This is a genomic window from Chryseobacillus diguaensis (assembly GCF_049220665.1).
In the GTDB taxonomy this organism is placed as follows: domain Bacteria; phylum Bacillota; class Bacilli; order Bacillales; family Bacillaceae; genus Metabacillus_B.
The window spans coordinates 1-57,671 of sequence record NZ_JBMKNV010000008.1; the positions used below are offsets into that span (position 1 = coordinate 1).

Annotated in this window: 51 protein-coding genes and 3 pseudogenes (1 of these 54 running past the window's edge); 20 read left to right on the top strand and 34 right to left on the bottom strand. The window is 40.6% G+C overall.

Annotation, left to right across the window (positions count from 1 at the left end):
- Positions 1-160: 160 nt before the first annotated feature.
- The 4 genes and pseudogenes from ACOT8F_RS13315 to ACOT8F_RS13330 form a co-directional block, all read right to left on the bottom strand.
- Positions 161-853: a uracil-DNA glycosylase gene (locus tag ACOT8F_RS13315; protein WP_421652427.1), complete on the bottom strand. Its 693-nt coding sequence runs from the start codon at positions 851-853 to the stop codon at positions 161-163.
- Positions 854-883: 30 nt separating this feature from the next.
- Positions 884-1,183, bottom strand: coding sequence for an ArsR/SmtB family transcription factor (locus tag ACOT8F_RS13320; RefSeq protein WP_421652428.1), 300 nt, complete (start codon positions 1,181-1,183; stop codon positions 884-886).
- A 15-nt stretch (positions 1,184-1,198) separates the two neighbouring features.
- Positions 1,199-1,972, bottom strand: a complete 774-nt coding sequence (locus tag ACOT8F_RS13325; protein WP_421652429.1) for an SDR family NAD(P)-dependent oxidoreductase — start codon at positions 1,970-1,972, stop codon at positions 1,199-1,201.
- A 651-nt stretch (positions 1,973-2,623) separates the two neighbouring features.
- Positions 2,624-3,449, bottom strand: a pseudogene (locus tag ACOT8F_RS13330) (glycosyltransferase family 2 protein).
- Positions 3,450-3,606: 157 nt separating this feature from the next.
- On the opposite strand from ACOT8F_RS13330, the gene ACOT8F_RS13335 reads away from it, so the two are divergent.
- The 4 genes from ACOT8F_RS13335 to ACOT8F_RS13350 all read left to right on the top strand — a co-directional run bounded on the left by ACOT8F_RS13335 (position 3,607) and on the right by ACOT8F_RS13350 (position 6,537).
- Positions 3,607-3,924: a YflT domain-containing protein gene (locus ACOT8F_RS13335; protein ID WP_421652430.1), complete on the top strand. Its 318-nt coding sequence runs from the start codon at positions 3,607-3,609 to the stop codon at positions 3,922-3,924.
- Positions 3,925-4,082: 158 nt separating this feature from the next.
- A complete protein-coding gene (locus tag ACOT8F_RS13340; protein ID WP_421652431.1) occupies positions 4,083-4,637 on the top strand; it encodes a L,D-transpeptidase in 555 nt (184 codons plus the stop codon).
- A 420-nt stretch (positions 4,638-5,057) separates the two neighbouring features.
- A complete protein-coding gene (locus tag ACOT8F_RS13345) occupies positions 5,058-5,873 on the top strand; it encodes a bifunctional hydroxymethylpyrimidine kinase/phosphomethylpyrimidine kinase (protein ID WP_421652432.1) in 816 nt (271 codons plus the stop codon).
- Positions 5,874-6,231: 358 nt separating this feature from the next.
- Positions 6,232-6,537 (top strand): hypothetical protein, encoded by a 306-nt coding sequence (locus tag ACOT8F_RS13350; RefSeq protein ID WP_421652433.1) that lies wholly within the window; start codon positions 6,232-6,234, stop codon positions 6,535-6,537.
- Between the two features lie 50 nt (positions 6,538-6,587).
- On the opposite strand, the gene nfsA is transcribed toward ACOT8F_RS13350, so the two are convergent.
- Both nfsA and ACOT8F_RS13360 read right to left on the bottom strand, forming a co-directional pair.
- Positions 6,588-7,334 carry an oxygen-insensitive NADPH nitroreductase gene (nfsA, locus tag ACOT8F_RS13355; RefSeq protein WP_421652434.1) on the bottom strand — a complete coding sequence of 249 codons (747 nt, stop codon included), beginning with the start codon at positions 7,332-7,334 and terminating at the stop codon, positions 6,588-6,590.
- A gap of 299 nt (positions 7,335-7,633) precedes the next feature.
- Positions 7,634-8,827, bottom strand: coding sequence for an MFS transporter (locus ACOT8F_RS13360; RefSeq protein ID WP_421652435.1), 1,194 nt, complete (start codon positions 8,825-8,827; stop codon positions 7,634-7,636).
- A 485-nt stretch (positions 8,828-9,312) separates the two neighbouring features.
- On the opposite strand from ACOT8F_RS13360, the gene ACOT8F_RS13365 reads away from it, so the two are divergent.
- Complete coding sequence (locus ACOT8F_RS13365; RefSeq protein ID WP_421652436.1) at positions 9,313-9,606, top strand: spore morphogenesis/germination protein YwcE; 294 nt, start codon at positions 9,313-9,315, stop codon at positions 9,604-9,606.
- Positions 9,607-9,747: 141 nt separating this feature from the next.
- Here ACOT8F_RS13365 and qoxD read toward each other — a convergent pair whose 3' ends face one another.
- The 4 genes from qoxD to qoxA are packed head-to-tail and all read right to left on the bottom strand — an operon-like array spanning position 9,748 to position 13,642.
- The gene (qoxD, locus tag ACOT8F_RS13370; RefSeq protein WP_421652578.1) at positions 9,748-10,113 is read right to left on the bottom strand and encodes a cytochrome aa3 quinol oxidase subunit IV; all 366 of its coding nucleotides are present in this window, start codon (positions 10,111-10,113) and stop codon (positions 9,748-9,750) included.
- Positions 10,113-10,730 carry a cytochrome aa3 quinol oxidase subunit III gene (gene qoxC / locus ACOT8F_RS13375; protein ID WP_421652437.1) on the bottom strand — a complete coding sequence of 206 codons (618 nt, stop codon included), beginning with the start codon at positions 10,728-10,730 and terminating at the stop codon, positions 10,113-10,115. The genes qoxD and qoxC overlap by 1 nt, the downstream gene beginning before the upstream one ends.
- Before the next feature lie 14 nt (positions 10,731-10,744).
- A complete protein-coding gene (qoxB, locus tag ACOT8F_RS13380) occupies positions 10,745-12,697 on the bottom strand; it encodes a cytochrome aa3 quinol oxidase subunit I (RefSeq protein ID WP_421652438.1) in 1,953 nt (650 codons plus the stop codon).
- Positions 12,698-12,715: 18 nt separating this feature from the next.
- Positions 12,716-13,642, bottom strand: coding sequence for a cytochrome aa3 quinol oxidase subunit II (qoxA, locus tag ACOT8F_RS13385; protein WP_421652579.1), 927 nt, complete (start codon positions 13,640-13,642; stop codon positions 12,716-12,718).
- A gap of 413 nt (positions 13,643-14,055) precedes the next feature.
- Between qoxA and ACOT8F_RS13390 the strand changes: the two genes are divergently transcribed.
- Entirely contained in the window at positions 14,056-14,268 is a 213-nt protein-coding gene (locus ACOT8F_RS13390; RefSeq protein WP_421652439.1) for a hypothetical protein, read from the top strand.
- 440 nt (positions 14,269-14,708) lie between these two features.
- Here the strand turns inward: ACOT8F_RS13390 and ACOT8F_RS13395 are convergent, their stop codons facing one another.
- From ACOT8F_RS13395 to ACOT8F_RS13430, 8 genes are all read right to left on the bottom strand, one after another.
- Positions 14,709-15,686 (bottom strand): DUF3231 family protein, encoded by a 978-nt coding sequence (locus tag ACOT8F_RS13395; RefSeq protein WP_421652440.1) that lies wholly within the window; start codon positions 15,684-15,686, stop codon positions 14,709-14,711.
- 151 nt (positions 15,687-15,837) lie between these two features.
- Entirely contained in the window at positions 15,838-16,542 is a 705-nt protein-coding gene (locus ACOT8F_RS13400) for an amino acid ABC transporter permease (protein WP_421652441.1), read from the bottom strand.
- A 16-nt stretch (positions 16,543-16,558) separates the two neighbouring features.
- Complete coding sequence (locus tag ACOT8F_RS13405; protein WP_421652580.1) at positions 16,559-17,212, bottom strand: amino acid ABC transporter permease; 654 nt, start codon at positions 17,210-17,212, stop codon at positions 16,559-16,561.
- Positions 17,213-17,347: 135 nt separating this feature from the next.
- Positions 17,348-18,154: a glutamate ABC transporter substrate-binding protein gene (locus tag ACOT8F_RS13410; protein ID WP_421652442.1), complete on the bottom strand. Its 807-nt coding sequence runs from the start codon at positions 18,152-18,154 to the stop codon at positions 17,348-17,350.
- Positions 18,155-18,174: 20 nt separating this feature from the next.
- Entirely contained in the window at positions 18,175-18,903 is a 729-nt protein-coding gene (locus ACOT8F_RS13415; protein WP_421652443.1) for an amino acid ABC transporter ATP-binding protein, read from the bottom strand.
- Positions 18,904-19,147: 244 nt separating this feature from the next.
- Positions 19,148-19,510 carry a P-II family nitrogen regulator gene (locus ACOT8F_RS13420; protein ID WP_421652444.1) on the bottom strand — a complete coding sequence of 121 codons (363 nt, stop codon included), beginning with the start codon at positions 19,508-19,510 and terminating at the stop codon, positions 19,148-19,150.
- 76 nt (positions 19,511-19,586) lie between these two features.
- Positions 19,587-20,810 (bottom strand): ammonium transporter, encoded by a 1,224-nt coding sequence (locus tag ACOT8F_RS13425; RefSeq protein ID WP_421652445.1) that lies wholly within the window; start codon positions 20,808-20,810, stop codon positions 19,587-19,589.
- Positions 20,811-21,306: 496 nt separating this feature from the next.
- Positions 21,307-22,494: a NupC/NupG family nucleoside CNT transporter gene (locus ACOT8F_RS13430; protein ID WP_421652446.1), complete on the bottom strand. Its 1,188-nt coding sequence runs from the start codon at positions 22,492-22,494 to the stop codon at positions 21,307-21,309.
- 682 nt (positions 22,495-23,176) lie between these two features.
- On the opposite strand from ACOT8F_RS13430, the gene ACOT8F_RS13435 reads away from it, so the two are divergent.
- The 3 genes from ACOT8F_RS13435 (at position 23,177) to ACOT8F_RS13445 (ending at position 25,666) form a co-directional block, all read left to right on the top strand.
- Positions 23,177-23,857 carry a response regulator transcription factor gene (locus ACOT8F_RS13435; protein ID WP_421652447.1) on the top strand — a complete coding sequence of 227 codons (681 nt, stop codon included), beginning with the start codon at positions 23,177-23,179 and terminating at the stop codon, positions 23,855-23,857.
- Positions 23,850-25,100 (top strand): sensor histidine kinase, encoded by a 1,251-nt coding sequence (locus ACOT8F_RS13440; RefSeq protein ID WP_421652448.1) that lies wholly within the window; start codon positions 23,850-23,852, stop codon positions 25,098-25,100. The genes ACOT8F_RS13435 and ACOT8F_RS13440 overlap by 8 nt, the downstream gene beginning before the upstream one ends.
- 101 nt (positions 25,101-25,201) lie before the next feature.
- The gene (locus ACOT8F_RS13445; protein WP_421652449.1) at positions 25,202-25,666 is read left to right on the top strand and encodes a DUF2231 domain-containing protein; all 465 of its coding nucleotides are present in this window, start codon (positions 25,202-25,204) and stop codon (positions 25,664-25,666) included.
- Between the two features lie 277 nt (positions 25,667-25,943).
- Here the strand turns inward: ACOT8F_RS13445 and ACOT8F_RS13450 are convergent.
- Positions 25,944-26,675 (bottom strand): annotated as a pseudogene (locus tag ACOT8F_RS13450) (methyl-accepting chemotaxis protein); the annotation flags it as partial.
- Positions 26,676-26,934: 259 nt separating this feature from the next.
- Between ACOT8F_RS13450 and ACOT8F_RS13455 the strand changes: the two are divergent.
- On the top strand, positions 26,935-27,798 hold the full coding sequence (locus tag ACOT8F_RS13455; protein WP_421652450.1) for an NAD(P)-dependent oxidoreductase: 864 nt from the start codon (positions 26,935-26,937) through the stop codon (positions 27,796-27,798).
- A 217-nt stretch (positions 27,799-28,015) separates the two neighbouring features.
- On the opposite strand, the gene ACOT8F_RS20970 is transcribed toward ACOT8F_RS13455, so the two are convergent.
- Both ACOT8F_RS20970 and ACOT8F_RS13460 read right to left on the bottom strand, forming a co-directional pair.
- The gene (locus ACOT8F_RS20970; RefSeq protein WP_489672229.1) at positions 28,016-28,255 is read right to left on the bottom strand and encodes a hypothetical protein; all 240 of its coding nucleotides are present in this window, start codon (positions 28,253-28,255) and stop codon (positions 28,016-28,018) included.
- Positions 28,156-28,827 carry a TetR/AcrR family transcriptional regulator gene (locus tag ACOT8F_RS13460; RefSeq protein ID WP_421652451.1) on the bottom strand — a complete coding sequence of 224 codons (672 nt, stop codon included), beginning with the start codon at positions 28,825-28,827 and terminating at the stop codon, positions 28,156-28,158. The genes ACOT8F_RS20970 and ACOT8F_RS13460 overlap by 100 nt, the downstream gene beginning before the upstream one ends.
- A gap of 177 nt (positions 28,828-29,004) precedes the next feature.
- Here ACOT8F_RS13460 and ACOT8F_RS13465 point away from each other — a divergent pair, with 177 nt between their 5' ends.
- Both ACOT8F_RS13465 and ACOT8F_RS13470 read left to right on the top strand, forming a co-directional pair.
- Positions 29,005-29,742 (top strand): SDR family oxidoreductase, encoded by a 738-nt coding sequence (locus ACOT8F_RS13465; RefSeq protein ID WP_421652452.1) that lies wholly within the window; start codon positions 29,005-29,007, stop codon positions 29,740-29,742.
- A 9-nt stretch (positions 29,743-29,751) separates the two neighbouring features.
- A pseudogene (locus ACOT8F_RS13470) lies at positions 29,752-30,025 on the top strand (aldehyde dehydrogenase family protein); the annotation flags it as partial.
- A gap of 66 nt (positions 30,026-30,091) precedes the next feature.
- Here the strand turns inward: ACOT8F_RS13470 and ACOT8F_RS13475 are convergent.
- From ACOT8F_RS13475 to ACOT8F_RS13500, 6 genes are all read right to left on the bottom strand, one after another.
- Positions 30,092-31,123 carry a SepM family pheromone-processing serine protease gene (locus ACOT8F_RS13475; RefSeq protein WP_421652453.1) on the bottom strand — a complete coding sequence of 344 codons (1,032 nt, stop codon included), beginning with the start codon at positions 31,121-31,123 and terminating at the stop codon, positions 30,092-30,094.
- 108 nt (positions 31,124-31,231) lie between these two features.
- Positions 31,232-32,881 (bottom strand): hypothetical protein, encoded by a 1,650-nt coding sequence (locus tag ACOT8F_RS13480; protein ID WP_421652454.1) that lies wholly within the window; start codon positions 32,879-32,881, stop codon positions 31,232-31,234.
- Positions 32,878-33,672, bottom strand: a complete 795-nt coding sequence (locus ACOT8F_RS13485) for an ABC transporter ATP-binding protein (protein ID WP_421652455.1) — start codon at positions 33,670-33,672, stop codon at positions 32,878-32,880. The genes ACOT8F_RS13480 and ACOT8F_RS13485 overlap by 4 nt, the downstream gene beginning before the upstream one ends.
- Before the next feature lie 269 nt (positions 33,673-33,941).
- Positions 33,942-38,333, bottom strand: coding sequence for a pullulanase X25 domain-containing protein (locus tag ACOT8F_RS13490; RefSeq protein WP_421652456.1), 4,392 nt, complete (start codon positions 38,331-38,333; stop codon positions 33,942-33,944).
- A gap of 364 nt (positions 38,334-38,697) precedes the next feature.
- Positions 38,698-39,747: a class I SAM-dependent methyltransferase gene (locus ACOT8F_RS13495; protein WP_421652457.1), complete on the bottom strand. Its 1,050-nt coding sequence runs from the start codon at positions 39,745-39,747 to the stop codon at positions 38,698-38,700.
- Positions 39,722-40,093, bottom strand: a complete 372-nt coding sequence (locus ACOT8F_RS13500) for an Mpo1-like protein (RefSeq protein WP_421652458.1) — start codon at positions 40,091-40,093, stop codon at positions 39,722-39,724. The genes ACOT8F_RS13495 and ACOT8F_RS13500 overlap by 26 nt, the downstream gene beginning before the upstream one ends.
- A 600-nt stretch (positions 40,094-40,693) precedes the next feature.
- Between ACOT8F_RS13500 and exaC the strand changes: the two genes are divergently transcribed.
- The 4 genes from exaC to ACOT8F_RS13520 all read left to right on the top strand — a co-directional run bounded on the left by exaC (position 40,694) and on the right by ACOT8F_RS13520 (position 45,132).
- A complete protein-coding gene (gene exaC, locus ACOT8F_RS13505) occupies positions 40,694-42,214 on the top strand; it encodes an acetaldehyde dehydrogenase ExaC (protein WP_421652459.1) in 1,521 nt (506 codons plus the stop codon).
- Between the two features lie 23 nt (positions 42,215-42,237).
- Complete coding sequence (locus ACOT8F_RS13510) at positions 42,238-42,606, top strand: DUF779 domain-containing protein (protein WP_421652460.1); 369 nt, start codon at positions 42,238-42,240, stop codon at positions 42,604-42,606.
- 272 nt (positions 42,607-42,878) lie between these two features.
- Positions 42,879-44,789: an OPT family oligopeptide transporter gene (locus ACOT8F_RS13515; protein WP_421652461.1), complete on the top strand. Its 1,911-nt coding sequence runs from the start codon at positions 42,879-42,881 to the stop codon at positions 44,787-44,789.
- A complete protein-coding gene (locus ACOT8F_RS13520) occupies positions 44,782-45,132 on the top strand; it encodes a PqqD family protein (protein WP_421652462.1) in 351 nt (116 codons plus the stop codon). Before ACOT8F_RS13515 ends, ACOT8F_RS13520 begins: the two co-directional genes overlap by 8 nt.
- A gap of 199 nt (positions 45,133-45,331) precedes the next feature.
- On the opposite strand, the gene ACOT8F_RS13525 is transcribed toward ACOT8F_RS13520, so the two are convergent.
- The 5 genes from ACOT8F_RS13525 to ACOT8F_RS13545 form a co-directional block, all read right to left on the bottom strand.
- Positions 45,332-45,637, bottom strand: a complete 306-nt coding sequence (locus ACOT8F_RS13525) for a hypothetical protein (protein WP_421652463.1) — start codon at positions 45,635-45,637, stop codon at positions 45,332-45,334.
- 15 nt (positions 45,638-45,652) lie between these two features.
- Positions 45,653-46,849: a class I SAM-dependent rRNA methyltransferase gene (locus tag ACOT8F_RS13530; RefSeq protein WP_421652464.1), complete on the bottom strand. Its 1,197-nt coding sequence runs from the start codon at positions 46,847-46,849 to the stop codon at positions 45,653-45,655.
- Positions 46,850-46,906: 57 nt separating this feature from the next.
- Complete coding sequence (locus ACOT8F_RS13535; RefSeq protein WP_421652465.1) at positions 46,907-48,076, bottom strand: DEAD/DEAH box helicase; 1,170 nt, start codon at positions 48,074-48,076, stop codon at positions 46,907-46,909.
- A 126-nt stretch (positions 48,077-48,202) separates the two neighbouring features.
- The gene (locus ACOT8F_RS13540) at positions 48,203-48,799 is read right to left on the bottom strand and encodes a hypothetical protein (RefSeq protein WP_421652466.1); all 597 of its coding nucleotides are present in this window, start codon (positions 48,797-48,799) and stop codon (positions 48,203-48,205) included.
- Between the two features lie 11 nt (positions 48,800-48,810).
- On the bottom strand, positions 48,811-49,998 hold the full coding sequence (locus ACOT8F_RS13545) for an Alp7A family actin-like protein (RefSeq protein ID WP_421652467.1): 1,188 nt from the start codon (positions 49,996-49,998) through the stop codon (positions 48,811-48,813).
- Between the two features lie 765 nt (positions 49,999-50,763).
- Between ACOT8F_RS13545 and cidR the strand changes: the two genes are divergently transcribed.
- The 3 genes from cidR (at position 50,764) to ACOT8F_RS13560 (ending at position 54,111) form a co-directional block, all read left to right on the top strand.
- Positions 50,764-51,648, top strand: coding sequence for a cidABC operon transcriptional activator CidR (gene cidR, locus ACOT8F_RS13550; protein WP_421652468.1), 885 nt, complete (start codon positions 50,764-50,766; stop codon positions 51,646-51,648).
- Positions 51,649-51,812: 164 nt separating this feature from the next.
- A complete protein-coding gene (locus ACOT8F_RS13555; RefSeq protein ID WP_421652469.1) occupies positions 51,813-52,328 on the top strand; it encodes an acyl-CoA thioesterase in 516 nt (171 codons plus the stop codon).
- 310 nt (positions 52,329-52,638) lie between these two features.
- Entirely contained in the window at positions 52,639-54,111 is a 1,473-nt protein-coding gene (locus ACOT8F_RS13560) for an alpha-amylase (RefSeq protein ID WP_421652470.1), read from the top strand.
- 284 nt (positions 54,112-54,395) lie between these two features.
- Here the strand turns inward: ACOT8F_RS13560 and ACOT8F_RS13565 are convergent, their stop codons facing one another.
- Both ACOT8F_RS13565 and ACOT8F_RS13570 read right to left on the bottom strand, forming a co-directional pair.
- Complete coding sequence (locus ACOT8F_RS13565) at positions 54,396-55,379, bottom strand: bile acid:sodium symporter family protein (protein WP_421652472.1); 984 nt, start codon at positions 55,377-55,379, stop codon at positions 54,396-54,398.
- A 167-nt stretch (positions 55,380-55,546) separates the two neighbouring features.
- Complete coding sequence (locus ACOT8F_RS13570) at positions 55,547-56,593, bottom strand: LacI family DNA-binding transcriptional regulator (protein ID WP_421652473.1); 1,047 nt, start codon at positions 56,591-56,593, stop codon at positions 55,547-55,549.
- A 315-nt stretch (positions 56,594-56,908) separates the two neighbouring features.
- Between ACOT8F_RS13570 and mglB the strand changes: the two genes are divergently transcribed.
- A protein-coding gene (gene mglB / locus ACOT8F_RS13575) for a galactose/glucose ABC transporter substrate-binding protein MglB (RefSeq protein ID WP_421652474.1) crosses the window boundary here: on the top strand, positions 56,909-57,671 show its 5' portion. The gene runs 284 nt beyond the window's last position; the window shows 763 of its 1,047 coding nt (coding positions 1-763); the start codon lies at positions 56,909-56,911; the stop codon falls past the right edge of the window.

The following is a 57,671-nucleotide window of genomic DNA, read 5'->3' on the forward strand; positions in this document are numbered from 1 at the left end:
CATTTGATCACGATTCATTTGATTATTTTTAGACAGCATTTCAATCACCTCACTAGTTACTTCTTTCATTATACAAAAAAACTGCCAACATCCTCCTCAAAATCGAGGAGTTTGTCGACAGTCTGAGGACGCCTTCATATGAAGGCGTCCTTTTTTAGTTTCATAGATGGGTATTCGGGTCTTCCTCAATGCACCAATCGATTTCGTTCAATCCCATTTCTTTTAAGTAAGCATTCGTTTTTGAAAAAGGCTTGCTGCCGAAAAATCCTCTGCTTGCTGAGAAAGGGCTCGGATGGGGTGATTCAATGATGAAATGTTTATTCGAATCAATCATTTCTGTTTTTACCTGGGCATGCTTTCCCCATAAGATGAAGACAACAGGCTTTTCCCGCTTATTCAGTACTTGAATGATTTCGTCGGTAAACCGTTCCCAGCCGATCCCTTTATGGGAGTTTGCTTCCCCGCTTCGTACTGTCAAAACCGTGTTTAAGAGAAGAACCCCTTCCTTGGCCCATTTTATAAGGGAGCCATGGCCTGGTGCGCTGCAGCCAATGTCATCTTCCAATTCTATGAAAATATTTCGAAGAGAAGGCGGTATCTTAACCCCTGGCGTAACAGAGAAGCTTAAGCCATGCGCCTGGCCGTGTCCGTGATAGGGATCCTGGCCGAGAATCACAGCTTTTACCTCTTCATAGGAGGTGCAGTGAAGAGCATTGAAAATATCATATTGATCAGGATAAGTGGTCCCTGATTGGTATTCCTGTTTCAAAAACTCTCTTAATTTTATATAGTAAGGTTCTTGAAATTGGGTCTCGAGAAGGGGCTGCCAGTCATTCTGCAATAATTGCTTCATTTTCCTCTGCTCCTATTCCTTATTCAAGTGCTACAGGCAGGTTTCCTCTACAAGCGAGGTCAGCTTTTTAAGCAATTCTATTGATTCCGCAAGTTCAAGCGAATAAAATCGTTTTGTTCCCTGCTGTTCTATAGAGACGATCCTCTGATCTTTCAGGATTTTCAGATGATGCGAGATGGCAGGCCGTGATAATCGGGACTGATCTGCAATTTCATTTACGGTTAATTTTTCTGTTTCTGCAAGTAATAAAATGATGTCCTGCCTTGCCGGATCACCAAGTGCATGGAATAACGGGATGCAAGAACGAAATGTTTCAATTGCTTGTGCCATCCCTTCCACCCCTTTCTAGGCCCTATCCTGAGTCTTCCGAACAATGTTTACAGTTGTTTTTCTTGGCATAAAACGCACTGCCTGAGCCAATAATTTATTTTTAAATCCTGGAATGATCACTGTTTTCTTTTCTTTAAGACCTTGAATGGCACTGTCTGCTACCTTGTCTGCTTCCATTACCCCGCTTTTAAAGAGCTTAGAGGATCCTAGCTCAGCACGGTCACTAAAACCTGTACTTGTTGGACCAGGGCATAAAACGGATACACGGATACCTGTATCTTTGCACTCATTATCAAGTGCCTCACTAAATGATAACACATAAGCCTTGGTAGCGTAATAAACTGCCATCAATGGGCCTGGCTGAAACGCTGCCGTTGAAGCTACATTCAAAATCTGTCCGCTTCCTCTTGACATCATATCGGGGAGAACGAGCTTGGATAACAGCGTGACCGTTTTGATGTTTAAATCGATCATATTCAATTCCTCTTCAGCAGAAGTTGTATGGAACTCCCCGAATAAACCGAATCCGGCATTATTCACTAACAAATCGATTGAAAGATTATCTTCTTTTAACTCGTTGTAAAAATCTGTGACCTCTTCCATCTTGCTTAAATCCTTCACTTTGATTAAAACCTGGGCAGGCTCAAGCTCTTTTTGAACTTCTTGAAGCTTCTTTTCGCTTCTTGCTGCCAGCACCAGTCTGTAGCCTTCCTTGGCAAGGCGTTTTGCGAGTTCAAGGCCGATACCACCTGAAGCGCCTGTTATGACAGCTGTTTTTGGTTGTTTCATTTTATAACCTCCTCGATGAATATCAGTTTATTTGTTTAAATGTTTAAACATATAATATATTTGTAATCTAAATTTGTCAATTTCAAATTATTAGCCTTTTATAAAATTCCCAAAATAAAAAAATCCTTCACCTAAATAGGAGGCCACTGAAAAAGTCTTTAAAGGATAGCCTTTGTTAAATTGGCCGGTTGATTTCCACTCCAGGATGCTTCGCTTTCCGCGGGGCGTGCGGTGAGCCTCCTCAGCGCTAATGCGCCTGCGGGGTCTCACCTGTCCCGCTGATCCCGCAGGGAGTCTCGCACCTTCCGTTTCAATAAACCTAGTGCTAAGAAACCAATAACTTTAACCAAACTATTAGAGGTCAAATCCCTTACTTTTTAAGGGATCTGGCTTTTTTTGTTTTATAATGGAGATAATCTATTCGAGTAGGGGTGGTTCTAATGATGGGGTCTGATTGGCATGGAAATGCAGGAGCCATGGCCATATTTACCGTCAATCTAAAAAAAATACTGAAGCTGGTGGGGGAAAAATAGGGTGAAAAAGAGAATTGAAAAAAGCCGTACTTATTTAAAATATATGGAATAAATACGGCTTTTTTGTATTTAGGGCCTACCAGAAAATCAAAAAATCGGCAGATTTTCAGTGGCCTCCCTAAATAGTGAGAGGATTTTCAAACGCAGCATGCCTTGAAATAATCGGCATGCCATCCCAGGTAATTTGACTTTCTGCTTCCCGTTGTTTTAATTCCGGCTCCTCTAAAAGAAGGAAAAAATTTCTGCTCGGCAGTTCTCCAAGCTGATGTTTTTGGCAGGGAACTTCTAAGTAGTGCTTTCTTTTTTCAGAGACAATAGAGGATTGATTGTTTCCATGCTCTGAGAACGCATAAAGGACACTTGCTCTCGGCATGCGTTTCACGTGGAACTTTGCCGAAACTCGCAGAATGAAATCCCAGTCCCAGTAATGATGTACATTTGGATCAAACAGGCCGATTTCTTCATGGATACTTTTTCGGTAAAAGCTTCCTGAAGGAATATATATAGAAAAACGTTTCATTTCATTTTTATTATAGGAGTATGCAAATAATCGTCTTTTTTGCGGGAAACGTGTCTTCTCTATTATTTTAAAATCAACTATCTCAGCATCTGAATAAGAGAAATCACAGGATTCAAGCAGTTCTGACATATTTGCTATATGGTCTGGAAGCAAAAGATCATCGTCATCACAGAGCATAATATAATCTCCTGATGCCCTTAAAATCCCAATGTTTCTGGCTTTTACGTGGCCGGCATTTTCCTTTGGGTTAATAATCACTAGAGGAAGATCCTTGTATAAATCAGGTACATCTTGTATATCAGCCCCTGCATCATTCACAACAATTATTTCAAACGGCTTAACTGTTTGCCTATGAAGTGACTCCTATCAATTCTGCTAATTCTATTTTTCTATTGTACGCCGTAATAACTGCTGAAACCTTCATTCCCGGCTTACCCCCTGTCTTTTTTCCTTAAAATCATTCTTATTTACCATATTATTACACTTTGCAGGGAGCAAGCCCTTTATTTATAGAGCATTAAGTTTTTAAGTTTTTTCTAGAGGGTATATTAGGCATATCCAACCTTTTAGGAGATGAAGAAATGAAAACATTTGTAATTGAAAACGGCGTACAAGCAATGGAGAAGATTAAAGATTTAGAAGCTCACGGCTTTCACAAAGATAATATCTATTTGCTGGCTCATGACCCTGAACGTTCAAAGCATTTAACTGAAGAAACTCATACACATGAAGTCGGTATGATCGACCAAGGTTTATTCAGTTCAATGGTCAATGTTTTTCGCTCTAGAGGAGATGAGCTGCGCGCCAAAATGGTTTCTCTTGGTTTTACTGAAAATGAAGCGATGAAAATGGAAGAGGAGCTGGACGAAGGACGAGTTCTTCTAGTAGCGAAAGAATAGAGACAAGAAAGCCGGTGCATAATGCACCGGTTTTTTCGTGTTCAAAATACAATGGATAAGATTAAATCTATGAAAGATACATATTTTTACAATTTTTTCGTATCCCTTTTGTTACAGTTATTTTAGATACAGATCAATTTATAAAGGGGATAGGATCAATGAGTAGAAAACTGGGGGTATTCTTGCTGACTTTAATCATTTCATTCTCTTTTGCCCTGCCCGCTTCCGCATCGGGAAGCAGTCAGTTGATTATTATTAACAAAAGTACAAACACGCTTGCTTTTTATGATAATGGGAAGCTTTCGAAAGTTTTCCGGGTAGCAACAGGCAGAAACGACAGTTTTACACCTGAAGGAACTTTTAAGATTGTTAATAAAATAAAAAATCGTCCCTATTACAAGCTGCATATTCCGGGAGGAAGCAAACAAAATCCTTTAGGAGACAGATGGCTCGGTCTTAATGCAAGAGGAACCTATGGAACCACTTATGCCATTCACGGAAATAACAATGCCAGTTCGATCGGAAAATATATCAGCGGCGGCTGCGTTCGAATGTACAATCAGGATGTTCATTGGCTGTATGATCATGTAAATAAGTTTACGAAAGTAAGAATCCTCCATTCTACTAAAACCTTTGACACGATTGCCCGTTCTTCAGGCTATGCACTTAAAACCCAGCCCGCAACAGCTAAGCCTGATAATAAAAAACCATGAACTGGCTCTTATTTTTGGAAAAAAAAAAAAAAAATAGATGCAAAAAGAGGAACTGCAGTGAATCTTGCAGTTCCCCTTCTTTTTCTCAAGGCTCAGTTTAAGGCTTAAGCTTAATGCTGATTTTTACACCTTGTTGATTGGAGCGGGTGCTTTAGACTCCTGCTTAGAAAAGCGTGTCAAGGGAGACCCCCAAGGAGCAAAGCGACGAGGAGGCTCTAAGGTAAGCCCGCTAAAGCTTGAGTGCCTGCTAGCTTGCTAGCTTCAATCAACAGCCAAGTTTAACAAAGCCTTTCTCAAATGTGTCTGATAAGCATTTTGTCATTTACAACATTCCCCTCAAGCCACAAACTTTGAACAACTTGAGTGAATTGATATAATATTTGTATACAATGTTTTTACTTAGATGGAGGGTTATAGAGAATGACAATACCTAAGGCGTTAACAATTGCCGGTTCAGATTCAAGCGGCGGTGCAGGTATACAAGCAGATTTAAAAACAATGCAGGAGCATGGTGTATATGGTATGTCAGCATTAACTGTCATAGTAGCAATGGATCCTCATGATAACTGGAATCATCAGGTTTTTCCTGTTGATCTTGAAGTGATAAAACCTCAGCTGGCTACTATTGTGGAAGGAATCGGAATAGATGCGATGAAGACTGGTATGCTTCCGACAGTTGAAATTATTAAACTAGCTGCTGAAACGATTAAAAAGCACGGCCTAACAAATGTTGTTGTTGATCCAGTTATGGTTTGCAAGGGTGCCGATGAGGTGCTTTACCCAGACCTTGCTGATGCATTGCGTGATATTTTAAGCCCGCTTGCAACCATTGTGACCCCTAATTTGTTTGAAGCCGGCCAAATGAGCGGTATCGGTACAATTAAAACAGTTGAACAAATGAAGGAAGCTGCAAGAAAAATACATGAACAAGGTACCCCTTTCGTTTTAGTTAAAGGCGGAGGCAAGCTCGAGCACGAGAAAGCAATTGATGTTCTTTATGATGGAGAAGAGTTTAAAATTCTTGAAGGAGAACGGATTGATACTCCTTATACTCATGGGGCAGGCTGTACGTATTCTTCAGCTATTACTTCCGGACTTGCGAAAGGACTTGCACCGAAGGAAGCGATTTATGAGGCTAAACGGTTCATGACGGAAGCCATCCGCCATTCCTTTAAACTCAATGAGTATGTAGGTCCTACCAACCATGCTGCAATGCGTATGTATGGAGATAAATAAATAGCATAAGCTGGGCTCTTAAATGCCCGGCTTTTATATTTTGTAGAATAATAAAGATTTTCTTTCAGTATTCGATTCATTCCGTCAAAAATTTCAGTTATTCACAGCCCTTTTTGCCGATACGAACAATTTATCCACAGAACTTATCAACATATCCACATTTTTTGTCCACATTTTGTGTGGGTACACCCGTTCCCTACTATATCTATTTTGAAATTTAAATTATTCACACCGGATGTGCATAACTTCTTTTTTCCCAGACAAAAATTCCTATATAAGGTTTCAAAATGAATTTTCTGTATATTCTTTTTCAAATATTTGCTAGAATAATAGAAAAAGTACGGGGGAAAATTCTTCTATGCTGGAGCTTTTCTTCTTCATCCTCATTGCTTATACTGTTTGTTTTGCAGCCTTCACTCTTTTATTTTATTTACTTCATCTTTCATCACACCATCAAGATGCCTTTATTAAAGCCACCCATGATACGGTCGATCTTTTGATTAAAATTCCCCTAGGATGGCTGATCACTGCCCTATACTTTATCGGATTGCTTCTTTCCTTTCCCATTTGGCTGGCTAAAATGTCTATAACAAGAAAACCGCCATCATTTCCATCAAAGACAAAAAGTGCACCTAATCAAAAACATCCAAAAATAAAAGGATGAATCCAGATCGACTGATGCCTCTGGATTCATCCTTATTTATTAATGGGAGCCTATTTATTCGAAAATCCTTTACCGTTTACAAACTCTTTCATATACATACGAGCCGGATTTGAAAGCATTTTTGCCATCTGGCCTGTCCAGTTATCTGACCTGGCGCCTGCTGTTCGTCCCATATAATACTCACTTACAACCTTATTATATTCTTCCAGCTGTTTCACCTGCTCTTCATCAGAAGAGTAAGCATCTTCAAAGTAAACACCGCCGATTGGCAGCCTTGGTTTTACATCTGGATTCTGAGCAGGATACCCAACAGCTAGTCCAAATAGCGGTATGACTCGTTCAGGAGTTTTAAGAACTTCGGATACTCCAATTAGATTATTCCGAAGACCCCCGATGTAACAGATCCCCATGCCCATAGATTCGGCAGCTACTGCTGCATTTTGGGCAGCAAGAGCAGCGTCAATGACAGCAACCATAAATTTCTCCGTGCTTTCTAAAGCTGTGGTCACATCAGCTCCTTCTTTTTCTGCCAGGAGCTCATGACGGTGAAGATCTGCACAAAATACGAAAAAATGGCCGTTTTCAGCAACATAGGCTTGGTTTCCTGAAAGCTCTGCCAGTTTCTGTTTCGTATCTTTGTTTTTCACCCCTATAATGGAATAGGCCTGAATAAAGCTTGATGAAGAAGCAGCCTGTGCACTTTTTACAATTGTCTCAATTTCTTGATTTGATAATGGGCGTTCTTCAAATTTTCGAATGGAGCGATGCTTTAAAAGGGTTTTAATGACTTCGTTCATGGTTAGCCTCCTGAATTATATGTAGCAGTATAATATTTGATCAACTGAATTTCCAAGTGATATCTCTATATTCCCTTTTTCACTCACATTTTGAAGCGATCCTTCATTCAATAAAGGGGATCACTGCTCGTCACCTCCCTGTTATAAATTAGTATCTTCGTCAGTGACCGGGTTTATGAAGGGCTCTTTTTTTCGTTTGAAATTAACGTTAGACTACAATAATTTTAGTTCTATCGTCAATTAAATGGTTTGAAACAAAAAAAGAAGAATCAGAACACCGAGCTGATTCCTCTCCACTATTAATATTTTTGCCTTGTTTCTTTTCCAAATAACAAAACAGTGAAAGCACCGATCAAAACAGCTGCACAAAAAATGGTGAAAATGGTGCCGATAGAGGCTTTCATTCCAACAAGGTATCCTGCAGTCAAGGGACCAAGTATTCCGCCTATTCTTCCAAAGGAAGCCGCCATTCCAACCCCTGAGCCCCGAACCTCAGCCGGATATTGTTCAGGTGTGTAAGCATAAAGCGCTCCCCATGCGCCAAGGTTAAAGAAGGAAAGCAGCATTCCTGAAACGATTAGCATTATAAGGGAATCAGCATTTCCAAATATGAATGCGCTTATTGCCGTCCCTGCCAAATATACGACCAGCACAAATTTGCGGCCAAGCCTTTCTATCAGCCAGGCTGCACTATAATATCCCGGAAGCTGTGCAAGAGTCATGATCAGAACATATTGGAAGCTTTTTACCAGGCTGAACCCCTTTAAGATCATGACACTTGGCAGCCAGAGAAACATGCCATAGTAAGAGAAAACGACACAAAACCATAAAATCCAAAGCATGACAGTCTGCGCAGTATAAGGTTTTCCCCATACCGTTTTCATATTTTCCAGTATAGATGATTTTTCTTTCACCTTTATATATTCAGGGGAGTCTGGGAGTTTGCGCCTCAAATAAATCGTGTAAAGAGCAGGCACTGCAGTAATCAGCATGGCAATTCTCCAGCCCGCACTTGGTATAACAAAATAAGAAATAATGGCAGCAAGCAGCCAGCCAAAAGCCCAAAAGCTCTCTAAAAGAACGACTATTCTTCCTCTCTCATTCAGAGGCGCACTTTCTGATACAAGAGTAGAAGCGACTGGAAGCTCCCCCCCGAGTCCCATGCCAATGAAAAACCTGAGTACAAGGAAGATCGATAAGGAGGCAGAAAGTGCTGAAAGACCGCTTCCTATTGAGAAGAGAAGCAATGTGATGAGAAAAACTTTTTTCCTGCCGATCCTGTCAGATAGTAGGCCAAATACGAGTGCTCCGACTGCCATTCCAATAGAGTTCACTGAGCCAATCCAGCCCATTTGACCGGAAGTTAAATTCCATTCCTTTTGCAAGGCCGCTATAATAAAGGACAATATTCCAACGTCTAACGCGTCGAACATCCAGGCTGTACCTGCTATACCAAGCAGTTTTTTTCTTGAAAGCTGCTGTATTTTCTCCATTCTTACCTCCAACATTATCATTCGAAAAGGCTGTTTTCGCAGAGATTGTTTCTTCACGTACAAGCTCTTATCATCATTTCGTTTAGCTTGGTGCATTTTTTTAAAAATTTCCGGCTGAATATTGTCTAGATGTATATTAATTAGATGAAAAAGCAACAAAATTTAAGAAAAGAGCCTTCAAAAAAGATCTTTTATATTATGCCATAGCAGTCAAATGAAGGAAAGGCTTTCTTCTTTCATAGGCTGGTATTGCCTAAGGAAGTTCAGAATAAACTATAAAAAAGAATTTCTTAAAGGCTAGATTGTATAGTTCACATTCAATAAGGAAAAGATAAACCACATAAGGAAATTTCTTGAATAAAATTCTTTAATATTCAGAATTTTATGATATAATAACTGTAACAAAAAGTTCACAATTTGTTTGACTAATTGTCACAATTCCGGCTTTTTGTAAGCGGTAACAAAAATGAAAGGAGTTGAATAAGATGGATGTATTTGTCGTCTATTTATTTATTATTACTGCAACTCCCTTGTTTTTATGGATAGAAAGAAGACGGCTTGCGATTTTCCACATTCCATTTATTGCTGGAATATGGGCCTACTTTATTCTCTATCTTACCGGCGCACTTGATTCCATGAATCATATCATTCTCAACACATTCTTCGTAGCAAACGTCCTATTCGCACACATATCTGCTTTCTTAATCTACGCCTACCCTGCTATTAAAAAGGCAAGAGCTGCTAAACAAGAAAGCATTAATCCTACCATTATGAAATAACCATGCCGGTTCAAGTCAGGCTGATAGAAAACCTGCAGTGCAGCGTTAAGGGTTTTTTAATCAGTCTGAATTCTTTATGTATCGTAGCCCTGCTCAATATAAAAAAACTCCCTGCAATTAACAGCAGGGAGTTTTCTGTTTTTATTTATTTTGCATATCTTTCATTTCATGATTGTGATTCATGTGATACATGTGATCGCTGTGCCCCATTGTGATCCAGACAGATCCTAAAACAAAGGCTAAAGCAACAAATGCAGAGAAGAGAATCGTAATGATTTGCCATTTGCCACTGTCGCTTTCTGTTAAATGCATGAACATTAACAGCTGAACTGCAGCTTGAAAAAAGGCAAACACGAAAATGATAATAAGTTTTGCATTTGATGATAAAGCTGGATTAAATCCAACCCACAGAGCAACAAGCGTAAAGATAATAGAAAGGGCAAAACCAATTACGTGACTCCAAGGGAAATGATCGTGTGAATTTACTGCAGTTTTATTAGTAGCCATCATTTCAACACCATCCCCATCAAGTAGACGCCAGAGAAGATAAAGATCCACACAACGTCAAGGAAATGCCAGTAAAGACTGGAAATAAAGAGTTTTGTTGCAGTTCCAGGAACAAGCCCTCTTCTGCTGATTTGAATAAGAATTAATGTAATCCAGCAAATACCGATGGATACGTGAAGTCCATGAGTACCAGCAAGAACAAAGAAACCGGACCAAAAAGCACTTGTCGGAATAGACGCGCCTTCATGGACATAGTGAATGAACTCGTTAACCTCATAGCCTACAAAGCCCAAGCCAAGAAGCAAGGTAATGATCATCCATACCAATACACCTTTTTTATTTTCACGTCTTAGCTCATGAATAGCCAATCCGCATGTAAAAGAGCTTGTTAATAGAAGGAACGTCATAATTAGAACGCCTTTGACTTCGAACAATTCTCCTGGAGTCGGGCCTTTTGCTGTCGCCCCGAATAATACAAAGTAAGTGGTGAAGAGAGTTGAGAAAAGCGCAATCTCCGCACCAAGGAAAATCCAGAAGCCAAGAATATTCAATCGGCCTTGATGCGATTGATATTCAAGCGGCGTGTTAGAACCTTCTAATGTTTCAGCATGTTCCATATTCCACGCCTCCTTTAAACGGTTGCCCGTTTTTCTGTTTCTTGTATTTCTTCAACACTTACATAGAATCCGTCATCAATTTCCAGAGAACGCAGGATCAAGCAGGCGAATATACCAAGAAGTCCTACGATTGCAATTGGGAATAAGGAGAATACTAATCCAAAGCCGGCAATTCCGAAGCATACAGACATAATTAAAGGTCTGCCTGAGTTGCTTGGCATGTGAATCGGTTTGTATTCTTTTGGTTCCTTTTCGTCACTTGCTTTAGCAGCCTGTTTCATTCTCCAGAAAGAATCCAATCCTGTTACTGCTGGAATTTCAGCAAAGTTATAGTGAGGCGGTACTGCTGTGGAAGTAGCCCATTCAAGTGTACGGCCATCCCATGCATCGCCAGTTGTTTCGCGTTTTTCGTATCTTGCACTCCAATAGATGTTGTAAACAAGAACCACAAATCCAAGACCCATTGCAAATGCGCCAAGGGTTGCAATGACGTTCAACGTAGTCCAGTAGTCGCCAGCTGTATAGGTATTGATACGGCGAGGCATTCCGGCAAGACCAAGGAAGAACATCGGGAAGAAACAAACATTGAATCCTACTGTGAAGATCCAGAAGCTTACTTTTCCGATTTTTTCATTCAGCTTAAAGCCGAACATTTTAGGCCACCAGTAATATAGACCTGCCAAACAGCCGAATACTGTTCCGGCAATCAGCACGTAGTGGAAATGGGCAATTAGGAAATACGTGTTATGGTACTGGTAATCCGCAGATGCCATAGCAAGCATAACCCCTGTTACCCCACCGATTGTGAATGTCGGAATAAAGGCAAGTGCCCAAAGCATTGGAGTCGTAAATCTGATTCGCCCTTTGTAGAGCGTAAACAGCCAGTTGAAGATTTTAACCCCTGTCGGTATCGCAATCGCCATTGTTGTAATAGAGAAGATGGTGTTAACCCCAGTGCTGTTCCCCATTGTGAAAAAGTGATGAACCCAAACAACGAAGCTCAAAATTGTAATACCTACCATGGAAGCAACCATGGCTTTATAACCAAACAGGGTTTTTCGCGCAAAGGTTGAAATAACCTCTGAGAAAACACCAAATGCAGGCAAGATAACAATATAAACTTCAGGATGTCCCCAAATCCAGAACAGGTTGGCCCAAAGCATCGGGCTTCCTCCAGCCTGCAAAGTAAAGAAGTGGGATCCGAATAGACGGTCAAATGATTGCAAAGCAAGTGCAATTGTTAATACAGGGAATGCAAAAACAATGATAACACTTGTAATGAGTACAGACCATGTAAACATAGGCATACGCAGCAATGTCATGCCTTTAGCACGCATTTTTAGAATCGTAACGGCAAAGTTGATACCAGTCATCAATGTACCGATACCGGCAATCTGCAGACCAAGCAGGTAATAGTTCTGACCTGGTCCAGGGCTCATCTCATTTCCGGCAAGCGGCATGTAAGCTGTCCACCCTGCAGAAGGAGAACCCCCAAATACGAATGAAATGTTAAACAGCATTGCTCCGACAAAGAATGTCCAGAAGCTGAGTGCATTCAAGTAAGGAAATGCAACGTCTCGAGCCCCAATTTGCAAAGGAACGGCTACGTTCATAAGTCCAATCAAAAATGGCATCGCCATGAAAAGGATCATAATCGTTCCGTGCGTTGTAAAAATTTCATTGTAATGCTGTGCGCTTAAAAACTTTAATCCTGGCAGTGCAGTCTGCGTACGCATCAAAAGCGCATCAACGCCGCCGCGGAAAAGCATAAGAATAGCTGCCGAAATATACATGATACCAAGTTTTTTATGATCAACAGTAGTCAGATATTCTTTCCAAAGCCATTTCCACTTTTTGAAATAGGTTAGTCCGACCAGAATTGCGACTGAAGTTAATACAATCGAAATCTGTGCACCTATTATCATTGGATCATTAAGGATTAGATTATTTTTAATAAAATCTATCATATCCATACTCCTCCTTTCCTACTTCTTGTTAAGTTCGTCACCTGTATCTTTTTTCTCTTCTTGTCTCGGTTTTGCGCTGTTTTCCTGGTAATCGATACCATACTTCTTGCGGACGTTCAGCGCATATTCAGGATCTTTCGCATTATCAACGAATGTATAGTGAGTTCCTGAGAATGTCATGGGTTTAGAGTTTCCAGGCAGCATAAGCTTCTCATACTCTTTTTCAGTAATCTTAGGTGCTGATTTCTGCTGTTTCGCCCACTTATCAAAATCACCCTGGGATTCAGCAGTTACTTTAAAGCGCATGTTTGTGAAGCCCTCACCAGTATAGTTTGCGTTACGGCCTTCATATACGCCGGGTTCGTCAGCTTGCAAGTAAAGCTTCATTTCCATTCCGGACATGTTGTATTTCTGTCCTCCAAGCTGAGGAATCCAGAAAGATGCCATCGTGTCAGCAGATGTCAGACGGAATTGAATCGGACGATCTGTTGGAATGTGAATGTAGTTGACCGTTTCAATGTTTTGTTCCGGATAACTGAAAATGTACTTCCAGTCAACTGAGGTTGCATAAACAACCAAAGGCTTTTTATCCTTTGAATCTGCTGGCGGTTCCTCCAGGCTGTATATTGTTCGAACGGTAGGAATGGACAATGCAATAACGATGATAATAGGAATAATTGTCCAAATAATTTCAAGAAACTTGCTGCCTTCAATTTCTGGAGGCTCCTGTCCAAGATTGTCTTTTCTTTCACGGAACTTAATCACGATGATCGAAAAGAGTACAAAGACAACGACTATGATTAAAAGCATAAATACAATGGACAATAAAATAAGGTCCTTTTGCTGTGCAGCTACAGGGCCCTTAGGGTCAAGGACTGCCATTTGACTGCAACCACCCATTAGAAAGACCGATATAATAGCTCCAAGCAAAAATAACGGCTTCATCACTTTAACCAAAAGGTTCACCTTCCTTCCCGTATGTCTAAAAAAATATGGAAATAATTATCGAAAAAAGTCATTGGGCATAAGAATTCCAGTACACATTTTACCCTTATGCTACCAAAGATAAAACATGTAAAATACACCTTATTGAAATTGTCATTCATTCTTCAAACAACTGTCACAGCTTATATGAAATATAGCCACAAGTTGTTCAAATGTTTGACAAAAACTTCAATTAAAGTGTTTTATTTTCTTTAATTCGACAATTTTTTTTATATTAATAAAATATCACTTTCTCTAGCAAAATAGAATAACTTTACGAAATTTCTCGGAAAACTGTCACATTTGCCTATGAAGGCGTTTCAATCATTTCATTTGAAGGTATGGTAAAACAAACAGGAAATGAGGTGAATGGAATGTCTGAGGAAAGACAGCCGCTCCGAAACAGCAATGACAAAAATCATCCCGAACAGCTTAAAACGGAGAAAAAAAGCCAGCTTGACGCTGATGATAGCGAGATGAACGTAGACTCAATTCCACTGGAAGATCTAAAACAGGATATGAAAGACGAGAAAAATCCTCATAAGACAAAAAAAAATTCAGCAAGCAATGAACATCATCCAGATTGAAAAATCGGTATCGGCTATTAAAAAGGTTGCACTTCCCGATAAAACAGGGTCTGACATACTGTCTGGCCCTGTTTTATAGTTTTAAAAAAGCGCTGGTGCATAGAAATCGCATCGGGATTTTCAATTCAATTGGCCTTTTGCAGCCTGATCAGCAAACGGTTGCACTTATATGCATTCATTACAATTGATTTACCAATAAAGTGAAATCTCTTATATTTATTTATAAAAATGTAAGCTCATTCAAAAGGAGGAACAAAATGAAAAGCTTCTTCTCGTTTGATTTCACGCATAGAGACTTACTTCGTGGCATGTTTTTTTAAAATTCGCAGCTGTATACTGGTCTGCGATTATCTCATATTCATGAGAAAGCAACAATGTTTAAAAAAGAGCCTTGCATTAAAAGATCAGTAAGAAGTGCTAAAAATGTTTCACATGAAACGTTAATCTGATTGCGGAGGCTCTTCAAACCAGCCCCTTTTAATCATTATTTTTGCCCCTTCTTCACTGTAAGAAAGGATTTCTTTAGCAACCAGCAGAAAATGAGCTGTAATATCCTTTCTAAGACCATAGGAAACGGCCTTCCCAATTAAACTTATTGCAGTGCTAGTGGCTGAAGCAACACTGAAAAGAATCAGCTTTGCAGAAAATGGAGATTCAATGGAGTCAGTAACTTCCAGCGAAACGGGCAATGTCCCAAAATGCCCTTCTTCTCTTAATAGTTTATTGAATACGTCAATTTGCATTAGCGCTAAATGCTTCCCTTTAATTAAATAATGCTTCAGTTCTTCGTCTTTAGAGACTTGAATCATACCAAGCAGAAAAATCAGCCCAATGTAATTATTCTCAATATTAAAGAAGGCTTCGCTTAATTCAAAGGAGTTTAAAGGCCGTTTATCTCCAAAAAAATGGCCAATATACGATTTTTGTTCAGCATAATGGACCCTGTCCGGGTATGGGATTTTAGGAGGCCGATCGTATATCCCTTTGGACAGCATTAATTTGACTGCTTTTTCATATAAACGGACTTGGTTTATCTGTTCCTGTATAAAAAATTCAAGAAGGTCCGAACGGGCAACATTAATTAAATGAGTAGCATAACTATGGAGGGTAAGCTTAGAAGCTCTATAGACATACCTTAAAGCATTTAAATCGGTATATAAGGGCGGTGCTTCCAACATTACATCCCGATCAGAAAATCCTTCCGGCACAGGAAATTTTTCTTGTTTGAAAATGGCAGTGATCATGTCCTGGCTGCCCGAAGACATGTCGATTGCTTCTTTTAATAGTTGGAGGATTTCCTCATCTTCCATGTATTTGAGAAAATGCTTTAGAAAACATAGGGAAGCACTTTCTTGGATATATGTACTCCACAATGCAGTTATTTCTGGTGTTGTTAAATTGATATTGTGCTGAACCAATGAAAGACCTCCCAGGAGCAATAAATAGTTTGCTTAGTTTTTGCTAATTAAGCTGAACTATTCTCTCCTCTTTTCTATTGGCTGTTTTCGAATTAAAAAACGGAAACGACCCCAATTGGATCGGGATCGTCTAAGCTGGACTATCGTTTTGCTACATGGCAGTCTGTTTTTTTGTTTGCAGTGTTTTACCAGTTGTTTTACTGCTTTTCTTTTCACGCTTTTCAAGTCTTCGCGCCACAAGTGACAGGCTGAAATTAACGATAAAATAAAGGCAGGCTAACAAAATATAAATTGGAATCACGTAACTGACATGTTTCGCATTCACAATTTGAGCATTATGCATCAGTTCAGGCATGGCAATGACAATAGCAAGTGATGTATCTTTCAGCAGTGAAATAAATTGGCTGACAATAGGAGGAACCATCCTTCGAAGTGCTTGCGGAAGGATGATATACCGCATCGTCTGGATCCAGGTAAGACCGGAAGACCGCCCAGCTTCAATTTGTCCTTTTTCGATGGAATTCAATCCGCTGCGTATAATTTCTGAAAGCATCGCTGCCTCAAAAATAGTCAGCCCTACAATAGTAGAAGGAACAATTCCAAGCTTAATCCCAACTTCAGGAAGGGCAAAATGGGTAAAAAAGATAATCAGCAAAAGAGGAAGGTTTCGGATTGCTTCCACAACTACTGCTGTCACTTTTGATAAAATAAAGATTTTTGCATAACGCACGGTAGCAAGCAGTCCGCCAATAATGAAACTGAAGATGATGGATATTACTGCAATAAAAAGTGTATTCAGCAGCCCTTGAAGCAAATATATCAGGTTGCCTGCAGAATAAGCTCCTAGAAAATCCATGTGTAGGCTCCCTCCTTTAATTGCTTACGGCAAGACGCCGTTCCAGATAGCCGACAAAAAGACTTAATGGAACCGTCAGGATGAGATAAAACATGGCTACAAAAATATAAACATCAAAAACAACATACGTTTCTGAAGACACAGAGTCTCCGAAATACATCAAATCAAGACCTGTAATTACCCCTAAAATCGAGGAATTTTTGACTAAATTAATAAATTGGTTACCAAGAGGGGGGATAACGATTTTAATAGCCTGAGGCAAAATAATATACCTCATCGTCTGCAGGTAAGTAAGGCCTGAAGATCGCCCAGCTTCCATCTGCCCTTTATCAACCGAGAGAATGCCGGCCCTTACCGCCTCAGCCACGAAAGAAGCCGTATAAATAGATAAAGCGATCGTTCCGGAAAGAAATCCGTTAAACCTAATCCCAATACTCGGCAGACCCACAAAAATAAAAAAGGCGATTAGCAAAAGCGGGATATTGCGGATAAATTCTACATAGGCTGTCCCGGCGAAACGAAGTATCTTGTAGGGTGAAATCCTCATAACTGCAATAATGACACCTATAATAAAGCTTGCAATCAAGGCAATGACACTTGCTTTTACCGTATTTAGGAAGCCGGCCATATACTGGTCAAAGTTATTGATTAATATGGAGAAATCCAGCATCATTTACCTCCTTTTGAAAAGGTTCTTTTCTACGAATAAACAAATTAACAGCAAAATGAGCCGGAAAATAGAAAGGGGATGGCGAAATCCCACCCGCCTTACATCACAGTTTAGTATCCGGCTTTTCCTCTTTTCTTATTGTTCTTTAATCCATTTGGATTTGGTCTTATCGTACTCTCCATTTTTCTTAAGTTCTTTCAGGAAGTCATTTACATATTTCGTAAATTTGTCATCGCCTTTCTTAATAGCAATTCCATAAGGCTCTTCCGTAAATGGCTTGCCGACAAGTTCGAAATTAGGATCCTGGTCTGCCATTCCATAAAGAATGGAGTTATCTGTCGTAAGGGCATCACCCTGGCCTGCCTTTAAAGCTGTAAAGGCTTCTGCATAGTTTTCAAACTCGAGAACTTCTGTATCCGGCGCTTTTTCCTTTATATTTTTTACAGATGTAGATCCCTTAACAGCTAACACCTTCGTGTCTTTTTTTAGATCTTCCACACCTTTAATAGGGCTTCCCTTTTTAACAAGCAGAGACTGTCCCGCAAGAAAATAAACATCTGTGAAATTCACTTCTTTTTTCCGCTCTTCTGTAATCGTCATTGTCGCAATAATGGCATCGATGTCACCGTTTTTCAGCATTTGAACCCTGGTTTTAGAGGTAACTTCCTTTAATTCAAGCTTTGATTCATCGCCGAAAATCTTTTTAGCCAGCGCTTTAGCGATGTCAATATCAAAGCCATCCACTTTTCCAGTCGATGGATCTTTATAACCGAATAGATTCGTATCGAATTTTACCCCAACAACCAATTTTCCGCGTTTTTTGATAGCATCCAGGGTATCATTTGAAGCAGAGCCATTCGCACCGCTGCTTCCGCATCCCGCAGCCATTGAAAGAATCAGCATTAAAACAAACCCGATCACCCATATTTTTCTCTTTTTCATCCTTCGTTCCCCCTTGATTATTAATGGTTTAATATTCTGCTTAAAAATAACTTCGCCCGCTCTTCTCTAGGGCTGGAAAAGAAAATGTTCGGCTCACTGTCTTCAAGAATTCTTCCTTCATCCATAAAAATAATACGGTTGGCTACTTCGCGGGCAAAGCCCATTTCATGCGTGACAACCACCATTGTCATGCCTTCTTTTGCAAGGTTTTTCATAACGTCCAGCACTTCCCCGATCATCTCAGGATCAAGGGCAGATGTTGGTTCATCAAACAGCATGATCTTCGGCTTCAGTGCAAGGCCCCTAGCAATCGCCACCCGCTGCTGCTGGCCTCCTGAAAGCTGTGATGGATAGGAGTCAACTTTCTCCGGAATTCCTACCTTTTCCAAGTAATACATAGCTGTCTCTTTCGCTTCCTGATCTGAAATTCCTAAAGCCTTTTTTGGAGCAAGCGTGATGTTCTCCAGAACAGTCATATGAGGATACAGATTAAAATGCTGGAATACCATTCCGATGTTTTTACGGAGATCGTTAATGTTGATTTTTTTGTCATTGACGGTTTTTTCATCAACTAAAAGCTCCCCGTCAGTTATACCTTCCAATCTGTTGATACAGCGAAGCATCGTACTTTTTCCTGACCCAGAAGGGCCAACTACAACAACAACCTCTCCTTCCTGCACCTCCAGGTTTATATCTTTCAAGACCTGAAAGCTTCCGAAGTGTTTGTTCACTTGCCGAAAGGAAATCATTTTGCCGCACCCCCTCTTTGGTTTATGTATCTAGCACAAGCTATTAGAACTTGCTGCTCCCAATTGGAATTTTCTTCATTAAATTCTTAATTATGAATTTTCTGAACTAATTACATATATTTCTCTTCAGTGTTACAAAAACCCTTCTTTTTCTTCAATTTTTTTTATTTTTATATCAGGATTTTCCATTTAAACAGGAACAAATAGAGGCTGCCAGTGTCCATGGCAGCCTCTGCAGCAAAACTTAGTCTTTGTTGCTTAACGCAGCAGCCCCTTCTTCTCCTGTTCTGATTTTAACGGCATTCGTAAGTTCGTATACGAATATTTTCCCATCACCGGGCTTTCCGGTGCTGCAGACTTTCCGCGCTGTATCGATCACTGTCTGAACTGGTACTTCGCACACAACAATTTCCACTTTAATCCGCTGAAGTACGGTCACTTCCCGTTTTTTCCCCCTGTATGTCTCTGTATATCCCTTTTGAAGACCTGCACCCACGGCATTTGTTACTGTTATGCCGCTCACCCCGATTTTAGCGAGCTCTTCTTTCAGTTCATCAAATTTAGATGGTCTTGTGATAATCTCTATTTTTGTCAGCTTTTCACTCATTTGATCACCTTTTTCTTAAAAGTATGCTTTTTCCGCATCATAAGAATTATGTTTTAAGGGGCCCTTTTACCCTTTTTCAAACAGATTCGTGATAACCTCTCTCTCCATGCATTGTGATGTCAAGTCCAAGAGATTCTTCTTCTTCGCTTGCTCTGACAGGAACAAATACATCAATCACCTTTATGATCACATATGTTGCAACTGCAACGAAAAGGTAGGTAGCTGCTATAGCTACAAGCTGCTTCCATAAAAGACTCGGGTCTCCATAAAACAAACCGTTTGCACCTGCTTCATTCACTGTTTTTGTTGCAAACAGGCCTGTCGCAATTCCGCCCCATGTTCCGCCAATGCCATGAAGGCCAAATGCATCAAGAGCATCATCAAAACCAAGCCTTTTCTTTGCTGATGTCACAAACCAATAGCATAAAGCACTGCCCACAATACCGATGACAACAGAGGCCCCTGGAGTAACGAATCCGCATGCAGGAGTGATCGCCACAAGTCCTGCTACCGCTCCCGAAACAGCACCAAGCATTGTTGGTTTTTTGCTGAAAAGCCATTCGCAGGCTATCCACCCGATTATTCCAGCAGCAGCCGCCGTATTTGTATTCACAAAGGCCGTTAGAGCAACTTCATTCAGCGACAGGGCACTTCCTACATTAAATCCAAACCACCCGAACCACAAAAGCCCTCCGCCCAAGACTGTAAATGGCAGCTGATGTGGTGTTGTACTTTCAGCACCTTTTCTTTTGCCAAGGAACAAAGCGAGGACAAGGCCTGCAACTCCAGAGGATATGTGAACTACATTTCCGCCTGCAAAATCAAGTGCACCAAGATCTCTAAGCCAGCCGCCGACTCCCCACACCCAATGAGCTACCGGTGCATAGACGATTAAAGACCAAAGTGCTGTAAATAGAACAAAAGCAGAAAATCTCATTCTTTCAGCAAAAGCACCAGATATGATAGCTGGTGTTAAGGCGGCAAACATCAGCTGAAACATCATATACAGATTATGAGGAATGGTCGCGCTGTAATCAGGGTTTGGCTTGAATGAAACTCCGTTTAGCCCTGACCAGTCCAAGCTTCCAATGATGGCATTTCCATTTGGGCCAAAGGCAATAGAATAACCAAGCAAAATCCATAAAATGGATACAATCGCCATTGAACCATAGCTGTGCATGGTCGTGCTCAGAACATTTTTGCTTCTGACCATTCCGCCATAAAACAAGGCAAGGCCTGGTATCATAAGCATGACCATTACTGTTCCCAGAAACATAAATACCGTATCGCCGATTTGCATGCTGAATCCCCCCGAAATTATCAAAATAAGTTCATGTTAATTTTCCTAACACTCAATGTATCTTTTTATCTAGTTATTACTTACATTATAACGTCAGTTTACCTGCCAAAGAAAAGAAGATGGAAGATTTTCTAACAAGTAAATTAAATATTCTATTTTTTCTTTTTGGCTCTAAGGCTGTTTTCTCAAAGATTGTGCCATTCGTATGGTCTTAGTACACGCATAAAGGTAAGGCTCGTGGCATCTTTTCTTAAAAATGTATTCTGTTCTAAAAGATCTTAAAAGAGCGAAAAAACAACAAAGCTTAAGAAAAGAGCCTAAAAAAATAATGCCACTTAATGAAACAAAAAAGTCCAGCGAAGGCAATTTGCCTAAGCTGGACTATTTTAATCTTGGTTATGTTAAATTGATTTCTTAATACATATTAATGTTGAATAGAGCGGAAAGCGAACGCCTGCAGCGGAAATCAACAGCCGAGTTTAGCAGAGCTTTAATCTTAAGAAATGAACAATCCCATAACAGTTGCAGAAAGGATGGAAGCAAGCGTTGAACCAAGCAAAAGCTTCATACCGAACTTGGCCACTTCTTCTCCTTGCTTCTCCTGCAAGGCACGGACGGAACCTGTAATTATTCCAACTGAACTGAAGTTTGCAAAACTGACAAGGAATACAGATACAATCGCAACTGTGCGATCAGAAAGTCCTTTCGCCATTCCTTGGAAGTTAATCATCGCAACAAATTCGTTCGTTACCATTTTTGTCGCCATAATGCTTCCAGCCTTTGTTGTTTCTGCCATCGGCACACCTATCAAAAAGGCAATCGGAGAGAAGATATAACCTAAGATGGTTTCAAAGGAAATATGGAAAATAGCTGTGAACAGGAAGTTGATAAAATTAATTAAAGCAATAAATCCAATCAGCATGGCTGCAACGATTACTGCAATCTTCAAGCCATCCATAATACTGTCGCTGATCATCTGGAAAAAGGATGGGCGAACCTTTTCTTCTTCAACCAATAGCAGGTCGCCTTCTTCTTCAATACTGTAAGGGTTGATGATATTCGCAATAATAAGCGCGGAAAGAATATTTAAAACGATTGCAATAACAACATATTTCGACTCAAGCATTGTCATGTAAGCCCCAACTATTGAGACACTGACAGCACTCATTGCTGACGTACATAATGTATAAAGGCGTCTTTTAGACACAAGACCAAGCTGTTTTTTTGTTGTTAAAAAAACTTCTGACTGGCCCAGAATAGCAGAGGAAACAGCAATGTAGTTTTCAAGCTTGCCCATACCATTCAATTTACTTAAAAATAGCCCTACATATTTAATAATGAATGGAAGGACTTTAAAGTGGTTCAATATTCCGATTAAAACGGATATGAAGATAATGGGGAGAAGCACGTCAAGAAAGAATGTGGAAGCTTTTGCATTTTCCAATCCTCCAAAAACAAAATCCACGCCGCTAATCGCAAGCTCCATAATTTTACTGAAAGTCTTTGAAATAGCTCCAATAACAACAACACCAAATTTGGTGTTAAGCAGCAAGAAGGTTAACACAATCTGAGTTACAAGCATGATAAGAATTGGCTTGAACTTTATGCCTTTCCGGTTAAAGCTGACGGCATAGCCTATGGCAAAAACCAAAAGCAACCCAGTAATAAAAAAGATAATGTTCATTCTTTTCCCTCCGAGCAATTATTCCATAAACCAAGGATATATAATTGCATATCGTGATAGTAATTATTTGGAAAAAATAATATTCCCTTCCAGAAATAACTTTTAAAGAATTTATTATTCTTGCAACATCTATCATACAAGTTTTTCAAAAAACCGGCAAGTAAGCGTTTTAAATTATTTTATATAGAAAATTATGGCTTTTTATATAAAATTTAAAATACATGTCTTCTCACGTAAAAAATCAATCATTCATTTCAATAAAACATTTTTGTTATATTAGAAAAATAAAATGTCCTTTCGTTGCTGTACTCTGCCTCCATAGAGTTCCTTATCTAAATCAAACGTATCCTTCAAAATTGCCAAACAAATGACAGATAATAAAAAAGGCTGTTATCGCAAAGTTTGTTGCTGCTCGTATGGATTAAAGAACACGCATAAAGATTAGTTTCAGGGCATCTTTTCTTAAAATAGGCAGATGTACTGTTGTTCTAAAATGAAAAAACAAAGTTTATGAAACCATAAAAAAGAACATTAAATGCTCTTTTACATAAGTGTTCATTAGACCACCGGTCGGTTTGTCAATAGATGAAAATAAAATAGGCAAATCACCCATCTGACATTTTTGATTTTGGCTGAGAAGAGGTAACATGTGGTTATATTAATGCTTTAAGGAAGGTTTGTTATGAAAATATTGCTTGCAGAAGACGATCATCGATTAGCAAAATTAATGATTGCGATGCTAAAAAAACAATTTTATACAGTAGACTGGGTTGAGGAGGGAAATACAGCATATGATTACGGTGCTTCCGGTTCTTTTGATGTGATCATTCTAGACTGGATGCTCCCTGGCAAAACAGGCATTGAAGTAAGCAAGCTTCTGCGGCAGGAAGGCTTTCAGGGCGCTATCATCCTTTTGACTGCCAGAGATACAACAAAAGACCGTATTGAAGGCCTTGATGCCGGGGCAGATGACTATATAGCAAAACCTTTTGAATTTGAGGAGCTTTTCGCAAGGCTGAGAGCCCTTTTGAGAAGAAATTTTTATCCGCTGGAACAAAACACACTAACCTATGATGATTTAACAATTGATCTTAACAATCACCAAGTGTACAAAGATCGTGAACCGCTGAATCTGACTGCAAGGGAATTTCAGCTTTTAACGTTTTTCGCCAGGCACCCAGGACAGACACTGACCAAGGACACAATTCTCGATAGAGTTTGGGATGAGAGCAGTGAGGTCACTGCGAATACACTAGAAGCCTATATTAAACTGCTCCGTCAAAAGCTTGATTCAGCTGATAAACAAAAATATATCCGAACCATTCGCGGCGCTGGATATCAATGGGTAAAAAAAGATGTTTAGCAGCCTGCGCTGGAAACTTACAAAAGCTTATACCATATGGTTCTTGCTCACGTTCACTGCCATTTTGCTGATCCTGTTTTTTGTGTTCCGCTCCATTCTTTTTTCTATTGAAAGCAAGGAGCTTCAGGACCTTCTGGAAAATGAAAAAGCAGCCTACACAGATGGCTCTGTTGTACAAGAACAGCCCTATTCGTATTACACTTCCTTTTTCATCCCAGAATCCGGGAAGATAAAAATATTTAAAAAGGAAGAAAGACTGACTCCAGCCTTTCTTCACTATAGTAAAAATGCCCGTAAAAACCTGGAAATGGCTGACTTGCAGTCAGCTGACGGGAAAAAGCTTCATGTTATTTACGGAAAAATTCCTATTATTGAAAATGGAAAAAAGAAAGGCGAACTGTTTGTCGTGAAAGATATCAGTCATGTTCACGAACAAACCGAACGCTGGTTTTTCATCTTATTTTTAATTGGATTAATAACCGGCTCCGTTTCCTTGCTGATCGGCAGCAAGCTTGCAGGAAGAGCAATTGAGCCAGTAAAAGAAAATTACGAAAGGCAGAAAAAATTTGTTTCAGATGCCTCACACGAGCTTCGCACACCGCTCAGCATCTTTTCTGCCTCTCTTCAAGTCATGGAAGAAGAAGAAAAGGAGCGCTTATCTCCTTTCTCCGCTGAAGTGCTAAAAGATTTGAAGGATGAAATGAAGCATATGAACAGCTTGATTACCAATCTTCTCACCCTTGCCAAATCTGACTCAGACTCCATTTCAATAGAAAAAGCTGTTTTTTCATTTTCAGAAATGACAAGCTCAGTGATCCATCAATACCAAATGAAAGAAAAAGGGTTACGAAAATTCCGCCTTGAAGGTCCAGATGACGATCCCTGCATGGCAGAAACGGATAAAACAAGAGTAAAAGAACTCCTGTATATCTTTCTTGATAATGCTGTAAAGTACACCGCAAAAGATGGAGAAATTACTCTGCGTTATGAACCTGACCATCGAAGCAAACACCTGGTCATTCATATCATCGATAATGGCATCGGAATTTCCGAAGAAGATATGCCTTTTATCTACGATCGGTTTTTCAGAGCTGAAAAAGGACGGTCCAAAAAATTAGGCGGTAGCGGCCTCGGGCTTTCCATCGCTTCAGGACTGCTTCATTCCCTGGACGGTAAAATAGATGTGAACAGCACTCCAGGAAACGGGACAGACTTTACTATTTCACTTCCCGTGCTGATCTAGAGAAACGGACTTTACATAAACCTGTTCAGCCAACCCTTTTTCAGTTTATTTTCAGCTTCCCCTTGTAAGATAGAACCAAGTTTAAAAAAGGAGTCGATTACATGTTTACCCCTATTCACCCAATACTGGTTCATTTTCCGATTGCCTTTTTATTGCTTGGCGTTGTTGCGCAATTTCTTGCTCTATGGAAAAAAGATTATTTCAATAAAACGGCGATGCTTTTGCTCTCCATTGGCTGGGTCACAGCCTTCATCTCCTATTTAACAGGTGACGGAGCAGAACACTTTGCAGAACAAACAAAAGGCGATGCCATCGAGTCCATCGTTCATACACACGAACTTTATGCAAAAATAACCCTAGTCCTCTTTGCCATTGTGATTTTCTTGAAAATTTTCGGCCGTTTCCGTAAAGGTTCATTCCTCGTACCAGTAATCTTGATTCTTTCTCTTGCAGGAGCCGGAACTCTTGCCATGACAGGATACTATGGAGGAGAAATGGTTTATCATGTCAATCCTTCTCAAAATCACCCTGCCGCTGGCCATACCGAGCATGATGGAGATGAATGAAAACAAGACAGCCTTTAAAAGGCTGTCTTGTTTTTTTGTTGTTTTTGAGGAGGTTAGTTTTTTAGTTTGGCAGTCAAAGGGGGACATATACTGCCCTGTATTAACACTTATTTTGATAAGCCGGCAATCGACGGGGACAAATCTTTAGCGCTTTACCTTAGTGGGGACAGGACCCTTCAGAGGCATCTGACCCCAGCACTATAAACCACTAAACACTTTCCCAAATAAAAAAACTTAACACCCAAAAAAAAGTGTCCGGTTCAAGCGAAAAAATCTCCTAAATTGCCTCTTTAAAACTCTTATCATTTTCCTTAAACTCTTCTTCAAAATCCGATAATTTCTTTACTGCATTTTCGAGCTTAAAATTAGCAATAGAGTGCTGCAGGTTTCCGGCCAATGATTCCAGGAGAACGGTTGATTTTGAGATTTCCTCAACGGATTCCAGCTGCTCTTGTGAAGAGATATTGGATTTCTGAAGGCTGTTGACGCTGTGTTCCATAATTAGCCCAATTTCTGTAAGTGACTCAACGATTTTAGCGCTTAAGGTCTCTGCTTGCAGAACTTCTGCACGAACTGCATTTCCTTTTTTAAAGGTTTGGGTGATGGATTCTTCTATGTAAGATAAGGAACGCTTTGCATCTTCCGTTAAGATAAGACCTTCGGCAATTTTTTGCTTGTTAATGTTCATGCTGGATACTGCCTTACCTGTTCCTGATTGAATATCATGGACCATTTCTGATATTTCAATAGCTGATTTTTTGCTTTCTTCTGCAAGATTTCTGACTTCGTCTGCTACGACGGCAAATCCTCTACCATGCTCGCCTGCCCGTGCCGCTTCGATGGCTGCATTCAGGGCTAGAAGATTTGTTTGCTCAGAAATGTTCGTGATCATTTGGACGATGTGGTCGATTTCTTTTGAATGCTCCCCCAGCTCCTGAATAATAATGGTTGTCTGTTCGACTGAATGATGGATTTCTTCCATCTGGGCGACTGCGTTTTTGACAGCTTTTGCACCTGCTTCTGTTTGGACCTAAATTTGTCGAATTTTTTCACATTACTATTTTACTAAAAACGTTTTCTGCTTTTCTGTTACTGTTCCCGGAAAGCTTGCTGTTGTTGTTCGTATGGGTTTAGAACACACATGAAGATAAGCTTCGTGGCATCAAAGCTTTCCTATTAATTCTCCTCATGCGGTGCACATCGATTGGCGATTGGTGCATAGTGATAGATAATAAGTAAAGACAGAATGAATAGAAAGGATGAGCAATGTGATTGCATTTATTGGGACAGGAATTATGGGAAACAGAATGGCAAATAATCTTATCAAAAAGGATTATGAGCTTACTGTTTATAACCGGACAAAAGAAAAGGCTAAAAATTTGCTGGATAAAGGCGCCAAGTGGGCAAATTCCCCAAAGGCTGCTGTTGAGGGAGCAAAAATTGTTTTCACAATGCTATCAAATCCTGCAGCTGTAGAAGATGCTGCTCTCGGAGAAAACGGTTTTCTTAAAGGAATGAAGGAAGGCTCTCTCTGGGTTGACTGCAGCACCGTTCATCCTGACTTTTCCCGCAAGATGGCAGGTGAAGCCGGAAACCGAAGTATTCGGTTCCTGGACGCTCCTGTAGCTGGATCTAAAATTCCCGCTGAAAAGGGGGAGCTCGTTTTCCTTGTCGGAGGTAAAAAGGAGGACTTGGATGAAGTAGAATCGCTGCTTCAGGTGATGGGAAAAGCGATTAAACATCAGGGTGAAAATGGCAAAGGTACATCCATGAAGCTTGTCGTCAACTTAACACTCGCTCAGGCTATGGCCTCTTTCTCTGAAGCGGTTGCTTTAGGAGAAGCAATGGATCTTGAAAAAGAAACCATTATTGAAACTCTTCTTGGCGGGGCTACTGCGGCTCCTTTTCTCCACAGCAAAAAAGACAAGCTAGTGAATGGAGATTTCGATCCTGAGTTTCCTCTTGAGCATGTGCAGAAGGATCTGCAGCTGATTTCAGAAGCAGCTTACTATAATGGCATCTCCCTTCCAATTGCCAATGTTACGAAAGAGGTATATGGGCTTGCCATGCAGCATGGTTTAAGCAAAAAAGACTTTTCCGCTATTTATGAGTTTTTATCAAAAGAAAAATAATGAAAGGCTGTTTTCGCAAGGATGTTTGCTATTCGTATATGTAAACAACACGCATGAAGATAAGCTTCGTGGCATCTTTTCTTAAAATTTGCAGTTGTATTTTTGTTTAGGAATATTTATTTCTATGAAAAACAACAAAGTTTGAGAAAAGAGCCTAACGAAAAGAACCCTTATCCATATAGTTGGATAAGGGTTCTTTTCATTGTATAAACCGCTTTTAACGGGACTTTTTTCTGCTGTTGATCATTTTCTTAGCTATTGGATAGATTACCGGAGCCCATTTAATGGCTTTTTTTACGAGATTTTTTATCGTTAATCCCTCCTCTGTTCCTATTATGATACCCTTATTCTTTCCTGCTAAAACGAATTGTCTGCATTGGAAAGCTTGTACAGCACATGGTCCATTGTTTCTTTTACTTTTTCTAAATCCGGTTCTTCTTTTCCGTTTTTTAGTAATTGAAACTTCTTTATTTCATACAAATCATATAAAGCCTGCTTGTAAGTTAGTCCAGAGTCTATTAAAAAACCTGGTTCGAAGATTCGCTGAAAGACGGCCATATCCTGCATGATTAGTATTTTTGGATTCAGTTCATGAAAAGCTCCATCCTTCATGCCCTGCTCATAAAAACGCTCGATTTGTTCTACTCTTTTTTTCCTTGCCGCATTTATTTTTTCATAGAGAAAAGGACAATGTGCCCGTAGATCGTTTAAAAAAATACCAGATGTGTATATAGAAGATAGAGCTTCCTGTTCGAATACCTTAAGGAATCGTTCATGGTAGGAAATGTTCTGATCATTTACTTTTTGGTCAAATTCCTGCAAATAATCGAGATAAATATTCCCTACTTCAAGAATAATATCTTCTTTAGAAGTAAAGTAGTTGTAAAGTGTGGCTTTGCTGATATCCATCAGCTGAGCCATGTCCTGTATTTTAAGAGCGCCAAATCCTTGGGTCCGCATCACGTTCATGATCTTTTTTGCAAAGGATTGCCTCATGTCTTCTCGCTGTTCAGGTCCTATTTTTCGCATCGAATCAACCTCTCTATTCTTATATTATAGCATAAAATCTTCTTTTTATCCGTCTATATTAGACACTTTGATTGACTTTAGTTTACAAAGTATAATAAAGGTGATAGAGTGGGAAACAAGCAATAAGATAGACATTTCAAAAAAATTTAGTCTAAAAAGTAAAGGGAGATTGATATAATGAGTCAAAATAAAACAGCTATTATTACAGGTGCAAGCAGCGGAATCGGTCAAGCTGCAGCAAAGGAACTGGCAGCGAAAGGATATAATGTTGTTCTTGCAGCGCGCCGTGAAGATCGTTTGAAAGATCTTAAAAGTGAAATTGAATCTGATGGAGGCCAGGCTGAATATATAGTAACAGACGTAACTTCTCAGGAAGACATGGAAGCTTTAGCTAAAATGGCTTCCGAAAAGTTTGGCAAAATTGATGTACTGGTGAATAATGCCGGCCTTATGCCTCTATCATACATGAACAAATTAAAGGTTGATGAATGGACCAAAATGGTTGATGTTAATATAAAAGGTGTTTTATTTGGGATCGCAGCTGTTCTTCCTTATATGGAAAAACAAAAAAGCGGCCACATTATCAATGTATCTTCAGTAGCAGGCCACTTGGTTATGCCGGGAAGCGCGGTTTACAGCGGAACGAAATATGCTGTTCGTGCGATTACAGAAGGGCTTCGCCAGGAGATGAGCGCATCTCATAATATCCGTACAACTATCATCTGCCCTGGAGCTGTAGCAACTGAATTGACAAATACCATTACAGATGAAGATGTTTTGAATTCCTTTAAAAAGCAGGAAATGAAACTACTCGAAGGAATCGATATTGCAAAAGCGATCGCTTACGCCGTTGAACAGCCGGAACATGTGGATGTCAACGAAATCATTGTAAGACCTACACAGCAAACGATGTAATACAACTTGGTACAGATTAAAAATGTGAATCCCTATGGACTTAGCGGAGCTGTTCATTCAGCATCCATTAAGCATGGCATAACAGGTTGCCTGGAAGATTCATACGATGATCCATGTGAATGATCAGTCCGTTAATGATGAGGCGCACATGCCATTGGGCGGTGAAAAAGACTCCGGGCTTGGACGCTTTAACGGAGAATGGGCCTTGGAAGAATTCACTACTATTAAATGGCTTTCCGTTCAGCATGAAAGAAGAAACTACGGTCAATTTTCCAATTTGTAAGCTAGACAAAACCCCGCACATATATGCGGGGCTTTTTCTCGTTGATTAAATGCTGTAAAAAGGGCCTTACTTCTTCGGCGGAAGGCTCTTTAAATAATCTGCCGCTTCTTTGATCGTTTTGACTGGAACAATTTTAATATTGTATCCATCCTCTTTTGCTGCTTTCATGACTTCCTTTGTATTGGTATCATATTCGTTTATATCAGCAGGGCATAGGAAAATCTCCGCGCCCTCATTGTGAGCCGCAACAATTTTATCTTCTATGCCGCCGATCTGCCCGACATGACCGTCTGTATCAATTGTTCCTGTACCAGCAATCTTGTAGCCCTTCGAGAGGTCTTCAGGCAGAAGCTGGTTAAGTATTTCAAGAGAAAACATCAGGCCTGCTGAAGGGCCGCCAATATCCTCTGCATGGATGGTTACTTTTGTCAGTGTTTTGAGTGTGAATTCATCTTCAGGTCCGATGCCGAGGCCAGCCCTGTTCCGTTCAAGCTGAACCAGCTTGATTTTGGCTTTTTGATCCTTCCCATCATGTATAAAGGAAATATCGACAGTCTGTCCCGCTTTCTTGTTTTTAAGATAACTCATGAAGTCATCCATTGTAAGAACTTTATTGCCATCTACCGATGTAATGATGTCGCCCACTTGAATGATCCCTTTGGCATTAGAGGTTTTTAAAACACTGTTCACAAATACACCTTTATGGATCACTTCAACCTTTTCGCCTGCTTCTTTAAGTCCTGCGGCAATGGCACTTTGCTGAGACGAGCTCATCATGTGCGTTAAAAGACGTTCGTACTCCTTGTCGGTGTAATCACCTTTAACATCTTCTTCCTTGGTGATTTGGGTGTGGGGAGTAACTAAACCTGCCAGCAAAATAAATATATTACTCGCCTTTGTTGAAAGTACTGTTGTAAGAAAAAGCTTTCCTTTTTCATCCTTTTTTCCCTTCTCAACGGTCACAATCGGCGAAAGCGCCTCAGCTGAGCCCGGCTGATAGAGATAATAAGGGGTAGGAATGAAAAGGGCAGCAGCTAAAACGAAAACAAGCACTACTGCTGTAATGCGCCATTTATTTTTCCCGAAAAATCCTTGCATTTTATGTTCCTTTCGGCAGGGCCAAATTGCGCTATTACTGCCCTTTTGAGTAATTTCTAGATTGATTATATGTTATTTTTTCCAATGCTGACAATCTTTATTTCTATGTCAATAAAGCACTTCTCTCCATGATACAGAGAGGCCTTTTTTCCATGCCAAAACGTTCGCTAAGAGCAGTAATGCAAGGTATGCATAGATTCCATAGCTTACAAAGGTGATGGCAAAATGAATAAGAGCGAAAACACCTAGCCCGAGAAGCAGAAAGAAAATTTTAAAGCCTTCATTTTGCTGGACAGCTTCATAGCCTTCTGAAAATGGCAGCGCATCTCTCATCATTCTAAAACAAACGATTGAGAAAAGAAGCACGCTTAAGAACACAATGATTAGATCTGGAAGAATCCTTACTCCAAATAAAAAGGAAAAGACAAGGCTGTTAATCAAAAACAGCGGCAAGAATAACTTAACGAGCGCTGCTTTCAGTGCCCCCTTAAATATTGGAGCAAGGTAAGGGAGAGGTATCACTTTATAAATCCAGGATGCTTTATGCCTGCCGGAAAACTTCATCATCATCGCAATGGTTGGGATTAAAAGCGCTGTGAAGTAAAGGCATAAATAAAGCTTTCCTGAAGATATGCCCGCGAGTCCCTGAGTGCGCAAATCATTGAAAATAAAGATGTATGGAAAGATAAAGCTAAAACCTACCGAAGGATAAACCTTCAGTTTAAAATCCCGCTCATTTTTCATCATATCAAAAGCAAATCGAAAAAAGACCCGTTCTTCCCTGCTTGTGCAAAGGATCTTGGCCATCGCATTTTGAAAACGGCGATTTTCTTTTTTTCCTTTCCCATGATGGTTGGAAAGTTTTTGCAAATTCTGCTCGAATGCCGGCATAAGCTGCCGATAAACAATAATCGACACAATCGGCACAATAACAGCTAAAGCAGAGAATATAATAAAATAGGTGTTTCCGCTATGATGAAGGAGCACTTCAAAAGGGGCTCCAAACCAGATAGGAATGATAAAAAACTGGTACCACTTCGGTGTAAACACAATATTGAAATCCACAACGCTGAATAAGCGTGCCACTAGCTGATAGCCGATTGCAATTCCAGCTGAAAGGGCAATCTGAACGTAATTAATAATATCCTTCAGCTTCTCTCCATCAAAGAACCTCAGTATGAAATAATAGATAAACGCTGTCATGACAATGATCAGGAGATCCATGAGAATCACTTCAGCCAAAAAAATCAGGAAGAAAAAAATCCCGTGAGAAAAAAGGGAAACAACAAGAGCTGGCCCTGTTAACGAGATTGTCAGGAAAAATAGGTAAATAAAGATATGGATCGTTTTAGCTGCTGATATTGTTTCTCTTTTGATTGGTTTTGAACTGAGGATATTTTTATCCCTAACATCCAATAGAACAGAAGAAAAATCTGAGATGACTGATGTCATAATCATGAACATCATAATGCCAAATACGACACTCATCTGAAACACATACTCATTCTCTATCAGAATAAAGGGAAGAAGAATCAGTCCCATAAGGACATAGATCCATAGTGAGCTGTAGAATTTATTCTGATTGCTTTCTTCCTTTTTCTTTTTGGCGGATTGGCTGATAATTGTCGGTACTCTTCTGCCGTCCATCATCAGCTTCACTTGAAGAATTCTTCTCATAACGTCATATTCGATTCCATTTCTTACAAACAGCCCTTTGAAACGGTCCAGGAATAAGAGAATCTTCATTTCCTTCATCATGGTTGTTCCTCTTGAACAGCTGCTACAAAGTCTCTGGCAATCGCTTCATGTTTATTAAAGCCTGTCAGCTGATTAAATATTTCCTCAAGAGAACCTTCCAGATTCCTTTCCTTCAGTTCTTTGAAGGTGCCATCTACTGCAATCTCTCCATTATGAAGCAGGATAATCCGGTTTGAGATCTTCTCCACAACCTCCATGATATGAGACGAATAGAAGATCGTTTTCCCCTGCGCTGCAAGCTGAGCCAGTATTTCCTTGACAACCATAACACTATTCGCATCCAGCCCGCTCAGCGGCTCATCCAAAAACAGAATATCCGGATTATGAAGGAGGCTTGAGATAAGCATGACCTTCTGCTTCATTCCTTTGGAATAAGAAGAAATCCGCACGTCATACACTTCTTCAATCCCAAAGTAAGCCATCAGTTTTTCCGCTTTTTCATCTGTTTCATCGCAGCTAAGGCCGTAAAGTTCTCCAATGAATGTTAAATATTCTCGGGCAGTCAGGTTATCATAAATCTCAGCTACCTCCGGAACATACCCTATTTTCCTTTTGTATTCCATATTTCCTGATGAAAGGTCATTGCCCAGTATACTGACAGACCCTGTGTATCCCTCCACAAGGCCAAGCATAATTTTAACTGTCGTACTCTTCCCTGCCCCGTTCGGCCCTATGTATCCAATGATCTGCCCTTTAAAGACGTCTAAATTAACCCCTTTTAGCACTTGTTTTGTCCCAAAACTGATTTTCAAATCCCGAATACTGATAACTGGTTCCCCTTTGCTTCCCATTTACCAACGCTCCCAGAGTCATTTACTATGAATTTTAGCATAAGATGATGCATTCTTTCATTTAAGAAATATGTAATTGCCAATAGATTTGCTGTAAGCACTCATTGACACCTTACAAGAAGGCGATTTCCGCTACAATTACTGCTATTTGTATAGACTGAAACACGCAGGAAGATAACTAGCCGGATTTCATTTTTTCTGCGGGAAACATCATCGTTTTTATAAGAAAAGCTGTGTGAGAAACCATCACACAGCTTTTCCCTATTGTTTTATTTTCCTTCTCTTATTGTTTTTGAAGAGACGTCTATTGTATAATCCTTCGTATTTTTCCCAATAGCTCCACCATCATTTTTGAAGATATTGGATTTAGAAGCTTCTGAAGGTTCAATATGGACACTCACTTCTTTTTGTCCTGCTGAAAGAGTTCCTGAATAGGCAAAGCTCATATCATTTTCAACTTTTACCTTTTCGCCATTGATCGTTAAATCTCCGTCCTTAATGGCCGTTCCTTTGACAGTCAGCTTCGCGCCATCGGTCTGGATATCCTTTACAGTTACAGGCATATCGATCCATCTTAAAATCGTATCATTCACAACCATTTTGTTGCTGCCCTGGTTCTGAACGACGATTTTCATGTCCGTTCCTGTTGCACCAAAGCCGTAATAACTAATATCATCATCGGCCGGATCACTTGGGGTATGATCAGAAAGTCCCTCCTGATCCCATGACCCGCTTTTAGCGTATTTGTATGTCAGCTCAGTACCTTCCTGTGCCTCAACCGTGTATTCCCAGTCAGGTGTGACTGCACCGTTTCTCGACATTTCCCATGCTCCCGTATTCCAGCCGTTCAGGCTGTTTGGAATATTGACCTTCGCATTCAGCGGAGTATAATCCGGAGCATGCACTTTAAAGGTTACCTGTACCATTACAATGTCCGGCGTTACTGAAACAGCTTGTGAATCAGCGAAATTTCCGGCTTTATCAAGCACATGGATCGAATAGGTGTACTTTGTGCCATTATCGACCTGATAGTCACGATAAGCTGTCTCTGTTTCTGCTAGATCGGCGATTTTTTCGCCATTCCGGTAAACAAGGATGAGATAAGGATCATCTGCCTTCGTCAATGACCAGCTGAGATTAACCTGGCCTGATTCAACCTGTGGCTGAGAAAGTGCCACTCCTTCTGCAGGCTTCTTTGTATCTGATTTATTTGGCAAAATGTTCACCCTGGATGTCTCAGAATATTTCCATGAACCGCCAAGATCAGGTGTAAAGGCCAATCGGTATTCATAGCTGCCTTTTTCATAAGGCGTAAAGGATGCTTTAAAGACATTGAATGTTCCTTCCGTTTCAGGTTCTGCTGCAGAGTAATCTGTCCAGGCACCGGCTCCATTCATTCTTACCTGGAGCTTCCCTTGCACGCCTTCAGCTAACCCGCCTTCTGTAACACCTTTCATATACAGCTTGGCACTGATCTCATATGTTTGGGAAAGATCAAGCTCACTGTCTGGAAGAGTTGTTAATCCGCTGATGGAAGCCTTTTTCAGATCATAATGCGGGATAAGTGCTTTCGTCATGGCGAGACTTGATTCATTCCCATTTTCATCTTGTGCAGCAACGGCATAATAATATTTTTGACCGTTAGTCAGATTGTTTAATGTGATACTTTGTTTGGCTGTTTCCTGTACTTTTTGGTACATGCCTCCCTGAATGCTTGAAACATAAATGTTATAGGAGGATGCTTTTCCATGCCAGCCTAATGTTACTTCTTTTGACCCTGCTTCTGCTGTCAGATGCTTCACACTGTGAGGCGCTTTGACCTTTTCTGAAGAAAGAAGCATTCTTCCCGTTTCAGCAGGAATCCGGATTTCCGCTGTACCGTTTGAAACGGTCACAGAGTAAGCTGGATCAAGCTGATCAGTCAACTTAAGACCGTTCAAAAGGACATCTTTTACGTTCACCTTTATCGTTTGTTCTTTACTTCCTCTATTTACGACGACAAGAGCAGCTTTTCCTCCATTAGTGCGCGTATACGCCATTACATCGCCATCTGCATAAACATGCTTCAGATCTCCGTGCGAAAAGAGGTCACTGTTTTTCTTGCGGATTTCCCCGATTTTTTGATATTTTGCTATTAATTCTTTATTTTCTTTGCCCCAAGGGAAGGTTCTTCTATCATCTGGATCTTTTGAACCCGTTAAACCGGCTTCATCACCATAATAGATCGTTGGGGCACCTGCATAGCCCATTTGGAAAAGAGCTGCAAGACCGAGACGCTTGATTCCAAGCTCGTAATTGTATTTAGGATCTTTTTCAGCCCGTTCATAGCTATCTGTTCCATTACCAAGAAGGTACACCGCTCTTGCTGTATCATGAGATCCCATCAGGTTCATAAGCGCCTGGAAGGCTTCTTTCGGATAGTCCTCCTGAATTGCCATCAGGCTTTGTTCAGCATTTTGGGCATTCCCGTTTTTCAGGAAGTCGAGCATCGCTCCTCTAAAACGGTAATTCATCACTGAATCGTATTGATCGCCAAGGAAGTACTTGGATGCATCATCCCAGATCTCGCCAAGGATCAGCGGCTGTTCACCGCGCTTTAGGGTTGCGCCTGCACCTGTCATCGTCTTGCTCTTAATTTGTTTTCTGAATTCCTGCCAGAAGGAGCTGTCCACTTCATTGGCAACGTCAAGCCTCCAGCCTGAGCTTCCTTTGTTAATCCATGTTTTGGAGACGGAATCCTTGTCATACATCATGTAGTTGTCAAAATCCGTGTTGTTCAGCTCACTCGGATGGTTTACTTTAGTTCCGTCTACTGATTTAAACTCCGGCAGACTATCGTATCCCCACCACGCCTGATACTTATAGCGTTCATTCGGAGTACCTATATCTACTTTTTCATTTTCAATGTTGAACCAATTTTGAAAGCCATATGGGCTGAAAATTTGGCCTTCTTTGTTAAACTGCTTTTCCGCTTCTGCTTTTGCTTCTTTTTCCGTCATTTTTTTCGTGTTCATTAAATCATAGATTCTGGACCAGTATTCATAAGCTCCGACTGTATTGTATTTTCCGTAGCGATCAAAATAAATCGAATCATCTGAAACGTGGTTAAATACGCCATCAAGGATTAAATGCATGCCTCTTCTCGATAATTCATCTGTAAAAGCCTTGAATTCTTCCGGGCTTCCAAACATCGGATCAAGTGCTTTATAGTCTGTTGCATCGTATTTATGATTGGATGGGGCTAAAGCAATCGGGTTCAGATAGAGGGTATTGACCCCAAGAGACTGAAGGTAATTTAATTTTGATTTAATTCCCGCGATGTCTCCTCCGAAAAAGTCATTGCTCCATTCATTATCACCTTTATAAGAAGGGTCCGTGTTTTCTCTCGGATTATCAGGAAGCGTGCTCCAGGATGCAGGATGTTCAATCGGCTGCTTCCCTCTAGCACCTATTCTGTCTTTTGCATGGTCATTTTTTGTGTTCCCATTGTAGAATCTGTCAGGGAAAATTTGATAGACTACCGCTTCTTTCATCCAATCCGGTGTTTTGTAAGCAGGATCATAGACAGTCAGCTGAAACAGGCCAGCGTTCTTTTCTGAAGCTTTTCCTGTATGTCCTTCCTGAGTATCCTCACCGTATTCCAATACGGCATCCTGGTCTCCAGCGATAAATTTATAGCCGTGCACACCTTTGGCATCAGGAGTAAAGACAGCTTCCCAGAATTCGATCGGGCCTTTGTCCTTTGTATCGGTCCATCCCTCTTTTGTCATTTTCAGCATTTTTGTAGTGCCAGTTTGATAGTTTTTCACATAAACACTTGCTCTCGCAAGATCCCCTTTTTTTGCAGAAAGCCTTAAGGTTACCTTTTTGCCGACCGGAACAGCACCGAACGGAGCTCTGTATGCTGCATCCCACGTATCGTGGTAAAGCGCCTCTCCTTTGATTTGTCCATCTGATCCGGATGGATTGTAATCAGTAGACACTTCTTTTGTTTTGCTATTATAAAAGAAAGTAATGTCAGTGTCCTGAAGCACATTCAGCTTGGCATTACTTGAAGGGTAATCCTCACCCCAGGCATTTCCGAGCACTACTTTAAATTCGTATTTTCCTTTTGGCACCTTAGCCGTATAAGAATAAATGCCGGTAAATGCGCTGTCTGTAAAGAGAGCCGTTGATTTGTCCGGGCTCCATGCCGGCCCTGCTCCAATTGCAGGCTGAAGATCACCTGCAAGCCGAGGTGTTTTTTCCTCTGGCAGCGCTTGATAGACTGTACTGTCTGTCACTGCATGAGTCACATCAGAATAATAGAATGTTACCTCTTGTTTCTCGCTTAGAGAGAGCTTAATATTCTCTCCTCCCTTTTTTCCGCCAGCACCATAGTTTTCATCCCAGCTCCCATTGATGGCAACTTTGTATTCGTATGTACCTGCTGGGAGAGTCCCTTTAAAAACGTAGATGCCATTTTCCTTTGAGACCATTTTTGTTTTTTCTGAAGCCGGATCCCATTCGCTCGAATTTCCGAGCTCATCCTGAAGGCTGCCAACGAGCGTAACTGTCCTTTCGGTATTCTCCGCCTTTACCCCAGCCGGAAAAAATCCTGTCAGAAGCTGTGCCATTAAAACCAACACTCCCAGCACGGAAAACCATTTTTTGTTCCTCATCCCCATTGCCTCTCCCTTTTCCCCTTAAAGGACATGTATTAATGAAACCGTTTGCGCAAATTGTTGCACTTTGTCTATTAATCTATCAACTAGATAGCATCCTCCAATATGCAAACGCTTCCACTCATCGCTAATTTTTTCATAAATTTTCTATCTATTCAATCTTTTTCTTTCGACATTTCTTTAAGCAGGACCTTTCACACAAGAAGTGAGAAAAATGCAGGAAAAAACCCCGGCTTTAGCGCCGGAACTGAGTGCTCATTTACCTGTCGCAAATTTCTGAAATCCAATTTTCTAAGGCTGATAATATGCATGGCATAGCCCGCTTAAACTGCTATACCATGCTATTTGATCGACTGATAGATTATCGTGGCTTTGCGACGATGCCATTGTGCACCTTAATAAATCCATGGCGTAATATTTGAAAGCCATTTTCGTAGACATAGAGGCCCATTTGCCTGATGTCCATCAGTTCTCTATAAGTATGGTTCATCACATCTGCCATAATCATATAAAAAAGACGTGCTTTCAGCTGGTGGCGGGGAGTTGTCATAATGACATATCCACCGGGCTTTAGAAATTTCCTGTGCCATTCCATTACTTCAGCCTTCAGCTCATCTGGAAAATGCTCTAGAAGGCCGACGCTCAAAACAATATCGAATTCCTTCCCAAAGGAAAGATTTCTGATATCATCAACCACATAATGAATCTTCATCTGATCCTTATACCAGATTCTCGGCTGTCCTGTTAACGGATTATCGCCAAGGAACGGATAGCGCTCAGGAAAGTGGCCGAACCGGTCTGTTCTGCAAAATTCGTCATAATCGACAAGCACAACTTCTCCTCCAGGATACATAGCATGCAGCTGCATGGCTTCGTATCCTTCGGCTGCACCGAGAAACAAAATTCTTGGTTTCTGGACATCAAGCCCTTGAAATAAAGCCCTCTTACCACGGGGATCCCATGTTCCATCCTCAACGCGATGAACATAATTCCACAAAGAAAGCCTGATGGTTTCGCCAAGTGCATGCTTCACTTCACTCAGCTGAAATCTCGACAAATAATGCTTCAGCTCCTTTTTACTTGAGGACATTTCTTCGGGCATATCCTTTATAAACCACTCATGAAACGACCGGTTGAAATATTCCCACGAGGTTTTGACAGACATTTCGCCAAGCTCATTTTCATACACTTTCCGATCCTTTGACATCGTCTTTACTTCATAGGGCTTTCCAGCTTCCTTCCATGACAGCTGCGACCAGTCCGACACCTGATTGGCATTGAAAAAATGGTCCAGATTTTCATTGAAAGGATTCCGAAGATCAACGCGGTAGCTCGGCTCAAGCAATGTTCTTCCAAAGTCGGCCTCTGTGAATGGATAACGGCTGCTAGCTTCTGAAAGCGGGAGTGTCATGTGGATTCTCCTTTCCTTTCTCATATAACGCATTTTGCTTATTCAGTTCTTTACCAAGCTGTCCAAACAGCATCAGCCGGTACATGCGAAAATCCGCCCGGAGCGACCAAAGAGGGTGACCAAACGTTGCGGGCTTATTGCCTTCGATAAAAAAGTGACTGATCCACGCGATTGAATAAGCCGTGACAGGAGCTAAAAGCAAAAACCAAAAATTCAGGAAGACAATCGACAATATGAAAAACACAAAAACAAAGCTCGTTCCCGCAAAATGCCATCTTCTCGTTGCAGGCTTGCTATGCTGTGATAAATAAAACGGCCAAAATTCTTTGTAGCTTTGAAAATTCATTTTTGAACCCCCTTTATGTTAAGCGCTTACATAACTAAATACTTCCACATTGGATTTGGTAATCCTTTTTTGGAGGATGTTGAGGTACTCTGCTGTGTTAAAAACTGTTTGATTCGGAAGATGAAACCGGCACTTTAGCAATCAGAATTTAGAAAATTTTGTTGAAGAAAATGCGGCTTATTTTGATAGAGCTGAGGACTGGTGAAGGGAAAATTATCGGTTTATGTGGGGAGAGGAAGATTTATGAGCGCTCTCAAGTTTTTATGAGCGGCTGCAGGGATTTATGAGCGCTCAGCTTTTTTTATGAGCGACTACCAAGATTTATGAGCTCTCTTCAGCTTTTATGAGCGTCTACCGGGTTTTATGAGCGCCGGCAGGCTTTTTTGAGAACCTACCGCGTTATGAGCACCTCCCAGCTTTTATGAACGCTACTTAAATTCACGAGTACTCACGAGTATGAGCTGAGCTCCTCTAATGAATCTATATACCATACAATCTAACTTTCAAAAACACAATGTCTATAAATTGACAATATTCTGATTTAATGTTTAATTGGAAGTGATAGTGTAAGCGATTACATAAAAAAGGGAGGAATTAGGAATGGTATATGCATTTCCCGGGCAAGAAGGAGCAATTGTTCAATTTAAGGAAAGATATGATAATTTCATTGGCGGCCGCTGGACTCCGCCTGTTAAAGGGGAGTATTTTGATAATGTGACTCCTGTGACAGGTAAAGTTTTCTGCCAGGTGGCCCGTTCTACCGAAGAAGATATCGAACTTGCGCTTGATGCTGCTCACAAAGCAAAGGATTCTTGGGGGAAATCTTCTGTAACTGAACGCTCTCTCATTTTGAACCGGATTGCAGACCGCATGGAAGAGAATCTAGAAAAGCTCGCCGTTGCAGAGTCTTGGGAAAATGGGAAAGCTGTCAGGGAAACATTGAACGCGGACATTCCGCTTGCCATTGACCATTTCCGCTATTTCGCTTCTGTCATTCGCGCTCAGGAAGGAAGTCTTTCTGAAATTGACAGCAATACAGTTGCCTATCATTTTTATGAGCCGCTAGGTGTTGTTGGGCAAATTATTCCTTGGAATTTCCCAATTTTAATGGCAGCGTGGAAAATAGCGCCTGCTCTTGCTGCAGGTAATGCCATTGTTTTAAAGCCGGCTGAGCAGACTCCAAGCTCACTGCTTTATTTAATAGAACTTGTTGCTGATCTGATCCCTGAAGGGGTTTTAAATATTGTAAATGGTTATGGACTTGAAGCAGGAAAACCGCTCGCATCCAATCCTAGAATAAACAAGGTGGCTTTTACTGGTGAGACGACAACGGGCCGTCTGATCATGCAGTATGCTTCCCAAAATATCATTCCAGTCACACTCGAGCTTGGCGGCAAGTCCCCGAATATATTCTTTGATGATCTGCTTCGCGAGGACGACGATTTTCTTGATAAAGCGATTGAAGGCATGGTCATGTTCGCTCTAAATCAAGGAGAAGTTTGTACATGTCCTTCAAGAGCCCTTATTCATGAATCAATCTATGACCGCTTTATGGAAAGAGCTCTAGAACGGGTGAAAGCAATCAAAGCCGGAAATCCTCTTGATCCTGAGACAATGATGGGAGCTCAAGCCTCTTCTGAACAGATGGAAAAAATCCTTTCTTATCTTGAAATCGGCAAATCCGAGGGTGCTGAGTGTCTGATTGGAGGAGAACGGAACAGGCTTGATGGAGAGCTTTCAGACGGTTATTACATTCAGCCGACAATGTTCAAGGGAAATAACAGCATGAGAATTTTCCAGGAAGAAATCTTTGGACCAGTCCTTTCTGTTACGACTTTTAAAGACAATGAAGAAGCGTTGGAGCTTGCAAATAATACGCTTTATGGACTTGGTGCAGGCATCTGGTCAAGAGACATTCATACTGCTTACCGATTTGGCCGTGAAATACAGGCAGGCCGTGTTTGGACGAACTGCTATCACCAATATCCTGCTCATGCAGCATTCGGAGGATATAAAATGTCAGGTATTGGCCGCGAAAATCATAAAATGATGCTAAGCCATTATCAGCAGGTGAAGAATTTGCTTGTCAGCTACAGCCCAAGCAAGCTCGGATTCTTTTAATCCTGCGAAAGGAGGAATCCCTTTTGGTCGATCGCGTAACAGCAACTGATTCAGCACTGGAATTGATTGCAAAACTGAAGGATAAGCATGGCCCGATTATGTTTCACCAGTCTGGCGGATGCTGCGACGGAAGCTCCCCGATGTGCTATCCAGAAGGAGATCTGCTGCTCGGAAGCCAGGATGTACTTCTAGGAGAAATTGGAAACAGCCCATTCTACATCCATAAAAAACAGTATGAGTACTGGAAGCACACTCAGCTTATTATTGATGTTGTTGATGGCAGGGGAGGCATGTTTTCGCTGGAGGGTGTAGAAGGAAAAAGATTTCTTTCAAGATCACGCCCTTTTACAAAAGAAGAATATGAGGAGTTATCAGAGGCAGGACACGTATAAACACCTTATTATTCTTGAAAAATTTTGAGGCAGCCTGATGGCTGCTTTTTTTCTGTTTAAAATATATGGGAGCTCAGATGAAGATGATTACTGAATGAAGCAGATTCAGGCACTAATAGTAATAATAAACGACCTCCAAAAAATTCCTCTGTAACAATTTTCAAAATAGTGATATAATGTTCCTTAGCTTTTTTAAATTCGGTTCTTCTCCATTTTTCCAGTTGCTATTCTTTTTCATTTTTTTCGTAATGGAAAGAATCGGACTACTACTAATGAAATTGGCGGTGTTTAAATTGTCAGATGATTCAAAACAAAACAAGTTTGTCCCGTATGTGCCAGCTTCCAGAACTCTTCCTGAGCTGACCGTCACTGCTGTTGTACTTGGGATTATACTGGCCATTGTTTTCGGGGCTGCAAATGCTTATCTTGGTCTTCGTGTGGGATTGACTGTGTCAGCATCCATCCCTGCTGCGGTTATTTCCATGGCCATTCTTCGCGGCTTATTCCGCAGGAATTCCATATTGGAAAATAACATTGTTCAAACAATGACAACGGCCGGGGAAGCCATCGGGGCTGGAGCTGTATTTACGCTTCCTGCACTTTTCCTCTGGCATGTACCTGTTAATCAGGGTCTTTTTATTTTCATCGTATTAACTGGAGGATTCCTTGGAGTCTTTATGATGGTTCCTCTGCGCCAGCTCTTAATTGTGAAAGAGCATGAAGTTCTTCCTTACCCGGAAGGTACTGCGTGTGCTGAAGTATTAAAGTCAGGTGAAGAAGGCGGGAACAGTGCAAAGCTGATCGGGATCGGTCTTTTGGTCGGCGGAATCTTTAAGGCTGTCGGTGATGGCTTTAAACTGTTTAAAACAGAAGTTGAAACAGGTATTACAAATTTCAAAAATGCTGTTGTGGGTATTGATACTCTTCCTGCTCTTCTTGGTGTAGGTTATATTATCGGACCTCGTGTAGCAGGCCAGATGCTTGGGGGAGGCCTTCTCGCCTGGATCGTACTCATTCCAGTAATCAGCTTCTTCGGAAGCGGCGGTACACATGCCATTTTCCCTGCTACAGACCCTATTGCGAAGCTTGATGCATGGGGAATCTGGGATGGCTATATCCGTTATATCGGTGCTGGAGCCGTTGCAGTCGGCGGATTAATTACGCTAGTTAAATCTCTTCCTGCTCTTTTCGGTTCACTTTTCGATACACTTAAAGGAGTTCGTGCAGGAAGAGGACAAGCTCAGTATGCTATTCCCCGTACTGAAAAGGATATTCCTAGGCAATATGTTATTGGCGGCATCATCGCTATCATTTTAATCATTGCGTTTGTACCTGTTACAAATGTCGGCATCATCGGGGCAGTGGCTATTGCCATATTCGGATTCCTTTTTGTATCTGTTGCTTCAAGGATCGTTGGGGTTGTCGGAAGCTCTTCTTCTCCGGTTTCCGGTATGACAATCGCAACTCTGCTTATTGTAACACTCGTTTATAAAGCAACAGGCTTTACCGGTATGAAAGGAATGGTAGCTGCACTAGTTGTTGCAGCGATCATTTGTACGGCACTCGCTGTTGCGGGAGATGTTTCACAGGATTTAAAAACAGGTTATATTGTCGGCGGGACACCTTGGAAGCAGCAGGTTGCCATGATGATCGGTGTGGTTGCATCAGGCTCTGTTATCGGTATTATTCTGATTTTAATGGACAATGCCTATCATATGGGCTCTGCAGAACTGCCAGCTCCTAAAGCAGCCTTGATGAAGATTCTTGCAGAAGGCGTGCTTGGAGGAAATCTTCCATGGGATCTGATCTTTATTGGAGCAGCAATCGCCATTACGCTAGAATTTTTCGGCCTGAATTCACTTGTCGTAGCCGTTGGAATTTACTTGCCGGTTCATGTAAGTACTCCAATCATGGTCGGCGGTTTTGTTCGTTACTTTATCGATCGTTTTTCAAAAACCGATGCGATTCGGGAAGCACGCACTGACAGAGGAACATTGTTTGCTTCCGGTTTGATTGCTGGGGAATCTCTTGTCGGTGTGCTCATTGCGATCCTTATCTACTTCGGGGCACCGATTCCTGAGGAAGCAAAGATCGCCAGCAACCTGATTCCATTCCTATTGTTCCTGATTTTAGCAGGACTTTTATGGTTTGTTTCTGTAAAAGGAAAAAAATCAGATGTTTAAAAAACAAAGCAAGAGGAACCTTCTAACGATGGTTCCTCTTTTAAAAGAGCATGTTGCTTTTGAAGAAAAGAAAGAGGATTCACCTGCATATCTGATTGTCGAGCGGACCAGCTGGGCAGAGAGAATGTCTGTGAAATTTCTGAAGCAGCCTTCAGTTCGGAGGATCAAACTGGATGAAAACGGTGAATTTGTCATCCGTCAGATGATAACACGAAAAACCGTATCAGACATTGCCGGGGAAATAAAAGCCCATTTCGGTGAAGAGGCAGAGCCTGTCCTGCCTCGCCTTGTTAAATTTCTGGAGATACTTGAAGCACAGGAATGGATTTTCTGGAAAGAATAAAGTAGGGAAACCATTTTCATGGCTTCCCCCTTATTAAACCGTACGTGTCCTATTAGGACATACGGCTTACCAGTTTTTCAATACTCTGCTAACCTTTGGGTATAGTTCATTTTACGAATCCGGTCAGGAGTGTAATACTCTTGGCCTTTTTCTTTTGCTCTCTTTATTTGCTTGGCTTGTTTCTTCTTTTGTTTGTCTTTCATTTGAGTGAGGTAACTTTCCAGGTGAGACCATGCACTTTATGATAATACAGCCAGTAAGGAGGGATCAGATCAATCCTTGCGAAAAATTCATTGTTCCATTTCGTTTTCATGGCCTGTCCTTTTCTTTGAGTCGGATGCTTATGGATCATGGCGACTCTCAGCCTTCTCCTTATATACCCATCTATTCCTGACATTTCATCTTTAAACCCTATGAAGTAACAGACATTTGGTATTCTGAGTGCTTGATTTTCCTGCACGGCTTCATGGATCAGAAGAAAATAATTCACTTTCCCTCTGATCACTGGGTTTACTTCATTCTAGGAAATAACCCTGACAAAAACGACTTTTAGGTAGCTTCCTTCTTTAAAATCGGGTGAAGTCTTAAAGTCTCCTGGGAGTGAAAATTCCTCTTCCAGTTTGTATTTGCAGCCTATTTCTTTAAATGCCGCGTCAATAAACTTTTTGAACTTGTCCATCGAAAGGGCGCTGCTGTTTGTGGAAGCCACTATGACACCGTTCTTTTCTGTGATTTCGATTGATTCCTTTAACAGTTCCTTATAATCTTTTACTGCACTGAACGTATGTTTTTTTGTTTTTGCAAAGCTCGGAGGGTCAAGAATCACCAAATCAAATTTCATTTTCTTTTTCGCTGCGTATTTAAAATAATGAAATACATCTTCCACGATAATATCCTGTGCTTCAAAATCAATCCCGTTTACGCTAAATTGTTCAATCGTTTTGGATTTACTCCTGTTTGCAACGTCTACACTGGTCGTTTTAACAGCTCCTCCAAGAGCGGCAAATACAGCAAAGGCTCCAGTGTAAGAAAACATATTCAGAACTGTTTTGCCTTTTGAATAACGATCTCTGATTGTTTTTCTAACCTCTCGCTGATCCAGAAATACTCCGACCATTGCACCGTCGTTTAAATATACAGCAAAGTTGGCCCCATTTTCTTTGACGATAAGAGGAAATTCTCCTCTTTCTCCTTCTACAAAATCGTCTTCTTCTATATATTGGCCTTTAAAATCGAACCTTTTCTTTTGGTAAATCCCTTTAAATGAGACTGTTTCTTTTAATGCCTGGATGATTTGCTTCTTAAAGGTATAAATTCCAAGACTGTACCAGCTGATTAAATAAAACCCGTCATAATAATCGATCGTTAAACCGCCAATACCATCGCCTTCTCCATTGAACATCCGGAATGAAGCAGTATCAGCACTCTCATAAAAAGGCTTTCTTTCATCTGCAGCTGCTTTTAATTTTCGTGTAAAAAACTGCTGGTCGATACCTTCATTTTCTTTTTTACTGATGATCCAGCCATAGCCCTTATTCTGCTTGCCGTAATAGCCTTTTCCTAAAAAACGGCCCTGTTCATCGAGAAGATTCAATATTTCTCCCTCGTTCTTAAGCAAACCCGGATTTGCCAGCGCATCTTTTAATATAAGCGGATATCCTTTTTGCAGCTGCGCAGCATACTTTTTCAGGATTTTCACATTTGTTTCCTTTTGCATGTCATCCATCCAATCTATTAACCATTTGCTGATTCCAGTATAACATTAACTATTTTTTTAATTGCGCTTCCTCTTTTTAAAGGATGGTTTATTATCCTCCCGTTTAGGCTTGTTTTCAGCAAATTGGATTTCTATTTTTTGAATAGGGGCATCAATGGCTCGTTTGATATCATCTAAATATCCTTGATCTCTAGGACCGGTAAATGTTATTGCAAGACCTGAGCTTCCTGCTCTGCCCGTTCTTCCGATCCGATGGATATAGCTGTCTGCATCCTGCGGAATATCATAGTTTATGACATGGGTAACCCCTTCTACGTCGATACCCCTTGCTGCAACATCTGTAGCAACCAGGATTTGCAGTTCTGCCTTCTTAAAACGCGCCATTACTCTTTCTCTCTGGCTTTGGGAAAGGTCCCCATGAAGAGCATCACAGTTGTAGCCAAGCCCTTTTAGCTCATCATTCAGTTTTTGGGCCCTCCGTTTCGTTCTGCAAAACACAACAGCAAGGTATGGCCTGTATTCGTCGATTATTTTACATAGTGTACCCTGTTTCGCCCTGTCCGTTACTTGAAGATAGCGCTGTTTGATTTCTTTTACATTTAAATGGGTTTTGGTGTCTGAAACATCTACAGCTTTTTCAGTATAACTCGCTGCCAGCGCTTTTACAGCAGGGGTCAGCGTAGCAGAAAACAAAACCGTCTGTCTTGTTTCAGGAACAGCAGCGATAATCTGTTTTACTTCATTTAGAAAGCCAATATGCAGCATTTGATCAGCCTCATCCAGCACGAGAGTGTGTACACCGGATAAATCAAGGGTTTCACGGCGAAGATGGTCAAGAATTCGGCCTGGGGTTCCGACAACTAATTGGGGGAAGGACTGAAGCTTTTTAATTTGGCGTTCCACATCCTGGCCTCCATACACAGCAAGCATCTGAAGGGATCCGTCATTGAGTTTTACTGCCTCTTCCCAAATTTGTTTCGCAAGTTCCCTTGTGGGAGCCACTACAATTGCTTGCACTTGGCTTAGATCTGTTTTTAAATTCTGCAGAATGGGAAGCAGGAAGGCCAGTGTTTTTCCAGAACCGGTCTCTGCCTGCCCGATCAGGTCTTTTCCTGCAAGAAGATGAGGGATGCTTTTGGATTGGATGGTGGTGGGGACTGTAATGTGCTGCTCTTTTAATTTTTCTTCCAAGCTGTGCTGAATGCCGAGCTGTTTGAATGCTGTCATGCTATTAGCCTCTTTCGTAAAGTTATTATACCAGGATATCTTTAGCTGGAAAATTGTTCTGGCTGATCTTAATAAAAAAGAGCAGATAATTATATCCGCTCTCATCCTATTATAAGGTAAATGTTGTTATTTATTCATGCTGGCAAGAAAGCCTCCGAGTAGATCGTCAACACTCTCTTCAGGTTCCTTTTTTTCTGCTCTTGCTGTATGGAGATCCCCTTGAATCTTATCCAGATCAAAATCGTCCAAATCATCATCCCCAAGATCTTCCCAATTTAGCAAGCCATTAGAACTTTCTGATTCTGCTTCTGCTTCTTCATCTGCTTGGGCCGTTGCTGCGGCTGTCTCCTCTTGGAGGTACAGGGCTTCGTCAATATCAAAAGAATTGCTGTTTAAAGATGCTAGCAGTGTCGTAGCCCTCACAGGATTTGAAAGCAATTGATACAAAATGCTTCCTAAGAGCGCTTCAGAATGCTCATGCTTAATCCAGCTTCGCTGTTCTTTGGTTAGCTGCTTGGGCAAAGGGATGGTCAGCGCCTCCCTTTCTTTTGAGAGGGACTCGCTAACACCTTTTAAGACAAAATCTGCTATTTTACTGGAAAAGTTTCTTCGTTCCGACTCCTTAAGCTTTTGCAGCTGTTTTAAAAGGTGATCGGGTGTATCAGAGGGGACCCGGAATGTAATAGCCTGTCCCCGCTGGATACCTTTCTCCGAAGGTTTCATATCATATCACCCTATTTAGATGAAGTTGCTTTTGCCTTTTCATCCTTTTTTTCTTCTATTTTTCGGTTTCTTTTGACAAAATCGGAAATCAGCTTGTAGTAGGCGTTGGACATCATCCAAATGCTTTCTTTTTCGTCTTCAAAAAATTCGATGTTATACCCATCAAGGTTGTTGTTAAGCGTTTTTAGATAGTCTTTTAGAACAGAAGCTCCTCCGCCTACAAAGTAGCAGATTTCTGTTTGGGAATTGCGCTGCCATACGTTGCGAAGGAAGCGATATTGCTTTTTCGCAAGTTCCAGCAAAATTCGATCCGTAATGTCATGGACGCTCGTCCTGCTGCCTCTGACCATGATGTGGTTGCGATCATTTTTTCTTGTAATAATTTCGACAACATCTCTTCTGCTGTCGAGTTCAATACCATGCTTTGTGCGAATTTCTTCGCGGATCGCTTCAAGAGATTCTGAAACTCCAAGATTAAAGCCCTGTGCTTTATCGTCATCAACATTGCGGTTTCGGATGACAGCGATGTCTGTAGAAAGGCCTCCGATATCCTGGATCAGGATCCTTTTATCAATCAGATCCTTGTTAATGATGTTTAAATCGTTATCCATTACAAGATTAATATAAGCGGCAAATCCTTCTGGATAAATCTTTACTTCGTCAAACTTGATGTTCACTTTAATTCCCTGATATTTAGGAGTAACAAGAAATTCTACCTGATGCACAGATCCAAGCAGCTGGGCGCGGTAGCCGACATCTTTGCCTTCTTTTACTTCTCTAAGCGGAAGACCTGTACCCAATGTGTAATTAGCATCGATAACATTGTTTGTTTTTTTGAAACCTTTATCAACTTTTTCATTAACTGCATCCAGAGCAAGGGAAGCAAACAGCATTACCAATGTTTGATCTTCTTCCGATTTGTGGCTGCCTGGATCTAATTCTGTCGAATTGCTGCTTTTAGTCGCAAGACTGCCGACACGATAAATGACATTGTTTTCTAATAGGGCAGGGGAGTGAACTCGGATATGAATGTTTTCTAATGGATCTTTTTCATCCAGCTCTTCAATTCCTATTACCGGTCTATCTTCAAGGTCTCTTGCAATAACGTTTGGTATGTATAGTTCTGAATCTAGTTTTCCAAACAGTGCTTTTACTGCATCATTCCCAACATCTACTGCAGCTATTCTGGAGTTCATCATTAAACAACTTTCCCTTCTTTTTAAGAGTACCCTATACTATTCGATTTTAATTTGGGTTTTCATGCCATTGAAAGATAGAAAATCATGAATGAGGCTTTCGATGCAAACAAAAGCGTATACAACCCTACCATTATTGTAAACAATTTATCTCTATTTGTACACATTCTTTTATAACAGCATGCACACATATTTGTACACATGTATACAAATTGTATTCTAATTGTATACAATTTGTTTTCTTGTAAACTAATTTGTAAACACAAATCATTATTTACCAGCAAATGGGTTCTAGAGGCTAATATTGTTTCTAACGGAAATTGTATTTTATTGGAATTAAACAGTGTATACCTCTTCTTAAAATTATTTAAAGAGATGAAAAAGTCACAAAAAAAAAAAAAAAAACCCGAAAGATTTGGATTTTCAAAAGGATAGACATTACGAATGATTAAACCAGTCACAAAAAATGTGATAATCGTGATTAAGTTGATGCGTATAAAGAACAGAGGAATAAATAAGCTCCGACTTAAAAACGTCAAAACGTTCTCCGACCAGCAGAATTTCTTTTTCAACTAGGATAATCAAGCAAACCAGCTTCCAGATCTTTATCAGCGCGCGTATGAATTTTCGCAGTGATTTGCCCAATACCTATCGAAGCATTATAGGAATGAATACAAAAAAGCATAATAACGAATGAAGGAGTAACTGTTCATTTTTTGCTAAAATGACATTAAATGATGAGAAACGACAAAAAAAAAGGATGAAACGATGGATATAAAGCATTTGCAATATTTTATTGAAGTAGTTCGTTTTAAAAGCTTCACCCAGGCAGCCGACCATCTCTTTATCACCCAGCCAACCATCAGTAAGATGATAAAAAATTTGGAGGAAGAACTTGGTGTTCAGCTGTTTAAGCGTTCAAGAAAAAAACTGTCTCTTACAGATGCGGGACAAGTTATTTATGAGGAAGCCCTGTCCATCAGCAAAGCATTCCGCAACCTGGAAATGGAACTGGATAACCTGCTCAGCCTAAAAAAAGGACTCATACGAATAGGAGTACCGCCTATTATCGACTCAAGCTTTATACCGAAGCTGATCGGGAACTTCCATGAAGAAAATAAAGATATAAAATTTCATTTAGAAGAAAAAGGTTCAAAAAGGATTGAGGAAGAGGTAAGCCGGGACTTGCTTGATGCTGGGCTGATTGTTCTTCCAACAAACGAAGAACAATTTGATTACTTTCCGGTTGATGAGGAAGATTTCAGATTGGTTGTACATCCTGAACACCCACTTGCATATAAAAAGGAAGTCAATTTATCAGAGCTGAAGGATGAACCTTTCATCCTTTTTAATAAAGATTTCGCCCTGCATGACCGTATTATTTCATCTTGTATCAGCGCTGGTTTTACACCCCGCGTCATCTCTGAAACATCCCAATGGGACTTTATAGGAGAAATGGTGGCATGCAGGCTTGGAGTAACTCTTTTGCCTGCCAGTATCTGCAAGAACTTGACGAACAAGGTTAGAACGATAACAGTCATTAATCCTACAATCACATGGAAACTGGCGATTATATCGCGAAAAGATCATTATTTATCTTATGCAGTAAGAGAATGGCTGAAGTTTACAAAAGAACAATTTATTCAGCAATAAAAAACACGAACAATAAGCGAGCGTTTACATATAGTTGTAACCATTTACATAGATTTTACCTATAATCAAGATAAAATATAACCATTTTACTCACAATTTATCTCATTATACACTTAAAAATGGACAAAATATTGATCCGTTAGTTAATGAAAGGGACTGATTTTGTGGAACCTATTAAAACAAAAGTAAGCCGCATCGTAAATACTGATCAGGTATTATCCTGTGATTTAAATAATTACAATACATTGTTTGGCGGAGTGTTAATGAAAAGATTGGATAGTGCTGCAACATTGTCTGCCAGACGCCACTCTCGAGCAAAAGTATGTGTTACAGCATCAACTGATTCCATTGACTTCTTATGTCCGATTCATCAGACCGATTCAGTTTGCATTGAATCCTTTGTTTCCTATACAGGCAGAACCTCAATGGAAATTTTCTGCAAGGTTATAGCAGAGGACATGATCAATGGCGAAAGACGAATTGCTGCTACAGCATTCTTAACCTTTGTTGCACTTGACGAAAATAAACGCCCTCTTGAAGTGCCTGGCGTTATTCCTGAAACAGATGAAGAAAAATTCATCTACGAGACCGCTAAAGACCGTGCAGAAATGCGTAAGCTTAGAAGAACAGCAAGCAAAGAGCTTGCCCAGAATCTGACTCTTAATAAACCTTGGGACTGAAATCAAGCCTAAAAGGCAGGAAATAAAATGGTAGCAGCAGCAAAAAAGCAGAGATAAGCAGCAGGCTTATTACTCTGCTTTTTTTTCGCCTTAAAAATTATTTTTCCATAAGGCTAAAATTCGTAGAGATTGTTGTTTAAAACACGAATAAAGTTTAATTCACAGATGGTATCTTGTTCGAATTTCATTTATTTAGATGAAAAAGCAACAAACTTTAAGAAAAGAGCCTCACAAAAAGGTTTAGGAAGTTCCTCCTAGTGATATTTATTCTTTAGATCTTTATTTTGTTTATCATGAGGGGGAAGCTGGTATGAAACGCAATCACACGATGATGCAATTTTTTGAATGGTATATTGAGCCGGATGGTAACCATTGGAAAAGACTAAAGGAACTGGCTCCCGAACTTAAGCAGCAAGGAATAGATTCCGTTTGGATTCCCCCTGTTACGAAAGGGCATTCCGCTGAAGATACTGGTTATGGGATATACGATCTTTACGATCTCGGCGAATTTGACCAAAAAGGAACCATCCGTACAAAGTATGGCAATAAGCAGGACCTTCACGAGGCTGTAGAAGCATGCCGTGAAAATGAAATCTGTGTGTATGCAGATGTCGTGATGAACCATAAAGCAGGTGCTGATGAAACAGAAGAATTCCAGGTAATTGAGGTTGATCCTGAAAACCGCGAAGAAGAAATATCAGAACCATTTGAGATCGAGGGATGGACGAAGTTTACTTTTCCTGGCCGGAAAGACAATTATTCAGCTTTCAAATGGAATTTCGACCATTTTAATGGAACTGATTATGATGTAAAAAATAAAAAAACAGGTGTATTCCGCATTGTCGGCGAAAACAAAAGCTGGAACAAAAATGTCGATGACGAGTTTGGAAATTATGATTATTTGATGTTTGCGAACATTGATTATGACCATCCTGAAGTTAAAGAAGAAATGCTTAAATGGGGCAAATGGATGGCAGATGAACTCAATTTAGACGGATACCGCCTTGATGCCATAAAACACATTAACCATCATTTTATTAGAGATTTTGCCATTGAGATGAAAAAACACCGCGGTGACGATTTTTATATGGTTGGTGAATTCTGGAAAACAAAACTTGAAGCATGTCAGAAATTCCTTAATACGGTGGATTACCAAATTGACCTCTTTGACGTTTCCCTGCACTACAAGCTTCACGAAGCTTCAAAAGCAGGAAAAGATTTTGATCTTTCCTTCATATTTGAAAATACTCTTGTCCAGTCACACCCTCTTAACGCCGTTACCTTTGTCGATAACCATGATTCCCAGCCTGGAGAGTCTCTTGAATCCTGGATTGAAGACTGGTTTAAACAAAGCGCCTATGCCTTGATCTTGCTTCGCAAGGACGGGTATCCTTGTGTCTTTTACGGTGATTATTACGGCTTAAAAGGTGAATATCCAATGGACGGAAAGAAAGAAGCGATTGATCCCCTTCTCTATGCACGTTATCACAAAGCATATGGGGACCAGGAGGACTACTTTGACCATCCGAATACTATCGGGTGGGTTAGACGCGGAAATGATGAAATAGAGCGCTCCGGATGCGCTGTAGTGATCTCCAATGGAGACGATGGCGAAAAAAGAATGTTTGTCGGTGAAAACCGCGCAGGGGAAATATGGAGGGATATGACCAACTCCATAAAGGATACAATCGAAATTGGGAAAGACGGGTTTGCTGTATTTCCAGTGAATGGCGGCAGTGTTTCCGTTTGGGCACAGCCGGATGAGGAAGATCGGGATAACTGATTGAATTAATCATTTATCCCTTTTAGATTACACTTATATAAGGCGAGTCTCATAGCAGGAGGCTTGCTTTTTTCTGTGAAAATTTCCCGCCAGAAATACCTTCTTCCTTACACAGCTGAGAATAATATTTCCTTTGTTCCTTTTTTCCAGGGATTAAGAGTTAATTTCGTCTTACAAGCCAATAACTGTCCAAACTTTCATGATAACTGGCCAAAAGCCCCTCTTTACTGTCCGAACTCCTTATCATACCGTCCAAAGGGCCCATTTTATGAGCACAGCCACTACTACAGCTTATTTCCAATTGCTTCGTGAACGTTCCCTCCTTCTATCTTTCTCAATTTCTTTTCTTGTCTTGAAGCCCAAAAAGTGGCTAAAAGCGGACCTGAAACATTATGCCAGAAGCTAAATAGAGCGCTCGGCACAGCAGCCGCGGGTGAAAAATGACTCATGGCAAGTGCTGCGCCAAGTCCTGAATTTTGCATGCCGACTTCAAATGTAATAGCCTTCTGCGCTTCGTAGCTTAATCCGCAAAGTCTTGCTGCGAGAAATCCGAGTCCAAAGCCAAGAAGATTATGGAGAATGACAACACCTAGCACCAAGAGGCCTGACTTTAGAATCATTTCGTGGCTTCCTGCTACAACTGAGGTGACAATAACCACTATGGCTACGACGGAGACGAGAGGCATCACTTTTACAGCTTCTTTTACTTGCGGCTTAAAAAAGTATTGAACGATTACTCCAAGAATAATCGGAATTAAAATCACTTCCAATACATCGATAAACATCTTCCCCGCATCTACGTGAAGCCATGAGCTTGCGAGCAGATAAATGATGGCAGGAGTTAAAACAGGTGCAAGAATCGTAGAAATGGATGCAACTGAAACGGCAAGAGCTGTATCTCCTTTAGAGAGAAATGTCATAACATTTGAGGCTGTGCCGCTTGGACAGCATCCGACCAAAATCACTCCGATCGCAAGCTCTTTTGGAAGATGAAACAGGACCGCTAATAAATAGGCAATACCGGGCATGATTACATAATGGGCTGTAACTCCTATCAGGACACTTTTCGGATTCTTGCCGACTTCTTTAAAATCACTCATCGACAGTGTCATACCCATTCCAAACATGATAACGCCTAAAAGGATGGAGACATAAGGCTTAATCCAAAGAAAGCCCTGCGGTGCGATAAAGCTGATAAATCCAAATAAAAGAATCCAAATAATAAACGTTTTCCCCGCAAATTGGCTTATTCTTTCTAGTAAATTCATAATCTCTCTCCTTCTTTAAATAGTGTTTTCGATTATAAACCTATTAAACTAAATTTTCAATCTTATCTGATAATTTTTGTTTTACAGGGCCGTTATAATAAGAATTGGCTGTTGATTGCAGCTAGCTTTAACTGAGCCCTACCTATAAGAAAGGCTGATTCGCTCTTTTAGCGATTCAGCCTTCTTTGGTTATCCTTTTTCCCCGCCATTCCAGCTCTTCCCGAACTTTCCCTGATAACGAGATCGCATGGAATCACAATTTTTTTCGCAATGGAACGGCTGGACTGAATTTGCTCCAGCAGAAGATCCACTGCCGCCTCCCCCATGAATTCTGTATAAACTTTTACAGTGGTTAATGGAGGATGAATATGCTGAGCCATTTCAATGTCATTGAAGCCAACAATGGAAATGTCCTCTGGAACGCGGATGCCTTTTTCATGCAAAGCACGCAAGGCTCCTATGGCCATTGAATCGCTCGCAATAAAAAAAGCTGAAGGTCTGGTGCTGTATTCCAGGGCTTTGTTCATCAATTCAAATCCATCTTCAGCGGTGAAGCGCCCAATATGCACAAGTTCAGGGTTATACAAGCTTTTCAATGTCAAATATTCGTAAAAAGACTTTTCACGGATATCTTTAATCGGCTGGTTTTCTCCAACCATTTCTCTCCCGCCTATAAAACCAATGGATTGATGGCCGTTTATGAGGAGATAATCCAATACCTGCTCCATCGCACTCTGAAAATCTGGCACCACACAATCCAGACAGCTGGACAGAAAGTAATCAACAAGCACAAAATGAGGTGAAAACTGTTTGAACTGCTTTACATCTGCCTTGCTGTACTTTCCGGCTGCTATCACCCCGTGAAGGATGCCATTGAAGTTGGTTTTAAATGTATTTTTTGTTTTATACAGCTTCACAAGGTTGATTCCTCTGCTAAAGCACGCCTTTTCAATTCCGAGACGGATAGATAAATAGTAAGGGTCGGCAATTTCCTGATCCTGTGAATACCAGTAATAGAAACCTATGTTAAGCGCCGTTTTACCCTTTGCTTTCATCTGCTGTTTTGTTTTTTCGTAACCCAGCTTTTCAGCAGCATGAAAAATGCGTTCTCTCGTTTCAGGAGCAACGGATAAATTCTCATCCTCGTTTAATACTCTGGAAACAGTAGCAGGTGATACTCCCGCTTTTTTTGCAATATCTTTTATAGTTGCCAAAACTGTCTCCACCTGCCTTCGCATCCGATTAGCATTATTTACTAATGATTTCATAAAGATTTTACTATCTTTACCAATAACATGCTACATAAAAATTTAAGCGCTTTCATAAAATTTATAAAATGAACCATTTTACCCGTTTAAAAAATTTTATAATCTCTATTTACCAACGCTTTTGAGACTTAATTATGAGAATCTTAATAAATATTTAAAAAACATGTTGTATTATATTTACTAAACTTGTAAAATAATCACAGATTAAGCGCTTTCATAGTTTACATCAGCATTCATAATTTGCTAAAGGGGAATGATCAAATGGCTAACATGAAAAAGGGGTTAATTCTGTCTTTATCTATGGCTTCTGCTCTAATGCTTGCAGCAGGCTGCAGCAACTCAACAAGCGGTGCCGGCGGATCCGGTAAACCAACTGTCGGAGCAACAATTTACAAGTTTGATGACAACTTCATGTCCTATGTGCGCCGAGCAATGGATAAAGAAGCAACTGGAAAAGTAAATCTTGTACTGAATGATTCTCAAAATGACCAGGCGAAACAAATGGAGCAAGTTGACACGCTAATCGCAAAAGGAGCAAAATCACTTGCCATTAACCTTGTTGACCCGAAATCTGCTTCAACTGTCATTGACAAAGCAAAACCGAAAAACCTGCCAGTTATCTTCTTTAACAAAGAGCCTGATGCACAAGTTCTAAAAGGCTATGATAAAGCCTATTATGTCGGTACGAACTCCTCTGAGGCTGGTGTGATCCAAGGACAAATGATTGCGAAGCTTTGGGAAGCAAACAAAGCGAAATGGGATAAGAACAAAGACGGCAAAATTCAGTATGTTCTTCTGAAAGGTGAACCTGGGCATCCGGATGCAGAGGCCCGTACTAAATATGTAATCGACACTCTTAAAGGAAAAGGCATTGATACAGAAGAGCTTGCTATGGATACTGCAATGTGGGATGCAACTAAAGCAACAGAAAAAATGGATGCTTGGCTTGCTAAATACAGCGATAAAATTGAATTCGTTATCGCTAACAATGACGGTATGGCTCTAGGTGCTATCTCTTCTCTTG

Bases quoted from the DNA above. Each gene is read 5' to 3' on its own strand.
- ACOT8F_RS13340 (WP_421652431.1), top strand. From the start codon at position 4,083: ATGAGTAGAAAACTGGGGGTATTCTTGCTGACTTTAATCATTTCATTC.
- cidR (WP_421652468.1), top strand. From the start codon at position 50,764: ATGGATATAAAGCATTTGCAATATTTTATTGAAGTAGTTCGTTTTAAA.
- ACOT8F_RS13460 (WP_421652451.1), bottom strand. From the start codon at position 28,827: ATGCGAAAAATAGGACCTGAACAGCGAGAAGACATGAGGCAATCCTTT.
- ACOT8F_RS13475 (WP_421652453.1), bottom strand. From the start codon at position 31,123: ATGCAAGGATTTTTCGGGAAAAATAAATGGCGCATTACAGCAGTAGTG.
- ACOT8F_RS13415 (WP_421652443.1), bottom strand. From the start codon at position 18,903: ATGATTTCCTTTCGGCAAGTGAACAAACACTTCGGAAGCTTTCAGGTC.
- ACOT8F_RS13420 (WP_421652444.1), bottom strand. From the start codon at position 19,510: ATGAGTGAAAAGCTGACAAAAATAGAGATTATCACAAGACCATCTAAA.
- qoxA (WP_421652579.1), bottom strand. From the start codon at position 13,642: ATGAAGCCGTTATTTTTGCTTGGAGCTATTATATCGGTCTTTCTAATG.
- ACOT8F_RS13405 (WP_421652580.1), bottom strand. From the start codon at position 17,212: ATGCTGGATTTCTCCATATTAATCAATAACTTTGACCAGTATATGGCC.
- ACOT8F_RS13500 (WP_421652458.1), bottom strand. From the start codon at position 40,093: ATGAATTTTCAAAGCTACAAAGAATTTTGGCCGTTTTATTTATCACAG.
- qoxD (WP_421652578.1), bottom strand. From the start codon at position 10,113: ATGGCTACTAATAAAACTGCAGTAAATTCACACGATCATTTCCCTTGG.
- ACOT8F_RS13390 (WP_421652439.1), top strand. From the start codon at position 14,056: ATGTCTGAGGAAAGACAGCCGCTCCGAAACAGCAATGACAAAAATCAT.
- ACOT8F_RS13490 (WP_421652456.1), bottom strand. From the start codon at position 38,333: ATGAGGAACAAAAAATGGTTTTCCGTGCTGGGAGTGTTGGTTTTAATG.
- ACOT8F_RS13400 (WP_421652441.1), bottom strand. From the start codon at position 16,542: ATGGATTTTCTAGGAGCTTATTCTGCAGGCAACCTGATATATTTGCTT.
- ACOT8F_RS13485 (WP_421652455.1), bottom strand. From the start codon at position 33,672: ATGGGAAGCAAAGGGGAACCAGTTATCAGTATTCGGGATTTGAAAATC.
- ACOT8F_RS13410 (WP_421652442.1), bottom strand. From the start codon at position 18,154: ATGAAAAAGAGAAAAATATGGGTGATCGGGTTTGTTTTAATGCTGATT.
- ACOT8F_RS13515 (WP_421652461.1), top strand. From the start codon at position 42,879: ATGAAATTGGCGGTGTTTAAATTGTCAGATGATTCAAAACAAAACAAG.
- ACOT8F_RS13545 (WP_421652467.1), bottom strand. From the start codon at position 49,998: ATGATGAACTCCAGAATAGCTGCAGTAGATGTTGGGAATGATGCAGTA.
- ACOT8F_RS13325 (WP_421652429.1), bottom strand. From the start codon at position 1,972: ATGAAACAACCAAAAACAGCTGTCATAACAGGCGCTTCAGGTGGTATC.
- ACOT8F_RS13565 (WP_421652472.1), bottom strand. From the start codon at position 55,379: ATGAATTTACTAGAAAGAATAAGCCAATTTGCGGGGAAAACGTTTATT.
- ACOT8F_RS13335 (WP_421652430.1), top strand. From the start codon at position 3,607: ATGAAAACATTTGTAATTGAAAACGGCGTACAAGCAATGGAGAAGATT.
- ACOT8F_RS13465 (WP_421652452.1), top strand. From the start codon at position 29,005: ATGAGTCAAAATAAAACAGCTATTATTACAGGTGCAAGCAGCGGAATC.
- ACOT8F_RS13445 (WP_421652449.1), top strand. From the start codon at position 25,202: ATGTTTACCCCTATTCACCCAATACTGGTTCATTTTCCGATTGCCTTT.
- ACOT8F_RS13365 (WP_421652436.1), top strand. From the start codon at position 9,313: ATGGATGTATTTGTCGTCTATTTATTTATTATTACTGCAACTCCCTTG.
- nfsA (WP_421652434.1), bottom strand. From the start codon at position 7,334: ATGAACGAAGTCATTAAAACCCTTTTAAAGCATCGCTCCATTCGAAAA.
- ACOT8F_RS13480 (WP_421652454.1), bottom strand. From the start codon at position 32,881: ATGATGAAGGAAATGAAGATTCTCTTATTCCTGGACCGTTTCAAAGGG.
- ACOT8F_RS13495 (WP_421652457.1), bottom strand. From the start codon at position 39,747: ATGACACTCCCGCTTTCAGAAGCTAGCAGCCGTTATCCATTCACAGAG.
- ACOT8F_RS13425 (WP_421652445.1), bottom strand. From the start codon at position 20,810: ATGCAAATCGGCGATACGGTATTTATGTTTCTGGGAACAGTAATGGTC.
- ACOT8F_RS13520 (WP_421652462.1), top strand. From the start codon at position 44,782: ATGTTTAAAAAACAAAGCAAGAGGAACCTTCTAACGATGGTTCCTCTT.
- ACOT8F_RS13530 (WP_421652464.1), bottom strand. From the start codon at position 46,849: ATGCAAAAGGAAACAAATGTGAAAATCCTGAAAAAGTATGCTGCGCAG.
- ACOT8F_RS13345 (WP_421652432.1), top strand. From the start codon at position 5,058: ATGACAATACCTAAGGCGTTAACAATTGCCGGTTCAGATTCAAGCGGC.
- ACOT8F_RS13360 (WP_421652435.1), bottom strand. From the start codon at position 8,827: ATGGAGAAAATACAGCAGCTTTCAAGAAAAAAACTGCTTGGTATAGCA.
- ACOT8F_RS13435 (WP_421652447.1), top strand. From the start codon at position 23,177: ATGAAAATATTGCTTGCAGAAGACGATCATCGATTAGCAAAATTAATG.
- ACOT8F_RS13560 (WP_421652470.1), top strand. From the start codon at position 52,639: ATGAAACGCAATCACACGATGATGCAATTTTTTGAATGGTATATTGAG.
- qoxC (WP_421652437.1), bottom strand. From the start codon at position 10,730: ATGGAACATGCTGAAACATTAGAAGGTTCTAACACGCCGCTTGAATAT.
- ACOT8F_RS13315 (WP_421652427.1), bottom strand. From the start codon at position 853: ATGAAGCAATTATTGCAGAATGACTGGCAGCCCCTTCTCGAGACCCAA.
- ACOT8F_RS13540 (WP_421652466.1), bottom strand. From the start codon at position 48,799: ATGAAACCTTCGGAGAAAGGTATCCAGCGGGGACAGGCTATTACATTC.
- ACOT8F_RS13430 (WP_421652446.1), bottom strand. From the start codon at position 22,494: ATGAACATTATCTTTTTTATTACTGGGTTGCTTTTGGTTTTTGCCATA.
- exaC (WP_421652459.1), top strand. From the start codon at position 40,694: ATGGTATATGCATTTCCCGGGCAAGAAGGAGCAATTGTTCAATTTAAG.
- ACOT8F_RS13535 (WP_421652465.1), bottom strand. From the start codon at position 48,076: ATGACAGCATTCAAACAGCTCGGCATTCAGCACAGCTTGGAAGAAAAA.
- qoxB (WP_421652438.1), bottom strand. From the start codon at position 12,697: ATGATAGATTTTATTAAAAATAATCTAATCCTTAATGATCCAATGATA.
- ACOT8F_RS13320 (WP_421652428.1), bottom strand. From the start codon at position 1,183: ATGGCACAAGCAATTGAAACATTTCGTTCTTGCATCCCGTTATTCCAT.
- ACOT8F_RS13440 (WP_421652448.1), top strand. From the start codon at position 23,850: ATGTTTAGCAGCCTGCGCTGGAAACTTACAAAAGCTTATACCATATGG.
- ACOT8F_RS13350 (WP_421652433.1), top strand. From the start codon at position 6,232: ATGCTGGAGCTTTTCTTCTTCATCCTCATTGCTTATACTGTTTGTTTT.